This window comes from Luteimonas saliphila (assembly GCF_016774335.1).
GTDB classification, from domain to species: domain Bacteria; phylum Pseudomonadota; class Gammaproteobacteria; order Xanthomonadales; family Xanthomonadaceae; genus Luteimonas; species Luteimonas saliphila.
Genome location: NZ_JAETWA010000009.1, coordinates 1 through 57,671, shown reverse-complemented (window position 1 = coordinate 57,671; position 57,671 = coordinate 1). Strand labels below are relative to the sequence as shown.

The 57,671-nt window shown below is 70.2% G+C and carries 43 protein-coding genes, 1 other RNA gene, 1 pseudogene and 1 riboswitch (1 of these 46 running past the window's edge); of the genes and pseudogenes, 22 read left to right on the top strand and 23 right to left on the bottom strand.

The annotated features are described in order from the left end of the window. Positions 1-355: pseudogene (locus tag JMO03_RS01035) on the bottom strand (hypothetical protein); its annotated part reaches 1,606 nt to the left of the window's first position; the annotation flags it as partial. Positions 356-804: 449 nt separating this feature from the next. Here JMO03_RS01035 and JMO03_RS01030 point away from each other — a divergent pair. Beyond that, positions 805-2,160 carry a sensor histidine kinase gene (locus JMO03_RS01030; protein ID WP_202839339.1) on the top strand — a complete coding sequence of 452 codons (1,356 nt, stop codon included), beginning with the start codon at positions 805-807 and terminating at the stop codon, positions 2,158-2,160. Between the two features lie 30 nt (positions 2,161-2,190). Here JMO03_RS01030 and JMO03_RS01025 read toward each other — a convergent pair whose 3' ends face one another. Together JMO03_RS01025 and JMO03_RS01020 are read right to left on the bottom strand one after the other, a co-directional pair. After that, positions 2,191-2,907, bottom strand: a complete 717-nt coding sequence (locus JMO03_RS01025; protein WP_202839337.1) for a response regulator transcription factor — start codon at positions 2,905-2,907, stop codon at positions 2,191-2,193. Positions 2,908-3,058: 151 nt separating this feature from the next. Next, positions 3,059-4,969, bottom strand: coding sequence for a GGDEF domain-containing protein (locus JMO03_RS01020; protein ID WP_202839335.1), 1,911 nt, complete (start codon positions 4,967-4,969; stop codon positions 3,059-3,061). Between the two features lie 104 nt (positions 4,970-5,073). Here JMO03_RS01020 and JMO03_RS21445 point away from each other — a divergent pair, with 104 nt between their 5' ends. Continuing rightward, positions 5,074-6,474, top strand: coding sequence for an ATP-binding protein (locus JMO03_RS21445; RefSeq protein ID WP_202839328.1), 1,401 nt, complete (start codon positions 5,074-5,076; stop codon positions 6,472-6,474). A 188-nt stretch (positions 6,475-6,662) separates the two neighbouring features. Here JMO03_RS21445 and JMO03_RS01010 read toward each other — a convergent pair whose 3' ends face one another. From JMO03_RS01010 to JMO03_RS01000, 3 genes are all read right to left on the bottom strand, one after another. Further along, complete coding sequence (locus tag JMO03_RS01010; RefSeq protein ID WP_202839326.1) at positions 6,663-9,287, bottom strand: TonB-dependent receptor plug domain-containing protein; 2,625 nt, start codon at positions 9,285-9,287, stop codon at positions 6,663-6,665. Between the two features lie 60 nt (positions 9,288-9,347). Beyond that, entirely contained in the window at positions 9,348-10,268 is a 921-nt protein-coding gene (locus JMO03_RS01005; RefSeq protein ID WP_202839324.1) for a helix-turn-helix domain-containing protein, read from the bottom strand. Positions 10,269-10,433: 165 nt separating this feature from the next. Further along, positions 10,434-12,626 (bottom strand): winged helix-turn-helix domain-containing protein, encoded by a 2,193-nt coding sequence (locus tag JMO03_RS01000; protein WP_238345778.1) that lies wholly within the window; start codon positions 12,624-12,626, stop codon positions 10,434-10,436. Positions 12,627-13,155: 529 nt separating this feature from the next. Here JMO03_RS01000 and JMO03_RS00995 point away from each other — a divergent pair. Next, the gene (locus JMO03_RS00995) at positions 13,156-13,524 is read left to right on the top strand and encodes a hypothetical protein (protein ID WP_202839320.1); all 369 of its coding nucleotides are present in this window, start codon (positions 13,156-13,158) and stop codon (positions 13,522-13,524) included. A 54-nt stretch (positions 13,525-13,578) separates the two neighbouring features. On the opposite strand, the gene JMO03_RS00990 is transcribed toward JMO03_RS00995, so the two are convergent. Continuing rightward, complete coding sequence (locus tag JMO03_RS00990) at positions 13,579-14,172, bottom strand: DUF4136 domain-containing protein (protein WP_202839317.1); 594 nt, start codon at positions 14,170-14,172, stop codon at positions 13,579-13,581. Positions 14,173-14,578: 406 nt separating this feature from the next. Continuing rightward, on the bottom strand, positions 14,579-16,507 hold the full coding sequence (gene thiC / locus JMO03_RS00985; RefSeq protein ID WP_202839315.1) for a phosphomethylpyrimidine synthase ThiC: 1,929 nt from the start codon (positions 16,505-16,507) through the stop codon (positions 14,579-14,581). Positions 16,508-16,578: 71 nt separating this feature from the next. Next, positions 16,579-16,688, bottom strand: a riboswitch (TPP riboswitch). A gap of 230 nt (positions 16,689-16,918) precedes the next feature. On the opposite strand from thiC, the gene JMO03_RS00980 reads away from it, so the two are divergent. The 4 genes from JMO03_RS00980 to thrC all read left to right on the top strand — a co-directional run bounded on the left by JMO03_RS00980 (position 16,919) and on the right by thrC (position 22,171). Further along, a complete protein-coding gene (locus tag JMO03_RS00980) occupies positions 16,919-17,155 on the top strand; it encodes a hypothetical protein (RefSeq protein WP_202839313.1) in 237 nt (78 codons plus the stop codon). Positions 17,156-17,244: 89 nt separating this feature from the next. Beyond that, positions 17,245-19,803 (top strand): bifunctional aspartate kinase/homoserine dehydrogenase I, encoded by a 2,559-nt coding sequence (gene thrA, locus JMO03_RS00975; protein WP_202839311.1) that lies wholly within the window; start codon positions 17,245-17,247, stop codon positions 19,801-19,803. Beyond that, positions 19,800-20,732: a homoserine kinase gene (locus JMO03_RS00970; protein ID WP_202839310.1), complete on the top strand. Its 933-nt coding sequence runs from the start codon at positions 19,800-19,802 to the stop codon at positions 20,730-20,732. Before thrA ends, JMO03_RS00970 begins: the two co-directional genes overlap by 4 nt. Positions 20,733-20,884: 152 nt before the next feature. Continuing rightward, positions 20,885-22,171 (top strand): threonine synthase, encoded by a 1,287-nt coding sequence (thrC, locus tag JMO03_RS00965; protein WP_202839309.1) that lies wholly within the window; start codon positions 20,885-20,887, stop codon positions 22,169-22,171. A gap of 321 nt (positions 22,172-22,492) precedes the next feature. Here thrC and JMO03_RS00960 read toward each other — a convergent pair whose 3' ends face one another. Together JMO03_RS00960 and JMO03_RS00955 are read right to left on the bottom strand one after the other, a co-directional pair. Further along, positions 22,493-23,818: an aminopeptidase P N-terminal domain-containing protein gene (locus tag JMO03_RS00960; RefSeq protein WP_202839308.1), complete on the bottom strand. Its 1,326-nt coding sequence runs from the start codon at positions 23,816-23,818 to the stop codon at positions 22,493-22,495. Between the two features lie 12 nt (positions 23,819-23,830). Then, positions 23,831-24,376, bottom strand: a complete 546-nt coding sequence (locus tag JMO03_RS00955; RefSeq protein WP_425491750.1) for a UPF0149 family protein — start codon at positions 24,374-24,376, stop codon at positions 23,831-23,833. Between the two features lie 130 nt (positions 24,377-24,506). Here JMO03_RS00955 and JMO03_RS00950 point away from each other — a divergent pair, with 130 nt between their 5' ends. The 7 genes from JMO03_RS00950 to rpiA all read left to right on the top strand — a co-directional run bounded on the left by JMO03_RS00950 (position 24,507) and on the right by rpiA (position 29,584). After that, positions 24,507-26,747, top strand: a complete 2,241-nt coding sequence (locus JMO03_RS00950) for a putative bifunctional diguanylate cyclase/phosphodiesterase (RefSeq protein WP_238345777.1) — start codon at positions 24,507-24,509, stop codon at positions 26,745-26,747. Between the two features lie 31 nt (positions 26,748-26,778). Continuing rightward, positions 26,779-27,000 carry a TIGR02449 family protein gene (locus tag JMO03_RS00945; RefSeq protein ID WP_202839305.1) on the top strand — a complete coding sequence of 74 codons (222 nt, stop codon included), beginning with the start codon at positions 26,779-26,781 and terminating at the stop codon, positions 26,998-27,000. A 10-nt stretch (positions 27,001-27,010) separates the two neighbouring features. Continuing rightward, the gene (locus JMO03_RS00940; RefSeq protein WP_202839304.1) at positions 27,011-27,310 is read left to right on the top strand and encodes a cell division protein ZapA; all 300 of its coding nucleotides are present in this window, start codon (positions 27,011-27,013) and stop codon (positions 27,308-27,310) included. 85 nt (positions 27,311-27,395) lie between these two features. Then, a non-coding RNA gene (gene ssrS / locus JMO03_RS00935) (6S RNA) lies at positions 27,396-27,579 on the top strand. 137 nt (positions 27,580-27,716) lie between these two features. Continuing rightward, positions 27,717-28,298, top strand: a complete 582-nt coding sequence (locus JMO03_RS00930; RefSeq protein ID WP_202839303.1) for a 5-formyltetrahydrofolate cyclo-ligase — start codon at positions 27,717-27,719, stop codon at positions 28,296-28,298. Beyond that, the gene (locus tag JMO03_RS00925; protein ID WP_202839302.1) at positions 28,295-28,762 is read left to right on the top strand and encodes an EVE domain-containing protein; all 468 of its coding nucleotides are present in this window, start codon (positions 28,295-28,297) and stop codon (positions 28,760-28,762) included. Before JMO03_RS00930 ends, JMO03_RS00925 begins: the two co-directional genes overlap by 4 nt. A gap of 171 nt (positions 28,763-28,933) precedes the next feature. After that, a complete protein-coding gene (rpiA, locus tag JMO03_RS00920; RefSeq protein ID WP_202839297.1) occupies positions 28,934-29,584 on the top strand; it encodes a ribose-5-phosphate isomerase RpiA in 651 nt (216 codons plus the stop codon). A 97-nt stretch (positions 29,585-29,681) separates the two neighbouring features. Here the strand turns inward: rpiA and JMO03_RS00915 are convergent, their stop codons facing one another. The 3 genes from JMO03_RS00915 to JMO03_RS00905 all read right to left on the bottom strand — a co-directional run bounded on the left by JMO03_RS00915 (position 29,682) and on the right by JMO03_RS00905 (position 32,024). Next, entirely contained in the window at positions 29,682-30,026 is a 345-nt protein-coding gene (locus JMO03_RS00915; protein WP_202839296.1) for a hypothetical protein, read from the bottom strand. Positions 30,027-30,120: 94 nt separating this feature from the next. Then, on the bottom strand, positions 30,121-31,056 hold the full coding sequence (locus tag JMO03_RS00910; protein WP_202839295.1) for a patatin-like phospholipase family protein: 936 nt from the start codon (positions 31,054-31,056) through the stop codon (positions 30,121-30,123). Continuing rightward, positions 31,056-32,024 (bottom strand): helix-turn-helix transcriptional regulator, encoded by a 969-nt coding sequence (locus tag JMO03_RS00905; RefSeq protein ID WP_202839294.1) that lies wholly within the window; start codon positions 32,022-32,024, stop codon positions 31,056-31,058. The genes JMO03_RS00910 and JMO03_RS00905 overlap by 1 nt, the downstream gene beginning before the upstream one ends. A 248-nt stretch (positions 32,025-32,272) precedes the next feature. Here JMO03_RS00905 and JMO03_RS00900 point away from each other — a divergent pair, with 248 nt between their 5' ends. From JMO03_RS00900 to JMO03_RS00890, 3 genes are all read left to right on the top strand, one after another. After that, positions 32,273-34,027 (top strand): SLC13 family permease, encoded by a 1,755-nt coding sequence (locus tag JMO03_RS00900; RefSeq protein ID WP_202839292.1) that lies wholly within the window; start codon positions 32,273-32,275, stop codon positions 34,025-34,027. Between the two features lie 287 nt (positions 34,028-34,314). Next, the gene (locus tag JMO03_RS00895) at positions 34,315-35,163 is read left to right on the top strand and encodes a hypothetical protein (protein WP_202839289.1); all 849 of its coding nucleotides are present in this window, start codon (positions 34,315-34,317) and stop codon (positions 35,161-35,163) included. A gap of 66 nt (positions 35,164-35,229) precedes the next feature. Continuing rightward, positions 35,230-35,916: a DUF481 domain-containing protein gene (locus tag JMO03_RS00890; RefSeq protein WP_202839287.1), complete on the top strand. Its 687-nt coding sequence runs from the start codon at positions 35,230-35,232 to the stop codon at positions 35,914-35,916. Between the two features lie 142 nt (positions 35,917-36,058). Here JMO03_RS00890 and hemC read toward each other — a convergent pair whose 3' ends face one another. The 8 genes from hemC to JMO03_RS00850 all read right to left on the bottom strand — a co-directional run bounded on the left by hemC (position 36,059) and on the right by JMO03_RS00850 (position 46,098). Continuing rightward, positions 36,059-36,970 carry a hydroxymethylbilane synthase gene (hemC, locus tag JMO03_RS00885; RefSeq protein ID WP_202839285.1) on the bottom strand — a complete coding sequence of 304 codons (912 nt, stop codon included), beginning with the start codon at positions 36,968-36,970 and terminating at the stop codon, positions 36,059-36,061. A 140-nt stretch (positions 36,971-37,110) separates the two neighbouring features. Next, positions 37,111-37,842 carry a response regulator gene (locus JMO03_RS00880; RefSeq protein WP_202839280.1) on the bottom strand — a complete coding sequence of 244 codons (732 nt, stop codon included), beginning with the start codon at positions 37,840-37,842 and terminating at the stop codon, positions 37,111-37,113. Further along, positions 37,839-38,885, bottom strand: a complete 1,047-nt coding sequence (locus JMO03_RS00875) for a sensor histidine kinase (RefSeq protein ID WP_202839279.1) — start codon at positions 38,883-38,885, stop codon at positions 37,839-37,841. The genes JMO03_RS00880 and JMO03_RS00875 overlap by 4 nt, the downstream gene beginning before the upstream one ends. 3 nt (positions 38,886-38,888) lie before the next feature. Next, positions 38,889-39,578 carry an alpha/beta hydrolase gene (locus JMO03_RS00870; RefSeq protein ID WP_202839278.1) on the bottom strand — a complete coding sequence of 230 codons (690 nt, stop codon included), beginning with the start codon at positions 39,576-39,578 and terminating at the stop codon, positions 38,889-38,891. A 67-nt stretch (positions 39,579-39,645) separates the two neighbouring features. Continuing rightward, a complete protein-coding gene (gene glnE / locus JMO03_RS00865; RefSeq protein WP_202839277.1) occupies positions 39,646-42,432 on the bottom strand; it encodes a bifunctional [glutamate--ammonia ligase]-adenylyl-L-tyrosine phosphorylase/[glutamate--ammonia-ligase] adenylyltransferase in 2,787 nt (928 codons plus the stop codon). Positions 42,433-42,835: 403 nt separating this feature from the next. Continuing rightward, positions 42,836-44,467: a phytoene desaturase family protein gene (locus tag JMO03_RS00860; protein WP_202839269.1), complete on the bottom strand. Its 1,632-nt coding sequence runs from the start codon at positions 44,465-44,467 to the stop codon at positions 42,836-42,838. A 125-nt stretch (positions 44,468-44,592) separates the two neighbouring features. Further along, entirely contained in the window at positions 44,593-45,714 is a 1,122-nt protein-coding gene (locus tag JMO03_RS00855; RefSeq protein WP_202839267.1) for a UDP-N-acetylglucosamine--N-acetylmuramyl-(pentapeptide) pyrophosphoryl-undecaprenol N-acetylglucosamine transferase, read from the bottom strand. A 105-nt stretch (positions 45,715-45,819) separates the two neighbouring features. Further along, the gene (locus tag JMO03_RS00850) at positions 45,820-46,098 is read right to left on the bottom strand and encodes a GIY-YIG nuclease family protein (protein ID WP_202839265.1); all 279 of its coding nucleotides are present in this window, start codon (positions 46,096-46,098) and stop codon (positions 45,820-45,822) included. Between the two features lie 266 nt (positions 46,099-46,364). On the opposite strand from JMO03_RS00850, the gene JMO03_RS00845 reads away from it, so the two are divergent. The 5 genes from JMO03_RS00845 to JMO03_RS00825 all read left to right on the top strand — a co-directional run bounded on the left by JMO03_RS00845 (position 46,365) and on the right by JMO03_RS00825 (position 54,911). Continuing rightward, positions 46,365-46,889: an ECF-type sigma factor gene (locus JMO03_RS00845; RefSeq protein WP_202839263.1), complete on the top strand. Its 525-nt coding sequence runs from the start codon at positions 46,365-46,367 to the stop codon at positions 46,887-46,889. 63 nt (positions 46,890-46,952) lie between these two features. Continuing rightward, positions 46,953-49,646: a serine/threonine-protein kinase gene (locus JMO03_RS00840; RefSeq protein ID WP_202839261.1), complete on the top strand. Its 2,694-nt coding sequence runs from the start codon at positions 46,953-46,955 to the stop codon at positions 49,644-49,646. 46 nt (positions 49,647-49,692) lie between these two features. Continuing rightward, entirely contained in the window at positions 49,693-50,778 is a 1,086-nt protein-coding gene (locus JMO03_RS00835) for an alpha/beta hydrolase (protein WP_202839260.1), read from the top strand. Between the two features lie 217 nt (positions 50,779-50,995). Next, positions 50,996-51,943 carry a helix-turn-helix domain-containing protein gene (locus tag JMO03_RS00830; protein ID WP_202839259.1) on the top strand — a complete coding sequence of 316 codons (948 nt, stop codon included), beginning with the start codon at positions 50,996-50,998 and terminating at the stop codon, positions 51,941-51,943. 34 nt (positions 51,944-51,977) lie between these two features. Beyond that, positions 51,978-54,911, top strand: coding sequence for a TonB-dependent receptor domain-containing protein (locus JMO03_RS00825; RefSeq protein WP_425491749.1), 2,934 nt, complete (start codon positions 51,978-51,980; stop codon positions 54,909-54,911). Positions 54,912-55,099: 188 nt separating this feature from the next. Here the strand turns inward: JMO03_RS00825 and groL are convergent, their stop codons facing one another. Together groL and groES are read right to left on the bottom strand one after the other, a co-directional pair. Further along, positions 55,100-56,743, bottom strand: a complete 1,644-nt coding sequence (gene groL, locus JMO03_RS00820) for a chaperonin GroEL (protein WP_202839254.1) — start codon at positions 56,741-56,743, stop codon at positions 55,100-55,102. Between the two features lie 135 nt (positions 56,744-56,878). After that, complete coding sequence (groES, locus tag JMO03_RS00815) at positions 56,879-57,169, bottom strand: co-chaperone GroES (RefSeq protein WP_202839252.1); 291 nt, start codon at positions 57,167-57,169, stop codon at positions 56,879-56,881. Positions 57,170-57,671: the final 502 nt, after the last annotated feature.

The window sequence follows — 57,671 nt, the reverse complement described above, 5'->3', positions numbered from 1 at the left end:
CGGGCAGCGCCTGGTACCAGCCGCCGTTGGCGGCGTCGTAGGCCCAGATCATCGAACCCGTGGTGGCATGGAACAGCATGCGATCGCGCACCGGATCGATCATCAGCGCGTTGACATTGCCGCCCACCGTCGGCAGCGCCAGTTCGGGCACCGCCGCGTCGGCGGCCGCGCCGGGTTCGTAGCGCGCGATCGCGACGCCGTTGACGATGCTGTAGACGGCGTTGGACGTCGCGCTGCCGCCCGGTGCCGTGCAGAAGCTGTAGTCGGCCGCCGACGAGATCGTGACCGTCGCGCTGTCGGTGTTGTTGTCCGGGTCGGGGTCGGCGATGCCGTCGGGCGCGGCGACCGTCGCCACGTTGGTCAGGGATGCCGATTGGGCGAGGACCGGCGATGCCGCCAGTCCGGCGACACCCGCGATCAGCGCTAGAACCACACCTGCGGCGGCCGCCCTGGCCTGCCCGAAACCGTTCGAAAGCACCTGCAACCCCCTAGGAAAGTCCGCGGCACGCCGCGCACGGATGTGCGTGGATGCCGCCCTTCGCCATGCGCATGACGACCAGGGGCAAGCAGTCCGTTCCCGGATACCCCGCCCACGCGAGGTACTGGATCCCCCTGATCCGGACTTGCGGCGCGCGCCGAAGGCTCATCGCCGGACGGCGACGCCGAAAGTGCGCGCACTGTAGGAAGGCGTCCCGCGACCATCAATCGCGTTTCGCTCACGATTGCTCACGTGAGGTGAGTTACGCGCCGATGCATCTGCGCCATCATTCCGACCATCCGCACGGGAGACGACGCACGATGGCGATGAGCAGGGTGACGCACTGGCTGCAGGTTCCGGCGATCGCCGATCCGGTCGATCGCCGCAACGCGCCGATGCTGCAGCTCATCCTGCTGGCGCTCGGCACCCTGCCGCCGGCGCTGTGGCTCTACCGCATCTTCGGAACCCAGATCCCCTGGCGAGCCGGGGAGACGGTCAGCCTGTCGGCCAGCCTGCTGATCAGCGGCATCGCGCTGTGGTCGGTGGTGCTGATCCGTCGCGGCCGCTTCCAGTGGGCGATCCGCCAGCTGATGGTGCTGGTGGCGATCATCCTCGTGGTGTCGTATGCGCTCAGCGGCCTGGGCGCGCACATGTTCGAGATGCCGGTGCAGGTGCTGTGGCTGTTCGTCGCCGGCATGATGATCGGACGCAAGGCGCTGTGGGGCATGTACGGCGCGGTGGTGCTCGCGCTGATGTTCGGCGCCGGCGCGGATGTCATGAACGAAGTCATGCAGGCGAGACACGCCTTCGGCGACGCCGTCATCCGTAGCGTGATGTTCCTGCTGATCGCGCTGGTGATCGATCGCAGCGTCGCCGCGCTGCGCGAGAGCCTGGAGGAGGCGATGGCGCACGGCAGCGAGCTGGAACGGGCCAATGCGCAGCTGCGGGGCGAGATCGGCGCGCGCGAACGGGCGCAGGCGCAACTGCTGCACGCGCAGAAAATGGAAGCCGTCGGACGCATGGCCGGGGGCCTGGCCCACGATTTCGGCCACCTGCTCACCCTGGTCAACGGCTACGCGGCCAATGCCCTCCAGGCCGCCTCGCCCGAGGACCGTGCGGCGGCGCTGGAGGGCGTGCGCTCCGCCGCCACCCGCGCCAGCGCGCAGGTGCGCAAGCTGCTGCATTTCGCCAGGCGCGACATCGCCCTGGCCGAAACCTTCGACGCGGCCGCGACGCTGCGCGAGATCGAACCCATGCTGCGCCAGACGCTGGGCGCGGCGGTCCGCTTCGAACTGCAACTGCCCGGTTCGCCGGCGCCGATCCGGTTCGACCGCGAGCAGTTCGTGCTGGTGCTGCTCAACCTTGCCGCCAACGCCGCCGATGCGATGCCGGAGGGCGGTCGCTTCTCGGTGACCGCGCGGGTCGTGGATGTCGCGGCACTGGAGATCGCGGTTGCCGACGACGGCAGCGGGATTCCCGAACCGCTGCGGGACTGCATCTTCGAGCCGTTCTTCACCACCAAGCCGGAGGGCCACGGCACCGGGCTGGGGTTGGCGGTGGGTCGCGACCTGGTGGAGGCCGCCGGCGGCAGCCTGATCCTGGATCCCGCCGGGCGCGGGACAGGGGCGGTGTTCCGCATCCGTTTGCCGCTCGATGGCGGGGAATCTTCGCCGGGCACATGACCCTCGCCGCTCGCAGCGGCGCGCCGGCGCCTACCGTTCGAACAGGTAGCCCACGCCGCGTACGGCCTTCAGCGGCAGGGCCTCGCCGGACGCGTCCAGGCATTTGCGCCGCAGGCGATAAACCAGCATCTCCAGCCGGTGCGGATCGAATCCGTCGACGTCGCTGGTCAGGTGGGAGATCAGCGTTTCGCGGCTCACCGGCTGGTTCGGACGGGCGGCCAGGATGCCCATGATCTGGCGCTCGGCCTGGTTGAGCGTCACCGTGGCGCCGGAAGGCGCCGACAACGACCAGCCATGGCGATCGAGCGCCCAGCCGCCCTGCCCGGGCACGTCCGCTCCGCCGCGACCCGCCAGCCGCCCGTGCACGTTGCGCAACGTCTCGACCACCTCCTCCATCTCGAGCGGTTTGACCAGGTAGGCGTCGATGCCCGCGCGCAGACCGCGCATGCGGTCGGCGCTGCGCCCGTGTCCGGTGCACATCACGATTCCCAGCGAGGGCGAAAGCCCGCGCAGGTGTCGCGCGACGTCGACGCCGTCGTCGTCCGGCAGTCCCACGTCCAGCAACACCAGGTCGAAGGACGAGCCGGCCCACATGCGGTAGAACTGCAGCGCGCTCTCGAGGCCGACAGCTTCGAACCCGGCCCTGCGCAGGGCCGGCAGCATGATCTGCTCGCGCAGCTCCGCGTCGTCTTCGACGACCGCGAGACGCGGGCCAACAGGTGTCGGGTTGTTCGGACCCGTCCTCATCCCTGCATGCGCATGCGCGGGCGGATCGCCTGCGTCATTGAGGCCGAGTTCCGCGGCGAACCGGCGCAGCAGTCCCGGCCATCGCCGCCGCAATCGCGATCGCAAGCGCCACTGTCGCCGCCACCGACCCGGGCGCCGCCCATCGCCGCACTCATGCCGGGGGGGGCCTGTCGGCATACGCGGCGCTGCCGACCGCGTCCGCCGCTCTGGACGACCAATCCATCACCCGGCTCCCCTCGCTCGCCAACACGCCCGCGGCCAGCGCCGCCGGCACATCGTCCAGCGCGCGCACCGCATCGACATCCACCGCCACGCCCCAGAGGCCGGCCCACGCGTTGCCGCCGGCACGCTTGGCCACATGCAGTGCACGCTCGGCGGCACGCATCGCATCCTGCCAGGCGCCGCCACCACCGGCGAACAGAGGCAGCGACGCGACACCGATGGACGCCGAAAGTGGCGATGGCTGCGCGTCCCGGCCGTCGTCGACCTGCAGGCGTTCGACCTGCGCCCGCAGGTGCGCGGCGAGCGCGAACGCCGCCTCGGGCGAGGTGTTCTCGCGCAACACCAGGAACTCGCCGCCATCCCAGCGCGCGACCAGGTCCCCGGCATCGCAGGCGTCGCGCAGGCAGCGCGCCACCGCCTCCAGCACACGATCGCCCGTTGCGTGGCCCAGGCGGTCGTTGATCGCCCGGAAACGGTCGATGTCGATCAACAACACGGCTGCGCGCGCCGCATCGTCCGCCGCCAGTGCCTCGATGTGGCGGCTGGCGTGGCGACGGTCCGGAAGCTGCGTCAGCGCGTCGGTGGCGCTCAGCGCGGCCAGTTCACGGTGCCGGCGTTGCGCGCGCGCCAGCAGCAGCAGCGCGCCCAGTGCCAGCAGGGCCAGCGCGACGATCGCGACATTGCGCAGCCAGGTCTTGCGCGGCTCGGCGACACGGCCGCCGGCCTCGCCCGGCTCCAGTTCGCTGGCGGCCCGGGCCTGCAGGCCGGCCAGCCTGCGAGCAGTGGTCTCGCGATCGATCGCGCGCCCGGCCTCGCGCGACCGCGCCGCGTGGGCCGCGGCCGCATCCCGCTGTCCGAGCGCGGCATGCACATCGGCCAGCACGCCGAGCGCATCGCGCTGCTCGGCGGTGAGCCGCGCCTGTTCGGCGACGGCCAGCGCCTCGCGCGCAGGTGCCAGCGCCTCCTGCGCGCGATCGGAGTCGAGCCTCGCGCGGGCCAGCCGCTGCAGGGTCACCGCCTGGCCCGCGACGTCGTTGCCGGCGCGCTGACGCGCCAGCACGGCGGCGAATTGCGGTTCCGCGGCAGCGGCATCGCCGCGCAGCCGCAGCAGCTCCGCACGGTGGCTGGCGATGCGGTCGCCCAGGCCCACGAGCTCGGGGGCAGCGGCGGCACGCGCGGCTTCCACCAGCATCGCGTCGGCCTCGTCGTGGCGACCGAGCAACAGCAGGGTATAGCCAAGGTCGTAGGCGACCACGGGATTGGGTCGCGCACCGGAGCCGGTCAGCGAGCGATGGAGGTCGTACGCCTGGCGGAAGTACGGCAGTGCGCCCTCCGGGTCGTCGAATTCGCCGGCACGCACCTGTCCCAGGAAGCGCAGCGCGTCGATCTGCATCGGGACGATGCCGCGCTCGCGCGCGCCGACCAGCACCGACTCCTGCATCGCCAGCGCCTCATCGAGGCGGCCGACGCGCATCAGCAGTCCCGGCAATCGCGCCTGTCCTTCCAGCCGTCCCGTCGGCGTCACGCCGGGCGCATCCAGCAGTTCCTGCGCCGCATCGAGGCTGGCGCCACCGGCCTCGCCACGGCCTGCCAGCACCTGCGCCGCCGCAAGGCACACGGTGGCGATCAGGCGCTGGTCGGGCGAGGTGCCGGTGGCGTCGAGCACCTCGCGGGCGGCGGCTTCGGCCACGGTGGGCTGCGCGCCGACCAGGCGCTCGCAACGCGCCAGGGCCTGGGCTTGCGAGGAAACCGGAAGAACCGTCTGTGCCGCAGCGCCGACGCATGCCACGAGCAGGATCGGCGCCAGCCATGCGGCGCCATGTGGGGAACATCGCACCATCCAGCATCCTTGTGTCGGGGAACCGAACGCGGTGCCCGCAAGGCCACAACTATAATACCCATCCGCTGCGCAACGCCCGTCCTCGCCGGCCGACACGATCCCCCGTGCACGACTCCACCTCCATCGGCCGCTCCGACGCCCGCGCACCCCGGCTGCTGCAGCGTTGGCTCGGACTCGCGCGGGTCGATCCGGCCGATCGCCGCAATGCGTCGATGCTGCAGGCCGTACTGGTGGCGTCGGCGCTGTTCCAGCCGGTGAGCCTGGCGCTGGCGTGGGCCAGCGCCATCGGTATCGACCCCCTCGCGGTAGGCATGTCGCTCGTCAACATGGTGGCGCTGCTCGTCAGCCTGGCGCTGTTGCGCCACGGCGCATTCGTCGCGGCGGCAAGGCTGTTCATCGCGGTCGCGCTGGCATTGCTGACCGTCTCCTATTTCCACTGGGGTCTGGCGCCGCAGGCGCCACAGCAACTGCTGCAGCTGGTTCCGGTGCTGATCGGCGGGGCGCTGCTCAGCCGCCGCGCGATGTGGACGACGGTCGCCTGGCTGGTGGCCCTGGTCGCGGTCGGGGGCTGGCGCGACGCGGCGGTGCTGGTCCACCGTCCGGACAGCCTGCTGGTGCTCTGCAGCCGCATGCTGGGCAGCGTCTTCGGCTTCGTCCTGGCCGCGTTCGTACTCGACCAGGCCCTCACCGGCCTGCGCGAGAACCTGGCGCTGGCGCGGCGCCGCGGCAACGAGCTCGCCGCCGCGCGCGACCGCCTGCAACTGGAAATGCAGGAGAAGGAGCGACAGCGCGACCAGCTGGTGCACGCACAGAAGATGGAAGGCGTGGGCCGCCTGTCCAGCGGCGTGGCCCACGACTTCAACCACCTGCTCACGCTGGTGCTCGGCCACGCCACGCGCGGCCGCACGAGCACGACCCTGGACGACGCGCACGATGCGTTGCTCGACGTGCAATCCGCCGCGCGGCGCGCCGCGGCCGTCAGCCGCCGCCTGCTGGACTTCGGCCGCATGGAGGATGCGCGTCCGGAAGTCTTCGATCCCGCCGCCGCCCTCGCGGAGATGCGCCCGATGCTGCGCCAGCTGTTCTCCGCGCGAACCCGCCTGGAGCTGCCGCCGCAACCCTCTCCCGGCCTGATCCGGTTCGACCGCGCGCAGTTCGAGCTGATCCTGCTCGGCCTCGCCGCGAACGCCGAGTACGCCATGCCCGAGGGCGGGCGGTTCACGGTCGAGGTGGCCAGTGCCGGTTCGGGCATGCTCGAGATCTCCGCCCGCGACGATGGCCACGGGATGGACGCCGCCGTGCGCGAACGCTGCCTGGAACCGTTCTTCACCACCAAGCCCAGCGGACAGGGTACCGGCCTGGGGCTGGCGGTCGCCGCGAGCCTGGTGCAGGCGTCCGGCGGCACCCTCGTCGTCGACAGCGCGCCCGGCCACGGCACGAACGTGCGCATGGCCTTGCCGCTGGCAGCGTCGATCGGCTCGGAGCGGAGCCTGCAGGCGACGTGACCGGCGCCTTTGGCGCCGCATGCAGCGAGCCCGGTGCCGGCCGTGGTTGCCCTTGCGGCCGACGACCGCAGCGGTCGCGCGTGGTGGCGCCAGCGCCGGAGACGGCGCACGCGCGCGCAAAAAAAAGAAAGCCCCCGTGACCGGGGGCTTTCGGTTGATGCACCTCGAATCGCCGTGGCGGCGCCCGATCAGAACTTCTGCGCGTAGCGGAAGTAGACGGTGCGGCCGTAGGCGTCGTACAGGTCGAAGTTCCAGGGCCGGTTCTCGAAGCCCACCAGCTGCGGATACTTGTCGCCGGCGTTGTTCACGCCGAGGGTGACGGTACCGCTCCACGGCATCTCGTAGCTCGCCGAGACATCGTGGGTGGTGTAGCTGCCGACGCGGGTGTTCGCACCGCCGGCCAGGAAGCCGAAGGCCGGAACCGTGCCCGGGTTCTGCTGGTCGCCGATGTAGTTGACGTTCCAGTTGGCGCTCAACTCGCCCCAGCTCCAGGTGTTGCGCAGGCTGGCGCGGGTGTCGGGCGCGGTGACCCAGCCGAGGCGGTCCTTGACCGTCGTGCCGTCGGTGACCTTGTAGTCCAGCACGCGCGCGATCTGCAGCCAGTTCTCCAGCCGCCCGGCCGCGTCCAGGTCGAACCGGGTACGCAGGTTGAAGTCGACGCCGCTGGTTTCGAGATCGCCCTCGTTGGCGAAGGCGGTGTTGATCTCGCTTATCGAGCCGTTCGCACGGCGCAGCACCGAGGTGCCGGCGGGCAACGGCATGCCGGCGTTGTCGAAGTTCGCCAGTTCCTGGTACTCGATCAGGCGGATCCGGTCTTCGATCTCGATGCTGTAGTAGTCGAGCGTCAGGTTCAGCCAGTCGGTCGCGTCCCAGGCCACGCCGATGCTGTACTGCCTGGAACTCTCCGACTCGAGGGCGGTATTGCCGGTCGAATAGCTGTCGACCTGGTAGGCCACGGTGTCCTCGTCCTCGGGCCCGTCGGCGATGTTGTCGTTGTTGGCGTCGCCGCCGCACTGCACCGGGGTGTAGCCCATCGCCACGCAGGTGCGGTAGTCCTGCACCTGCTCGGCCGAGAACGCGCGCTTGGAATGGATGAAGGTCAGCGGCGGGGCTCGGAAACCTTCGCCGGCCGAGGCGCGGAAGGTCAGGTTGGCGAGCGGCTGCCAGCGCACGGACACCTTCGGCGAGACATCGCTGCCGTAGTCGCTGTAGCGGTCGTAGCGCGCGGCCAGGGTGAAGTCGAACGTCTCCAGGACCGGGAACAGCCATTCGGCATAGGCCGCGTAGACTTCGCGATCGCCCGCAGCGGAGTTGCCGGAGGAACCGGCCACCACGCCCGCCTCGGACAGCGAGTCGTAGATGTCGGCGTAGTCCTCGGTGCGGTACTCGGCGCCGAAGGCGAGCACGGAGGTGCCGCCGCCCATCTGGAACAGGTCGAGCGTGGCATTGGCGTAGATCTCCTCGACGTCGAACTTGCCGTCCCGGCTGGTCGTCGCGGTGAAGCCCTTGATCACTTCCTCGGAATTGCCGAACGGGTCGAACAGGTTGTAGGACCCGTTGGCGGCGGCGGCCTCGGCCAGCGGCGTGACGATGTAGCCGCGGCCGATCTCCTTGAAGCTGGCATCGCTGCGACGCAGGCCGAAATCGACGAACAGCCGCTCGCTCGCCTGCCAGTTGAAGCCGAGGTTGAAATCGACCACGTTGTTGTCGACGAAGTTGTCGCGGTTGCCGGCCGCGGCGTAGCGGTGGTAGACGAAGGCGCCGAGGCCGTCGCCCGGCACCGGGTCGTTGGGCGAGCCTTCGGGAACGTACAGTACGCCTGGCGTCGGCGCATAGCGGCCGAAGCTGTCGGCGGCGCTGTAGCTGGCCGAGGTGTAGACCGACCAGTCCTGGTTGATCTGCCAGCTGCCGCGGGCGAACAGCGACTTGTTCTTGACCGACGCCTCGTTGGCGGCGATCGCGTTGAAGTCGAACACGCAGTTGGCGCCGTTGCGCCAGAAGTTCGGATCGTCGCAGGCGTAGCCCGGCAGCGCGCCGCCGGCCGCGCCCTCCTCGCCCGGCTCGGTTTCGCTCTCGAAGTAGAAATTGTTGCCGTAGATCGAGCCGCCGCGTACGTTGCCGCCGATCTGGTCCCGGGTGAAGACCATGTCGCGCGAGTTCATCGAGGCGCCGAGCAGCAGGCTGCCGCGGTCGGACGAGGTGCCGAACACGACCGAGGCTTCCTCGGTGTCGCCGCCCTGGACCTTCGGCGTGCCGCGGCCGTAGCGCAGTTCGGTGCCCTCGAAGTCCCGGCGCAGGATGATGTTGACCACGCCGCCGATCGCGTCCGAACCGTACAGCGCGGAGGCGCCGTCGGACAGGATCTCGATGCGCTCGACCGCGGCCAGCGGGATGGTGTTGAGGTCGGCGTTGGTACCGGTGGAGGGTGCGTAGGGCGCGCGTCGGCCGTCGATCAGCACCAGGGTGCGGTCCGAGCCGATGCCACGCAGGTCGACGTCGGCCACCGCCTGCGCCGAACTGCCCGAGCGCGGCCGGAAGTTGCCGAACGAGGAGAACGTGGTGTCGCGCAGCAGGTCGGAGACCGACACCTTGCCGCTGGCGTCGATGGCCGCGCGGTCGATCACGGTGACCGGGTTGGCCCCTTCGATGTCGGCGCGCGTGATGCGCGAGCCGGTGACCTGGATGCGGTCGAGGGTCTGTGTCTCGTCGTTCGCTGCGTCCTGCGCGAACGCCGGGACTGCCGGCAGCGCGAGGGCGATGCCGATCGACAGCGCCGCCAGGCGGCAGCCCGGCAGCCCGAAGATGGAAGTCATGTGGGTACTCTCCGAATAATCGTTATGGGTGCGTTAAACGCACCCGAGACGTTACGGAGCTCAACCCGCCTTCGCTTGGCGCGCCATGTCGGCTGTGTTTGCGGCCCCTGTCCGTCCGGATTCGGCAGCGAGCCGGTACAGCGACGGCGGCATCCCGTGCTGGGCGCGGAACGCGCGCGAGAAGCTGCAGTTGTTCTCGAAGCCGCAGGCCGCGCCAACTTCGCTCACCGACAGCCGGGTGCGCCGCAGCAGCGTCGCCGCCGAGCGCAGGCGCAGGCGTGCCGAGGCCGCCTGCGGCCCTTCGCCATACAGCGCCTGGAAGGTCTTGGTGAAGTACCAGACCGACACGTTGCTCAGCCCGGCCAGCTCGGCGATGCGCACCGTGCGCCCGAGGTGGCCCTCGATGTGCAGCCAGGCGCGTTGCATCCGGCTGAACACCTGTCGCTTGCGACGCAACGAGCGCCCGGGGCACCGGTCGACCATCGACCGGTACGCGTGCTGCTGCGCGGCGAGCAGGCGCAGCACCTGCCCGAGCAGGTGGCGGTCGACCTCGCGCACCCCCACCTCGTTGCGGCCGAACGGCGCGCAGCGACGCCACAGCCGCAGCGCGTCCGCGCGCACGCCGCGCGCGACGCCGCCGATGCCCGGGAACAGCACCACCTGCGCCGACTGGTGCAGCTGGGTCTGCATCGACGCGGTCATGGCGATGCCCACCAGCAGGGCCCCGGCGCCTGCGTAGACGGTCGGGCGGGCGTCGCGATCGAGCGAGAGCCACTGCCCGGAGCCGAGTTCGAAGCGGCCCTCGCGGCACTCGACCTCGGCCTCGCCGCGCAGTACCAGCCACATCGTCGCGACCGGGGTCGAGACCAGCAGGCTGCCGCCACGGCTGAGCAGCATCAGCGCCGGCGCCTCATCGCTTCCGGTTCGTGTCGCGAGTTCGAGCGCGCAACCGCGATCGCTCCAGGTGGTTTGCATCTGCATGGCCGTTTCCTTGGGGGAGTGTGGCCACCTGTTTGACGCGTGCGGGTCCGAAACGCAGGAACGAACGACGAAATTTTGCCGAGATTGCGCCGCCGCGCGTCCGAAAGTCATGCTTCGATTGCCGCAACCATGACTTTCGCCATGTATTCGCGGCCGCGGCCGCCGTCAGCGCAGCGAGCGAAGACCCACTGGCAGCGCCGCCCAGCCGATGTCGATGTTCTGCGCCATCGGCAGCCCCAGGTACAGCCACGTCGCGGTGCCGTCCACGCTCGGGGAACCGGCGATCGCGACGCCATCGCGCGACACGCAGGCGCCGGCGGCATCGCTCTCGAGCAGCGGGCGCCAGCTCGTCGCGCAGCCGCCGCCGGGGCCGTTGTAGAACGGCCGGCCGCCGAACACGCCCCAGTGCCGGTAGTGCTGCGGGGCGGGATCGACCTCCGACACCTGCGTCGCCTCGCGCAATCCGGGGTCTGCGCGCCACAGTCCGACCTTCGACGGCCGGGTGAAGAAGACGCGGTCGCCGGTGGCGTCGTAGCGGGCCACGGCGACGTCGTCGATCGAAGCGATCTCGCGCCAGTCCACCCGTGCGTACAGCACCAGCCGGATCCGCCCCTGGCCGCCGTCCACGCCCACCAGCAGCCGGTCCGGATCGCCGGTATAGGCCGCGAACACGGGGTTCGCGTCGGGAACCGCCAGGCGGCGCACGCGGCCGCTGCCGGCATCGACCTCGAACACCCGGTCGCCGTCCCCGGTCTTGCCCAGCACCAGCAGCGTCCGGCCGTCGGCCGACCACACCGGCAGGTGGCGCGGCACCGGGCGCAGTCCCTCGATCGCACGCAGCGTGTCCGCTCGCCCCACCTGGCCCAGCCAGAGCTGGACCGCCATGGTGCGGTCGGAGATGAAGGCCAGGGTGCGCCCGTCGGGCGAGATCGCCGGCAGCATGTCGACGCCGCTGGATTCGAACAGCGGCTCGCGTGCCGGCTCGGGCGCCTCGCCGTCGATGCGCACGCGGAACAGGCCGCTGCGAGACTGGTCGATCTCGAACACCATCGACCAGGCCCCGGCGGCGAGGTCCGGGTGCACCGCATTGCCGGTCGAGAGCGTCGGCAGCGGATCGATCGAGCCGTCGGCCAGCCGGTAGACGTACAGGCCGGCCTCGCTGGTGACATGGCTGAACACCAGTCCACTGCCGTCGGGCAGCCAGTCCCAACCGCGGATATCGCCGCGCAGGTTGGTCAGCCGCCGCGGCGTGCCGCCGCCGGCGGGCATGAGCCACAGGTCGGCGAGCGAGATGTTGCGGCGGAACGCGAGCCAGCGCCCGTCGGGGGAATAGCGGGGCATGAGATCGACATCGCCATCGGCGATGCCGTAAGCCAGCGGCTGCCAGCGACCATTGGCGAGGTCGAGCCGCTGCAGCGGCGCGCTGGCATCCTCGGCCGAGCGCAGTCCGCCCATCACGATCCCGCGCCCGTCCGGCGTCCAGTCGAACATCGAATAGGCCTGGCGCAGGCAGCGCCCCGCCTCGCGCGCCTCGCCGCCGCTGGAAGCGACGATCATGATCCGGCAGTCGCGCGGCGTCACGCGCACGAACGCGATCCGCGTGCCATCGCGCGACCAGACCGGCATCACGTCCGAATGCCCCGCTTCGGGCGTCGTCAGACTGCGCGCGGACGCCTGCGCGACCTCCTGCAGCATGAGCGTGCTGCCTTCGCCTTCCGAGCCGGCCTGCGCGAACGCGACCGTCGCGCCGTCGGGCGAGAGGGCGGGCAGGCGCTCCAGGCCGGGCGTGGACGTGATCGCACGATAGACGATGGGCGCCACCACGCGTTGCGGTTCCGTATCGCCCGCAAGGGGCGCGGCATCGACCGGGGAACGTTTCGAGAACGCCAGGACGATCGCGAGCAGCAAGACAGCGGCCAGCACCAGCGTCGGCCAGGCGGCGGCGATCGCGCGGGGCACGCGCGCCGCCGGCTCCGCCATGTCGTCCGTGCCGCCTTCGAGCACTGCCGGCGGCGGCGCGGCCGCCGGAGTCGCGGGTTCTCCGTCGATTGCAGCCGAATCGCTTCCGTCCGGCTCCGTCTGCCACTGCACTTCCGCGATCAGCCGGTACCCGGCCTTGGCGATGGTCTCGATATAGCGCGGCGACTCGCGGTCGTCGCCGAAGGCCTTGCGCAACTGCGCGATCGCCTGGGTCACCACGTCGTCGGTCGGCATCGTGTCCGGCCACACGCGTTCGAGCAGGGTGCTGCGCGCGACCACCGTGCCGCGCCGCTCGACCAGCACCAGCAGCACCTGCATCGCCTTGACGGTGACGCGCATCGGCTCGCCGCGATCGGGGCGCGACACGATGCGTCGCATCGTGTCGACCTCGCATTCCAGGACGCGAAGCCGGGGAACGTGCGGCGCGATCACGGATGCATGGCCGCGGGCAGTCGCGCCCTGCAACCGGTGTGTGAAACGAGTTCGGTGTCGTCGTGCATTCCCGTGTCCGCGGATCCGGGTCGGCGCGCCGGTCCAGTGCTCACCCGCAGCGTGACATCACTCCGGCAAGCGCGCATGTGTCATTGGTCTGGCATCGCGTCGCGGCCGGCCGGCGCGCGTCACCAGACATCGGCTGCGTACGACGTGCGTGCGGCCTGGCGACGGAGCCACCAGGAAGCGCAGCCGCGCGTGCATCCGGATCAGCTGAAACAGTCTGTCTTCGTTCCGCGCCCGGCGGTGGCATCTGGCGACGCCCTCCGCGCCTGTTTCGCCACGGCGAGGGGCTTGCACCGTCTGGCGGGAACGCCTGACGCACGTCACATGCACTTCAGGCAGATTCGCCGCACGAACCGGAGCGGTAGCCTGCTCGCGTCGCCCACATCCGCCACACAAGAGAGGCCATGCCATGAAAGCCGTCACGCTCACGTTCGCCACGCTGCTGGTCGCCGCGCACCTGCTCCCGGTGGAGGCAAAGGAAGCCCAGGTGCTGGCCGACTGCGTCTCCCTGTCCGCCGGGCATCAGGGCACGCGCGTGTCCGGCAACGAACAGTTCCTGCTCAAGGACGGGGACGCGTACTACCGGATCGGGTTCCGCGGCCATTGCGACGCCGTTGCGCGCAGTTCGCTGATCAGGATCGAGACGCAAGGACGAAGCAACCAGCTGTGTCCGCAGGGCACCTCGGTGCGCGCCCGCAATGCCAGCTGCAACGTGCGCTCGGTCGAAACCATCGGCGCGGAAGAGTACGAGCGCCAAGCGCGCAGGAACCGCCGCTGATCCGGCGGATCGATGCGGGCTCCGCCGTGCACCGCACGACGGAGCGTTCGAGCGTCACCGCGGCGCGGGGACCGACCCGGCGCGATACGGATACTGGGCGAAGATCTCGGCCATCGTGCTGTCGATGCGCGCATCGCGCTTGGCCGGGTCCTTCTCGCGCGACACGCGGCCGACCGCGATGCCTTCCCAAACCAGGCGGTTGCGGGCGGCGTCGACCAGGTCGATGTTGAGGGTGCCCTCGGTGTAGCGGTAGACGTCGGTCCGGTCGCGCCAGTACGGCACCACGTAATAGCCGCGCGCGCGGTAGCTGTAGTAATAGGCGTAGTCGACGGTCGGCATCGAACTCACGTCGGTGCGCTGCTGGGTATAGGCGTTGATGTTGAGCCACAGGTCCGGCCGCTCGGTGGTGAAGACGTAGCCGCGCGATTCCATCTGCGCGCGCGCCGCCGCCTTCATCCGTTCGCTGGCCGCGGAGCTGTAGCCTTCCTTCTCGATCGCCAGCGGCGAATAGAAGCCGAAACTGCGGTAGCGGGCGAAGTCCGCTTCCGGATCGGCCTCGGTGGTGATGCGCGGGCCGGTGGCACAGCCAGCGAGCAGAAGGGCGGCCGCCAGCCCCACCACCCATGTTGCGACGCGGAACGTTTTCATGGCCAATCCCTCCTGTCGGATTCGCCGACGCTAGCACGCAGCCCGCTACGGCGGGTGAACGCTTTCGCCCGCGCTACGGGCGGCGCGCGGCGACCGACGGGCGGCGCCCGCGCCAACCGGAAACGACAGCGCGTGCACACCGGGCGAACGTCCCCTGCACAGCCCCTTCAGCCGCAGTCCGCCAGACTGTGTGCACAGACAACGATCCCCACACTCGCATCGGCTCTCTCTCTCCGATCCGACCCTGGCGCCGCACGCGGCGCCTTCTTTTTGTCCGTCGCCGGCGGACGAATGAGGCCAGCCGCCCCGGCGCGCCCCGGGGCGCAGGATGCCACCCGTCGCGGCCAGGCCCGGGCGTGGGCAGGCCAGCCCGGCTCGTCCGCCGCCGGGAGGGTCCGCGCCGCCCTCAGCCGGGGCGATAGACCTCCGCCCCCTGTTCGCGGAACTCGGCCGACTTCTCCGCCATCCCGGCCTGCAGCGCCTGCGCCTCGTCCACCCCCTGCGCCGCGGCGTAGTCGCGCACGTCCTGGGTGATCTTCATCGAACAGAAGTGCGGGCCGCACATGCTGCAGAAGTGCGCCAGCTTGTGCGCGTCCTTAGGCAGGGTTTCGTCGTGGAATTCCTTCGCCTTCTCCGGGTCGAGGCCGAGGTGGAACTGGTCTTCCCAGCGGAACTCGAAGCGCGCCTTGCTCAATGCGTTGTCGCGCACCTGCGCGCCGGGATGGCCCTTGGCCAGGTCCGCGGCATGCGCGGCGATCTTGTAGGTCATGATGCCGTCGCGCACGTCCTGCCGGTTCGGCAGGCCCAGGTGTTCCTTCGGCGTGACGTAGCAGAGCATCGCGGTGCCGTACCAGCCGATCATCGCCGCACCGATCGCGCTGGTGATGTGGTCGTAGCCGGGCGCGATGTCGGTGGTCAGCGGCCCGAGCGTGTAGAACGGCGCCTCGCCGCACTCGCGCAGCTGCTTGTCCATGTTCTCCTTGATCAGCTGCATCGGCACGTGGCCGGGGCCTTCGATCATGGTCTGCACGTCGTGCTTCCACGCGATCTTCGTCAGTTCGCCGAGAGTCTCGAGTTCGCCGAACTGGGCGGCGTCGTTGGCGTCCGCAATACAGCCCGGGCGCAGGCCGTCGCCGAGCGAGAAGGCCACGTCGTAGGCCTTCATGATCTCGCAGATGTCCTCGAAGTGCTCGTAGAGGAAGCTCTCACGGTGGTGCGCCAGGCACCACTTGGCCATGATCGAACCGCCGCGCGAGACGATGCCGGTCACGCGCTTCGCGGTCAGCGGCACGTAGCGCAGCAGCACGCCGGCATGGATGGTGAAGTAGTCCACGCCCTGCTCGGCCTGTTCGACCAGCGTGTCGCGGAAGATCTCCCAGGTCAGTTCCTCGGCGCGGCCGTCGACTTTTTCCAGCGCCTGGTAGATCGGCACCGTGCCGATCGGCACCGGCGAGTTGCGGATGATCCATTCGCGCGTCTCGTGGATGTGCTTGCCGGTCGACAGGTCCATCACCGTGTCGCCGCCCCAGCGGATCGCCCAGACCAGCTTCTCCACTTCCTCGGCGATGCCGGAACTCACCGCCGAGTTGCCGATGTTGGCGTTGATCTTGGTCAGGAAGTTGCGGCCGATGATCATCGGCTCGCTTTCGGGGTGGTTGATGTTGTTGGGCAGGATCGCGCGGCCGCGGGCGATCTCGTCGCGCACGAATTCGGGGGTGATGCGCGCCTGGATATTTGCACCAAACGATTCGCCGGGATGCTGCATGGCGAGCGCACTTTCAGGCCCGGGCCGCGCTCCGGCCATCGCGCCTGAAGGCGCTCCTACGGCGGCGAGGTACGCGTCCAGGCGCTGGTTCTCGCGGATCGCCACGAACTCCATCTCCGGCGTGACGATGCCGCGTCTGGCGTAGTGCATCTGGCTGACATTGGCGCCGGCTTTCGCGCGGCGCGGCAGCAGCCGGTTCGGGAAGCGCACCGCATCGAGCTTCGCATTGGTCTCGCGCGAACGACCGAACTCGGAACTCAGCGCCGGCAAGGCCTCGGTGTCGCCGCGCTCGGCGATCCAGCGTGCGCGAAGCGCGGGCAGCCCCGCGGACAGGTCGATGCGGGCGTCGGGATCGGTATATGGGCCTGAGGTGTCGTAGACCGTGACCGGCGGGTTGTCCTCGCCGCCGAACAGGGTCGGCGTCTGCGCCAGCCCGATCTCGCGCATCGGCACCCGGAGGTCCGGGCGCGAACCTTCGACGAAGATCTTGCGCGAACCGGGGATCGGCCTGGTGACCGATTCGGAGAGCTGGTCGGTCTGCTGGATCAGCGAGGCGGGCACTGCGTTCATCGGCATCGTCCGGTGCGCCGGCCGCGAGGGATTCGCAGGCCGCGAACGAAGCGAAGGCGCCACGGCGTGATACTGACCGCGGCGAAGCTTCCCTACGCCGGTGTGAGCCGGATCAGGTTCGAAGGGACTGTCTCAACCCGCCATCCGGCGCTGCCGGCGGCGGGTACCCCCGCTTCGCCGCCTATTAGACTCCGGCCGCGCGCGTGGCGCCAGCCGGCCGCCGACCGCGGCGCGCCGGACAGCGCGGCCGGCCGGGTGCGTTCGCGAGGGCAGGAGCATCGTGCCACCGCGCTTCTCGCGAACCCGCACGATGGCCCTGCCTGCGCCCATCCACTCGTTGCGCGTGGACTCCGGCGCGGTCCGCCGGGCGGATGCGCGAGACGCCGGGGCGATCTACTTTCGGCGAGCGGCATGCACGGCGACGCTCCCGCCACGGTGTTGCGCGCCGGGCAATGGTTGCCGACGCAAGCGAATTGCCGCCTTGACGCGCCGCATCATTGTCCGGTATTGATGCGGGCCATGCCGCACGCAGCCGCCACCGTCGCCCTCCGCATCGACGCCGCACGCCGGCGTTCGGTTGCAGTTGCGACGATTATCGCCACCACCGGTACCATTCGGGCCGGGGTGCGGACGCGCGTGCAGGACTGATCACCACGCCGCTCCGCACCCGATCCGGGTGCGGGCCGCACGGCTTCCCACCCGACCGGACGCGGAGCCCCAACCGGAGCTTCCCCAGCATGTCGTCCGCGCCGCCCCAGATTCTTGGCGATGCCGTTTCCTCCTCCGCCTCGTCGGTGCTCGCGGCGCTGCGCCCGCCTGCGGCCACCCGCGTCCACAAGTTCGGCGGCAGCAGCGTCGCCGACGCCACCCGCATCCTCGCCCTGTCGCCGCTGGTCGACGATGGCGCCGACGTGCGCGTGGTGGTGGTCTCGGCGATGGCCGGCACGACCAACGCCCTGGTCGAGATGGCCACGCAGGCCGCCTCGGGCCAGGACTGGAGCACGGGCTGGTCCGGACTGCGCGAGCGCCACCTGCTGACAGCGGACGCGATCGATCCGGAGGCGCGCCACGGCCTGCGCGATGCGGTCGCGCGCGATTTCGACGGCCTGCGCGACGACCTGCTCGCCCTGGCGTCGGCAACCGGCGACACCGCGCCGCTGGTCGCGCAGGTGCACGGCCTCGGCGAAACGGTGTCCTCGCGACTGGTGCAGGCCGCGCTCGGCGGCGAGCCCTCCGGCTGGCAGCGGCTCGATGCGCGCGAGGTGCTGGTCGTGCATCCGGGCGAGATGGGCGTCGGCGTCGAATGGGACGCCTCGCGCGAGCGCTTCGCGGACTGGCGCGCACGCAAACTGCCCCGCCGCGTGGTGGTCACCGGCTTCGTCGCGCGCGACCTGTCCGGCCGCTGCACCACCCTGGGACGCAACGGCAGCGACTACTCCGCGGCGATCTTCGCCAACCTGTTCGACGCCGGCGAACTGGTCATCTGGACCGACGTCGACGGCGTGCTGTCGGCCGATCCGCGGCTGGTGCCCGACGCGGTGTGCCTGCCGTCGATGAGCTACGCCGAAGCCTGCGAACTGGCGTATTTCGGCGCCAAGGTGCTGCATCCGCAGACCCTGGCGCCGGTGCAGTCGCGCGGCATCCCGCTGTGCATCCGCAACACGCTCAACCCCGCCGCACCGGGCACGCGCATCGTCGAACGAGTCGAGGGCGGCGGCGATGGCAGCCTGGTCAAGGGACTGACCATCGTGCGTGAGATGGCGGTGCTCGAACTGGTCGGCAACGGCATGGTGGGCGTGCCGGGTACGGCGGAGAAGCTCTTTGCCGCGCTGCACGGCGCCGGCGTCTCGGTGACGATGATCTCGCAGGGTTCCTCGGAGCATTCGATCTGCTGCGTGGTGCGCGCCGCGCAGGTCGAGCAGGCGCGCGCCACGGTCGAGGCGGCGTTCGCCGACGCCATGGCCGACGCGCGCACCCAGGCGGTGAACGTCACCCCCGGCATCGCCATCCTCGCCGCGGTCGGCGACGGCATGGTCGGCATTCCCGGCGTGGCGGCGCGGCTGTTCGCGGCGCTGGCGCAGTCGCGGGTGAACATCCGCGCGATCGCGCAGGGTTCGAGCGAACGCAACATCTCGGTGGCCATCGCCGACGCCGACGCCACCCGCGCCCTGCGCGCGGCCCATTCCGCGTTCTGGCTGTCGCCGCAGACGGTGTCGGTGGGCGTGATCGGTCCGGGGCAGGTCGGCCGCGCGCTGCTGTCGCAGATGGCCGCCGTGCTGCCGAAGTTGCGGGCCGCGTCGCAGATCGACCTGCGCCTGCGCGGGATCGCCAACAGCGGCTACATGGCGCTGGACCATTTCGCCATCCATCCCGACGAGGCGGTCGCACGCCTGACCGGAATGACCACCCAGGCCTTCGATGCCGACGCCTTCGCCGCGCATGTCCGCGCCGAACACCTGCCGCATGCGCTGATCGTCGACTGCAGCGGCAGCGATGCGATCGCGCGCCGTTATCCCGAATGGCTGGCGGCCGGCATCCACGTGGTCACGCCCAGCAAGCATGCCGGCAGCGGCGACTGGTCGCGCTATCTCGCGATCCGCGAGGCCCAGCGCAGTGGCGGCGCGCGCTTCATGTACGAGGCCACGGTCGGCGCCGGACTGCCGGTGATCCAGACCTTGCGCAACCTGCTCGATACCGGCGACGAGCTCGAGGCGATCGACGGCATGCTTTCGGGCACGCTGGCGTGGCTGTTCAACAGCTACGACGGCAGCCGGCCGTTCTCGGCGCTGGTGCGCGAGGCGCGCGAGCTCGGCTACACCGAACCCGATCCACGCGACGACCTGTCCGGCCTCGACGTGGCGCGCAAGCTGGTGATCCTCGCGCGCGAGGCGGGGCAGGAGCTCTCGCTGGACGACGTGGCGATCGAGAGCCTGGTGCCCACGCACTTGCAGGGCGTGTCGCGCGACGAATTCCTGGCGCGGCTGGCGGAGCTCGACGCGCCGATGCAGGCGCGCCTGGACGAGGCCAGGGCCGGCGGCCTGGCGCTGCGCCACATCGCGCACCTCTCGCGCGGCAACGGCGCCCGCGTCGGCGTGGTCGCGCTGCCGGCCGCGCACGCCTGCTGCCATACCCGCCTGACCGACAACCTGGTGCAGTTCACCACCGCGCGCTACGCCAGCAATCCGCTGGTGGTGCAGGGGCCGGGCGCCGGCCCGCAGGTGACCGCGGCCGGCGTGTTCGGCGACGTGCTGGCGATCGCGCACTCGCTCAGCAGCGGTATCGGCGCGCACGCATGAAGACAAGCGCGAGCGCGTTCGCCCCGGCCAGCGTCGGCAACATCGGGGTGGGCTTCGACCTGCTGGGCCATGCCGTCCACGGCCCGCGCGATGTGGCGACCGTGCGCCGGATCGACGAACCGGTGGTGCGCATCGAGGCGATCCACGGCGCCATCGCCGGCGTCGAGCGGCTGCCGCTGGACGCCTCGAGCAATACCGCCGGCGGCGCGCTGATCGCGCTGCGGGCCGAGTTGGGATTACCGTTCGGCTTCGCGCTGACGCTGGACAAGGGCATCCCGTTGGGTTCGGGGCTCGGCGGTTCGGCGGCGTCCTGCGTGGCCGCGCTGGTCGCCGCGAACGCGCTGCTCGATGCGCCGCTGCCACGCGAGTCGTTGTACGGCTGCGCGCTCGACGGCGAGGCGATCTCGAGCGGCAGCCGCCATGGCGACAACGTCGCGCCGATGCTGCTCGGAGGCGTCGCGCTGGCGACCGCCACCCGCGCGCTGCGCATCGAGGCGCCGGACTGGCTGCATGCGGTGGTGGTCCATCCCGACCAGGTGCTGGAAACGCGACGCTCGCGCGCGGTGCTGGCCGAGCCCTACCCGCTGCACACGGTGGTCGAGCAGACCGCGCACCTGGCGCAGTTCCTGCTCGGGCTGCAGCGCGGCGACGCGGCGTTGATCCGCGACGGCCTGCACGACGTCCTGGTCGAGCCACGGCGCGCACCGCTGATCCCGGGTTTCACGCAGGTGAAGGATGCGGCGCTCGCGCACGGGGCGCTCGGTGCGAGCATCTCCGGCGGCGGCCCCAGCGTGTTCGCCTGGTTCGCATCGAAGGCGGAAGCGGAGGCCGCGGCCCCGGCGATGCGTGGCGCATTCGTCGACGCCGGATTCGAGGCGCGCGCCTACGTGACCCCCGTCAACGCGCCGCGTGCAGAGGTGCTTCCCTGACCGGATCGTGAGTGGGGTCAGAATCGACTTTTCCCTGCGCTGCCCGAATACCGTCGTGTCCTGGCCAAAAGTCGACTCTGACCCCGGTTTTTCCTGACTCCGGTTTTTCGCGTTCGTCCTGTTCCAGATCCTGAGCTCGAGGTTTGCATTCCATGCAGTTCACCAGCACCCGCGGGCGGATTCCACCGACGTCCATCGATGTCGCCCTCGTCGCCGGACTGGCGCCCGACGGCGGCCTGTACGTGCCGACGTGCTTCCCGCGGCCGGATTTTTCCGTGCCCGCGCCGTCGCTCGCGGCGATGGCCACCCGCACCCTGGCGCCCTACTTCGCCGATTCCGCCCTGCGCGAACGCCTCGACGCGATCTGCGTCGACGCTTTCTGCTTCGACGCGCCGCTGCGGCCGCTCGACGGCGCGGCCGATCACGTGCTGGAGCTGTTCCACGGCCCCACCGCCGCGTTCAAGGACTATGCCGCGCGCTTCCTCGCGCGCGCACTGGAGGCCTTGCGCGATCCGGCCGCGCCGCCGACCACCATCGTCGTCGCGACCTCGGGCGACACCGGCGCCGCGGTCGCGGCCGCGTTCCATCGGCGCCCGGGATTCCGGGTGCTGATCCTGTATCCGGAAGGCAAGGTGTCGCCGCGGCAGGCGCACGGTCTGGAGTGCTGGGGCGACAACGTCGTCGCCTACCGCGTCGACGGCAGCTTCGACGACTGCCAGCGCCTGGCCAAGCAGGCGCTGTCGGACGAGGCGCTGCGCGCACAGGTGCCGCTGGGTTCGGCCAACAGCATCAGTCTCGGCCGGCTGCTGCCGCAGGCCGCCTACTACGCGCACACGGCGACGGACTACCACGCGCGCCACGGGCAACCGCTCAACTTCATCGTGCCCACCGGCAACCTCGGCAACGCCAGCGCCGCCTTCGTCGCGCGCGCGATGGGCGCGGCAGTGGGCGAGATCCGCCTGGCCTGCAACGCCAACGACACCCTGCCCCGCTACTTCGCCGGCGACGACTACGCCGCGCAGCCCACCCGCACCACGCTGGCCAACGCGATGGACGTCGGCGCACCGAGCAACTTCGAGCGCCTGCGCCACTGGCATGCGGACGACGCGGCCCTGCGTGCGGCGTTCGTCGCGGATTCGGTGGACGATGCCACGATCCGCGATACGATCCGCGCCGCGCCGGACCGGCACGGCATCGTGCCCTGCCCGCACACGGCGACCGCGCTCAGCGTGCTGCAGACCTTGCGCGAGGGCGGCGACACGCGCCCCTGGGCGGTGGTCGCCACCGCGCATCCGGCCAAGTTCGAGAGCATCGTCGAGCCGCTGGTCGGGCACGCGGTCGAACCGCCGCCGGCGCTCGTCGAGTGCCTCGCCCGGCCGGCGACGGCCACGCGGCTGGCCAACGACTACCGCGCACTGGTGGCCGCGCTCGGAACCTGACCACCGTCGCGACGCCCAGGCCCCGCGTAGCCCGGGTAAGCGAAGCGCACCCGGGACCCATCGGAGCGCGCCCCATCGCGACGGCCGGATGCCGCCTTGCCCTACCTCACCCCCACGCGCATGGCGGCACACGCCCCGGCGCCGCCCTCAACGTGCCGCCATGAACGCCTCGATCTCCTCCGCGCTGCGCGCCAGCCCGCGTAGCCCGGGTAAGCGCAGCGCACCCGGGACCCATCGGAGCGCGCCCTAACGCGACGACCGGACGCGGTCTTGCCCCGACCCACCCCACGCACATGTCGGCATCATCCCCCGGCGCCGCCCTCAACGTGCCGCCATGAACGCCTCGATTTCCTCCGCGCTGCGCGCCAGTCCTTCGGTCAGCAGCTCGTGGCCATCCTGGGTGATCACCACGTTGTCCTCGATGCGGATGCCGATTCCCCGCCATTTCGCCGGCACGCTGGTGTCGTCTACCGGCACGTAGAGGCCGGGTTCGATGGTGAAGACCATTCCCGGTTCGAGCAGGCGCGACTCGCCGTCGATGCGATAGTCGCCGACGTCGTGCACGTCGAGGCCGAGCCAGTGCCCGGTCTTGTGGCGGTAATAGCGCTTGTAGCCGCCGTCGGCGATGGTCTTCTCCAGCTTGCCCTTGAGCAGGCCGAGCGACAGCAGGCCCTCGGTGAGCGCCTCGACCGCGGCGTTGTGCCCGGCCTCGTAGGGCACGCCCGGGCGCGCCTGCGCCAATGCCGCGGCCTGCGCCGCCGCGACCAGGTCGTGCAGCGCGCGCTGCTCCCGGGTGTAGCGGCCGTTGGCGGGGAAGGTGCGGGTGATGTCGGCGGCGTAGCCTCGGTATTCGGCGCCGGCATCGACCAGCACCAGGTCGCCGTCGCGCGCCTGCCCGCGGTTGGCGCGGTAGTGCAGCACGCAGGCATTGGCACCGGCACCGACGATGCTGGCGTACGCGGGCTCGGCATCGGCGGCACGGAACACCCGCTCCAGTTCCGCCTGCAGCTCGTACTCGTGGACGCCGGGGCGGGCCGCACGCATCGCCGCCTCGTGCGCCTGCACGCTGATCCGCGCCGCGCGGCGCATCAGCTTGAGTTCGTCGCGCGACTTGAACAGCCGCATCTCGTCGAGCAGGTGGCCCAGCTCCAGGAACTCGTGCGGCGGCTGCGCCCCGAGTCGCACCTGCGCACGGACCCGGTTGAGCCAGCCGATCAGCTTGAGGTCGAACTCGGTATCGAGCCCGAAGTGGTAGTAGACGCGGGTCCGCCCCTCGAGCAGACCGGGCAGGATCTCGTCGAGGTCGTCGATCGGATAGGCATCGTCCATGCCGTAGGCCTCGACCGCGCCCTCGGGCCCCGCGCGCGGGCCATCCCAGCCCTCGCGCTCGGGATCGCGTTCGCGGCAGAACAGCAGCGCCTCGCCATGGCGACGGCCGGGCACCAGCACCAGCACCGCCTCCGGCTCCGGGAACCCGGTGAGGTACCACAGGTCCGAGTCCTGGCGGTACGGATAATGGGTGTCCCGGCTGCGGATGCGCTCCGGCGCGGAGGGCAGCACCAGGATCGCGTCCTCGCCCGCCATCCGCATCAGTTGCCGGCGGCGGCGTGCATAGCCCTGGGCCGGAATCCCGGTGACCGCCCGCATCCCCACCGGCCTCTAGTTCAAACGCCCGCGATGGCGCGGACCCAGGGTGCAATCGCCATGCAGCAGCAGGACCGCGACCCGCACGTATTCCTCGATTTCGGCCAGTGCGTCCTCGTCCTCCTGGTCGCCGCCGTCCTCGGGCGCCGCGCCCGACAGGCGCACGAGGTCCGCGAGCGCTTCGCCTCCCTCCTCCGACAGCGGCGGGGAGGCCCCGGCCGCCAGTCCGAACGCACCGACGAACCCGCGGCACCAGTCGAACAGCGCGCCGCTGCGCACGAACAGCGACGCGTCGGCATCCGGTAGCAGCAGCGCGAACCCGAAGTCGCGGTCCTCCAGCTGCGCCGCCGTCGCCTCGCGCAGGCGGTCCAGTGCGTCGCCCGGGGCGACCGCAGCCAGTTCCCGGTCCGCCAGCACCTTGCCGAGCCAGTCCGGCCCATCGGCGCCGCCGCCGGCCAGCCAGCCGCACAGGCTGCCGTGCAGTTCGCTGGCGCCTACGCCCAGGTGCCGGTCGCGGCTGGCCGATTCGACGTCCTGCAGCGGCGGCAAGGCTTCGGGCACGGATGGTTTCCTCCTGCGTGTGCGACAAGTCTAGAACGTCGCCCGCGCGGCTGCATGCGGACCATGCGCCGTCGCATGTCAGCGGCCGCTTGTTGCCGCCCGGCGCGGACGCCTACACTCGACGGCATTCATGGACGTAAGCGCAGGGGTTCTCCGCGTGCCGACCAATCCGGGGGATCTGCAGTTGCTGGCCGCGGCCGCCGCCACGGCCGTGCTGCTGGTCGCACTGCTGTTCATCACCCTGCGCCGGCGGCAGAGCGAGCGGTCCTACATCGACCGCCTGCGCGACGGCGAAGAGCGCCTGAAGCTCGCGCTCTGGGCCACCGGCGAGCGCTACTGGGCCTACGATGTCGGCAACGGCAACATCCACCGCCTGGCGGCGGAATCCCGCGAAGATCCGTCCGGGGAACTGGCCGAGGAGGTGTCCGCGGTGGGCGACGTGGTCCACCCCGACGACCTGCCGATGGTGCACCAGCGGGTCGAGGACTACATCGCCGGCCGCACCGACACCTTTCTCGCCGAACTGCGCGTGGCCGACGCCAGCGGCGGCTGGGTATGGATGCGCGCCCGCGGCCGCGCGGTGGCGCGCGACCCCCAGGGCCACATCCGGCGGATCGCCGGGACCGCGCTCAACATCACCGGCACCCGCGCGGCCGAGCGCGAGCTGCGGATCTCCAGCGAGGTGCTGCGCAGCATGAACGAGGCGGTGGCGGTGATCGACCGCAACTTCGACTTCGTGTCCGTCAACCCGGCCTTCCTGCGCATGACCGGCTACGACGAGGAGGACGTGGTCGGCCGCAACTCCAACATCCTCGACAGCCTCCAGCACGACGCGGCCTTCTACCACCACATCCGCGAACAGATCCGCCGCAAGGGCCGCTGGAACGGCGAGATCTGGCAGCGACGCAAGGATGGCGAGGAATTCCTCTGCCAGATCGAATCGAGCACCGTCTACGACAAGAACGGCCAGCTGATCCTGTACGTGGCCGTGCTCAACGACATCACCCAGCAGAAGCGCGCCGAACAGGAACTGCGCTACCTGGCCAACTTCGACACGCTCACCAACCTGCCCAACCGCTCGCTGTTGTCGGAACGGCTGTCGCGCGCGATCGTGCGCGCGCACCGCGAGGACAACCGGATCGCGGTGCTGTTCCTCGACTTGGACCGCTTCAAGGACGTCAACGACTCGCTCGGCCACGCCGCAGGCGACCGCATCCTGCGTGCCGCCGCCGCCCGGCTGCAGCAGACCGTGGGCATGCACCACACCGTCGCGCGCCTGGGCGGCGACGAGTTCACGGTGGTGCTGGAGAACCTGCAGTCGCCGGAGGAGGCCGACCGCGTCGCCCGCGAGATCATCATGGCGTTCGAGGCGCCGCTGCTGCTCGACGACCGCCGCGAGATCGCGATCTCGCCCTCGATCGGCATCAGCCTGTATCCCGACCATGCGCACGTGCCGACCGAGCTGCTCAAGCAGGCCGACACCGCGATGTACCAGGCCAAGGCCGCGGGCCGGCGCACCTTCATGCGCTACGACGATGCGATGGACGTGGTGGTGCGCCAGCGTGCGACCATCTCCGGCGCGCTGCGCAAGGTGCTCGACCGCGGCGAGCTGCGCCTGGTGTTCCAGCCGCAACTGGCGCTGGCCGAAGGCCGGATCACCGGGGTCGAAGCGCTGCTGCGCTGGCACAGCGACGAGCACGGCGAGATCCCGCCGGCCGACTTCATCCCGATGGCCGAGGAAAGCGGGCTGATCCTGGAGATCGGCGAATGGGTGCTGCGCGAGGCCTGCCTGACCCTGCAGCGCTGGCGCCAGCACGGCCTGACCGATCTCACCGTCTCGGTCAACGTCTCGGTACTGCAGCTGCTGCGCGGCGACTTCCCGGAAGTGGTCAGCCGCGTGCTGGCGGACATCGACCTGCCGCCCAGCGCGCTCGAGCTCGAGCTCACCGAGAGCGTGCTGATGGCCAACGCCGAACACACCGCGGCCAAGCTGCAGGCCTTCCGCGAGCTCGGGGTGTCGCTGGCGATCGACGATTTCGGCACCGGTTACTCCTCGCTCGCCTACCTCAAGCGGCTGCCGATCACCACGATCAAGATCGACAAGGCCTTCATCGGCGACCTCACCCACGACCCGGAGGACGCCGCGATCACCAGCACGGTGATCACCATGGCCCACTCGCTGGGCCTGAACGTGGTCGCCGAGGGGGTGGAGACCGAGGCCCAAGTCCGCTTCCTGCGCGGCCAGCAGTGCGACGAGGTGCAGGGCTTCTGGCTGTCGCAGCCGCTGGACGCCCACGCCTGCCTGGCCTTCATCCGCAACTGGCGGCCGGCACAGGAGCCGGCGCCGGCCCGGTCGCTGGCGGCGCCTTGACCGCCCCGCGCCCGCTGCCTATCGTGCCGACATGGACCGCCCGGACGTCATCGCCCAGCTTCGCGCCCTGACCGGGCGCATCGATGCCCTGGTCGAACGCGCCCAGAAGCTGTCCGACGAGAACCGTTCGCTGCGCCAGCAGCACGAGCAGATCGCCGGCGAACGTTCGCAACTGCTGGCCAAGAACGAGCAGGCGCGTTCCCGGGTCGAGGCGATGATCGCGCGGCTCAAGTCGCTGGAGCAGCACACGTGAGCACGCGCGCATGAGCGGCGGCAACGAAGCGGTCAGCGTGCACGTCCTCGACCGCGAGTACACCGTCGGCGTCGCCGCCGACGAGCGCGAGAGCCTGATGGCCGCGGCCAGGCTGCTCGACGGACGCATGCGCGAGGTGCGCGGCAGCAACCGCATGGCGGCGGTCGACCGGGTCGCGGTGCTCGCCGCCCTCAACCTCGCGCACGAGTTGCAGCAGGTGCGGGTGGAGAACGAGCAGCGCGATCGCGAGATCGCGCGCCTGCTCGAGGACCTGCAGCGCAAGCTCGACGGCCTGATCGACGCGCGCTGAGCCGCGCACGCGCGGCATGAACCGCGACCCGCTGCTGCCGACGAACGGGCTTGGCAGGAAACGGCAGCGGGCTATACTGCTTTCGCGTCCTCTGCCCTGTCCGACGGCATGCGCAACATTCGCCTTGTCCCTTAATGACGACCACGGGGGCGCGAGGAATCCGGGAGTGCAGGTCCGCCTCGCAGCGGGAAGCCCGATGGAAACCGAACGCTCCCACTTGAACCCCGGGTTCAAGGTCGTTTCGCAGGCATCGGCATGGCGGAGGACGTATCCATTCTGCGGCACCATTTGCGGTGCTGTGCGCGCCGTCCGGCACGACAGTCCTGAGTAGCCACGCTTGCCGCCCTTCCTGTGACCGTGCCGCCCCGGTCACAATGGCGGGCATGATCCCCGCGCAATCCGTTCGATGACGTCCGCACGCGACGCGCTACGGCGCGAGATGCGCGCGCGCCGCCGCGCGCTGCCCGCGCCTGTGCGCATCGCCGCGGCCGAACCGCTGGCCGACCGGCTCCTGGCACTGCCCTTCGCTCCGCGCTCGGGCTTCGTCGCCGGCTACTGGTCGATGGACGGCGAAATCGCGCTGCACGCCTGGCAAGTGCGCCTGCCCGGGGACGTGCGCTACTGCCTGCCGGTACTGCACGAGGACGGCACACTGCGCTTCGCCCCGTGGACACCGGGTGCGCCGCTAACGTCCAACCGCTTCGGCATCCCGGAGCCCGAGGTGCCTGCCGATGCCCTGCTGCCGCCGTCCGCGCTCGGGCTGGCCGTCGTGCCGCTGGTGGCATTCGACGCGCGCGGCCACCGGCTGGGCATGGGCGGCGGCTGGTACGATCGCAGCTTCGCGTTCCGGGTCGCGCAATCCGGTCCGCCGCGACTGGTGGGCGCCGGTTTCGCCGTGCAGCAGGCCGACGCGATCGCGGCCGAACCCTGGGACATCCCGCTCGACGCCGTCTGCACCGAATCCGACACCTTCCTGGTCACAGCATGAGTCCACGCAAACGCTACTGGCTGATGAAATCGGAGCCGACCGATTTCTCGATCGACGACCTGCAACGCGTCGGAACCGAACCATGGACCGGCGTGCGCAACTACCAGGCGCGCAACTTCATGCGCCAGATGCAGGTCGGCGACGGCGTGCTGTTCTACCACTCCAATACGCAGGTGCCGGGGATCTACGGCATCGGCGAAGTGGCCAGTACGGCCTATCCCGATCCGACCCAGTTCAGGAAGAAATCCAAGTACTTCGATCCCAAGGCGACGCAGGAACAGCCGCGCTGGGACCTGGTGGACGTGAAGTTCGTGCGCAAGCTCGGTCGCGCCATCGCGCTGGACGAGATCCGCGGCCACGCCGAGGCGCTGGGCGAGGAGTTCGCGCTGATCCGCAAGGGCACCCGGCTGTCGGTGATGCCGGTGACGGCGGCGCAGTGGAAGCTGCTGCTGGCGCTCGAGTGAGCACTGATTGGGATTCCGCAGGAGTCCTTGTCATCCCGAGCGCGGCGAGGAATCTTGCCTCCGATGCCACGGCAGATCCCTCGCTGCGCTCGGGATGACAACCCGGACGCCGGCCCGCGACAGCAGCGGACGCGTCCGCCCCCCATTCCCCATTCCCCATTCCCCATTCCCATGTCCGAATCCAAGCGCCTGGCCGGCGAAAAGGCCATCGAGTTCGTCGAGGACGGCATGGTCGTCGGGGTCGGCACCGGCTCGACCGTCGCGTTCTTCATCGATGCGCTGGCGCGGATCCGCGATCGCATCGCGGGCGCGGTGTCGAGCTCGGAACAGAGCACGGAACGCCTGCGCGGCCACGGGATCGAGATCCTCGACCTCAACGCCGCCGGTCCGCTGCCGCTGTACGTCGACGGCGCCGACGAATGCGATCCGCACAGGCGGCTGATCAAGGGCGGGGGCGCGGCGCTGACGCGCGAGAAGATCATCGCCCAGGCCAGCGCGCGCTTCGTCTGCATCATCGATCCGGCCAAGCGGGTCGACGTGCTCGGCCGCTTCCCGCTGCCGGTCGAGGTGATCCCGATGGCGCGCAGCCTGGTCGCGCGCGAGATCCTGGCCAGGACCGGCGGCCAGCCGGTGTGGCGCGAGGGCGTGGTCACCGACAACGGCAACTGGGTGCTGGACGTGCACGGCCTGCGCATCGCCGATCCGGTCGCCCTGGAAGGCGAACTCAACCAGATCCCGGGCGTGGTCGCGGTCGGTCTGTTCGCACGCCGCCCGGCGGACGTGGTGATCGTGGGCGGCGAACCGCCGCTGGTGCTGCGTTGAGCCACGGCCGGGGCTGATCCTCCGCAAGCGGCGGGATCGACGCCAGGCGCGGTTCCCGGACAAGCCCGTCCCTGGGGCCCACCCCGAAGACGGAAGTTCAGCGCAGCGAAATCGCCGCGAGCAGGCGCGCGGCCGGTCGCCGCGGCATGGTACGGCGGCGCGCGACCGCCATCGCGGGTCGACGACGGCGGACCGGGAGCGCGGGTGCGCGGTTTTCGGCCACGCCATCGCGCCGCGCCCACGCGAGCAGGCGGGCCGCGAGCAGGCTGGTGGCCGGGAGCGCCATGAGCCAGAACGGCGTCCAGCCGAAGGCGCCGCCGATGTCGCGCGCCGCAGGGAACGTCAGCAGGACGATCGCGGCCAGGAACAACGTGCCGAGCAGCAGCCGCTCGACGGTCGGCAGGGCAGCGGAATGCGGCGGGCGGGATTCGGGTCGGGTCATGACGGTCGCTCCTGTGGTGGCGCACAGGGTCGCCGGCCGCCATCTCAGGGACTGCGACCGCCTCGGCCCGACCGGGCCCGCGCCGCCGCGGGCATCAGTAACCGGCGGCGTCGAGCGCCTTGCCCGCGGTCGCCCGCCCGACATCGATCAGCTCGGCGGCGCGCCAGAATTCGTAGAACTGGCAGGCATCGCGCGGGATGCGGATCAGCAGCTCCGGCGGATCCATCGCCAGCTGCACGCGCGCGATCTGCGCCTGCATCGTGTCGAGCGATCGCGACATGATCTCGGGCAGGCCCATGCGCAGCGCGTCGCGGTCGGCGGCGGTGTCCTCGCCGTCGGCCATGCGCTCGACCGCGCGCTCCAGCCAGTCGCCGAAGCGTCCGGCCAGGGTGGGCGCTTCGTCGGCCTGCGGCCGCGCCGGCTCGCCGGGCGGACGCTGCGGCCAACCGTGCATGTCGACAGCCACCAGCCGGTGCGCATCCGACATGCGCGTGGCCGCGATCGGCAACGGCGCCAGCAGCCCACCGTCCACCAGCGCGCGCCCGTTGACGCGATGCGGGGTGAACAGGCCCGGGATCGCGAACGAGGCGCGCAACGCGTCCCACAGCCGCCCTTCGCGGATCCAGACCTCGCGCTGGCGCTGCAGGTCGACCGCGACGGCGGTGAACTCCACCGGCAGCGACTCGATCAGGGGGTCGCCCACCACCTCGCGCATCGCCTCGACCAGGCGCAGGCCGCGCAGCAGTCCGGAACGCCGCCAGCCAGGGTCGAGGAGGCGCAGGAAGTCGCGTCGCGACATCGCCCGCAGTCGCTGGTCGAACTCGCGCAGCCTGCCCGCGGCGAAGATGCCGCCCACCAGTGCGCCGCTGGACGAACCGCAGACCGCATCGATCCGGAAGCCGCGCTCCTCCAGCACCTCGATCACGCCGATCTGCGCCAGGCCGCGCGCGCCGCCGGCCCCGAGCACCAGCGCGATGCGCTCGCGCTGCGCCCGCGGCGGCGCGCCGTCCACTGCCTCGCCCACCGCCATCAACGGTCGTAGTTCGACAGGGCGAGCTGGAGCAGCGACTTGGCCTGCTCGCGCAGCGCCGGCGGCTCGACGATCTCGGCGTCCGCGCCGTAGTGCAGCACGTCCATCAGCAGTTCGCGCGAGGCGCTGTAGGGCAACTTGAGCTCGTAGCGGCCGTCGGCGAGGTGCCGGCCCTGCTGCTGCGAATGCCAGTGCTCGTCGGCCACCCAGCGCGCGGCCCTGGCGCTGAACACGATCGTCGCCACGCCCTTCGGCGGGCCGGAGAAGATGCCGTAGCTGCCGGCCAGGTGGGTGTCGAGCTGCTGCTCGTCGATGTCGCGCGCGGCGGCATCGAGCACGCGCGCGGCCCCGATGCGGTCGACCGAGAAGCTGCGCAGCGCCTCGCGCTCGTGGTCCCAGGCGTCGAGGTACCAGTTGTCGCGGTAGTGGGTGATGCGCTGCGGCGAGACCGTGCGCCGGGTCTTCTCGTCGGTCGAGCGCGCGCGGTAGTCGAACGCCAGCTGCTTGCGCTGCAGCACCGCCGAACACACGGTACGGAACGCGTGCTCGTCCATGCGCCGGCCGCGGTGCGGGATCACACGCACCCGTTCCACCGGCCAGCGCTTGCCGGCCGAATGCTCGTCGAGCAGCTTGTCGATCCGCGCCTGCAGCGGCGCCAGCGCATTCGACAGCACGCCGCCGCCGCTGCGCGAGAGCAACTGCTGCGCGGCCAGCAACGCGTGCAGCTCGTCGGAATTGAGCCACAGCCCCGGCAGTTCGAACCGCCCGCCCTCCTCGGCGTCGTAGCGGAAGCCGGCTTCGCCGTCCCCGACCACCGGCGCCATCAGCGCGTCGCGCAGGAAGGCCAGGTCGCGGTAGACGGTGGCCCGGGAGCATTCGAGCTCTTCCTGCAGGCGCGCGACCGTCACCGGATAGCGCGAGGTCTTGAGGATGCGGTGCAGGGAAAGGATGCGTTCGTATCGGTCCATGGCCGGATTATGCGCCCGTCGGCCGCAGGTTGGCGTCGCCCGGGGGGTGCGTGGCGGCGTGGTTCCGGGCGCGCGGGATTGCAGCGTCGCGGCGGGGGTCCCACCATGTCCGACCGGATCGATGCAGGAAGACGGCGGAACCGCTTGGCCAGCAGGACGACAGCAACCGCGCCGCAGGCGTGCATCCCCGCACCCCGGCCGCCGAGGCCGGACACGGGCGCGCGCGTCGGAGATCACGGGAGGCCGGCGTGGACCTGTGGCTGACGCTGGGCATCCTGGCCGGCGCCATCTACCTGTTCGTCACCGAGAAGGTGCGGATGGACGTGGTGGCGCTGCTGGTGATGACGGCGCTGCTGGCGACCGGCGTGGTCACGGTGCCGGAGGCGCTCTCGGGTTTCAGCAGCCAGGCCACGGTCATGGTCGGCGCCATGTTCGTGCTGAGCGCGGCGCTGCAGCGCAACGGCGCGCTGGTGGCGATCGGCGAGCTGCTCTCGAAGATCCGCTGGCGCTGGCTGTTCCTGCTGCTGATGCTGGTGCTGGTCTCGTGCGTGTCGGCTTTCATCAACAACACCGCGACGGTGGCAGTGTTCCTGCCGCTGGTGATCGCCGCCAGCACCGCCAACCGCTGGGCGCCCTCGAGGTTCCTGATCCCGTTGTCCTACATGTCGCAGGCGGCCGGCGCCTGCACCCTGATCGGCACCTCGACCAACCTGCTGGTGGACGCGATGGCGCGCGAATCGGCGGGCATCGGCTTCACCCTGTTCGAGTTCGCGCCGCTGGGCATCGTCTTCGTCGGCATCTGCATGCTCTACCTGATGACGGTGGGCCGCTGGCTGCTGCCCGACCGCGGCATCCCCGGCAGCGACGACACCGAGCACGTGGGCCGCTACGTCGCCGAGCTGCTGGTGCCGGCGGAGTCCGACGCCATCGGCCTGCGCCGCGAACAGGTGGTGCCCGCCACCATCGACGATGTGCTGGTCCTGGAGATCCTGCGCAACGGCGACCCGGTCCACGGCGAGGCCGCCGTGGTGCGCGAGGGCGACCGGTTGCTGCTGCGCGGCGAGTGGAAGCAGATCGCGGCGGTGCGCAGGGCGCGCAGACTCCGGTTCGACCACGTCGCACGCGACCTGGACGGCGACCTCGCCGCCGGCCGGGTGCAGGTGGAGGCGATGGTCTCGCCCGGCTCGCACCTGATCGGGCACACCTTGGCGGGGATGCGCTTCGGGCACATGTACCGCACCCGCGTGCACGGCATCCACCGCCGCCTGCTCGACATCCGCCAGCCGCTCGACCACGTCGAACTCAGCGTCGGCGACGTGCTGCTGCTCGACGCGCCGGAGAAGGCGATCGAGGATCTGCGCGCGGACAAGGGCATGATCGTGCTCGGAACGCACAAGGAGGCGAAGGTCGACGTGTTCCGCGCGGCGATGTCGGTGCTGGTGATGGCCGCCACCATCGGTGTGGTCGCGCTGGGCTGGCTGCCGATCGTGGTCGCCGCGCTGATCGGCTGCGCGGCGCTGCTGGTGTTCCGGTTGATCGATCCGGACGAGGCCTACCGCGCGATCGACTGGCGGGTGATCCTGCTGCTGGCGGGGATCATTCCCCTCGGCATCGCGTTGCAGAAGACCGGCGGCGCGGCGCTGGCCGCGGAGTTCATGATCGGATCGCTCGGCGGCTACGGGCCCTTGGCGGCGCTGGCGGCGGTGTACCTGATGACGGCGATCGCCACCGAGTTCATGAGCAACAACGCCTCGGCGGTGCTGGTGGTGCCGATCGCGCTGGCCGCGGCCGAGTCGCTGGGCGTCGACCCCAAGCCGCTGCTGGTGGCGGTGGCGTTCGCCGCCTCGACCAGCTTCGCCACTCCGATCAGCTACCAGACCAACACCATGGTGTTCACCGCGGGCGGCTACCGCTTCTCCGACTTCGTGCGCATCGGCCTGCCGCTCAACGTGGTGTTCTGCACCGCGGCGATCCTGCTGATCCCGCGCTTCTTCCCCTTCTGAGCGACACACGGCCGGACGCATCGCGCCGTCCGGGCGGGTCGCGTTCTTCCAGCCAGTGCTCGAGCCGTTGCGCAGCGATGTTCCGGATCGACGACCTGTGCAACGCGCCCGGCGGCGCGGGGTTCGACGGAAGGAGGAGGAAGAGCCGCGCTGCACCCCGGCTCGGCGGAACTCAGGCTCCGGGGGTCGCGGTGCGCGGCCCGGGCACCGAGACGTGATGCATTCGACTTCCTGGCGCGACGACACCGTGGCACCCTTGCGCGTTGCGCCAGGGGAGGGGAATGCTCATGCAACGTCCGCTGCCGGATGCCGTGTCGGCCGTGCTGTCGGGTACCGGCTTCGGGTTGCTGCTTTGGCTGGGCATCTCCGTAGCACTGGTCCCACCCGGCGCGGGCATGGCGGCATTGCGAGCGCCGCAGATGTGGTCGCTCATCCTGGCACTTGCCCTGCTGTGCGTCGCCGCCGCGATCGCGGTGTCCGCTTCGGCGGCTCCACGCAGCGTGCGGAGCCTGCTGCATGCGCCGACGCGATGGCACCTGCGCCGCAATGCGCTCGCGTCGTCGGCGGCGGCGCTGGCATTGGCCGTCGGCGGACTGCTGTCCTGGGCGCCGTCCGGCGCCCCTCGCGCCCTCGCGCTTGGCCTGGTGGGCATGCTGTTGTCGCTGACCTCGCTTGGCGTCGTCGTTGCCAACGCGGTGGCCCGGCCGTCGGCCGCCTCGTCAGCCGTACCGCATCCGCTCATCGTGCCGGTCCAGGTGCTGACGGCCTTGTCGACCGGACTCGCGCTCATGTTCGCGTTGCTGGCGGGCCTGCTGGCGGTCGGGCCGGGCGGTGGCCGGATGCTGATCATCCTGCTGGTGCTGGGCGTGCTGGCAGCCGCGACGAGCGCACTCTACTGGCGTGACGCCCGGGCCGGCGGCAATGGCCGACCCGCTGCCCGGGATTTCCGGGCGTCGAGCCTGGCCACCCCCGCCCTGCTGGCGGCCGTTCCCGCGCTGGCATGGGCGATGAGCGCGGCGGAGGTAGGCGGATCAACGCTGTGGCTCTGGGTCATCTCGGTGGCGTCGTTCACGGCTGCGGTCGTCGACCGCCATGCGTTCCTGACACATGCAGCCGCGCCGGATCGGCCCACCTGAGCGTTCAGGTTCAATGATGATGCAGCGCGCCATAATGCATCGGTAAGCGTTTCCACCGGAGCCCGGATGTTCGCCAGTTGGTGGCTGGCCGTGGTTGGCCTGCCGGTATTCATGCAACCCCTGCCCGAAGCGCCGGCGGTGCCGGCGGCGGTAGCGGTCGCCTCCGGGCAGGTATCGCTGCGACAGCCCTGCCTGCGCCTGGCCTGCGCCGATGGCGAATGGATGGCCTCCCGGCCCGGGGCGAGTGCCCTGGCGCGCACCTCTGCTCCTGGCGCGATCCCGGCGATCGAGCCGCAGCGGCTGCCGCGCCTGGCCACGCGCCGCTACATCGGCCTGTCCTCCCCCGCCTCGCGACGCGACTGGTTCTATTCGACCGGCGGCGCCGCGCTGGTCGACACCCGATACGGCCTCGAGGCCGTGCGCAGCCGCCACACCCAGGTCCAGATCGAACTCGGCACAGGCTACCGCCTGCAGCCCTACGCCAACTACGGCACCGCGGCGCAGGGTCCGGTGGCGTCGGGGCAGTTGCGGCTGTCGCAGCGGCTCGGTGAGCGTGCCGAGCTGAACCAGCAGGTCCGGGTGGAACGCGGTCGCGAGAACGCCTTCGTCCGCCAGACCATCGGCCTGGACCTGCAACTGGACCCGCAGTGGTCGCTGCTCGGCGATCTGGAACTGCGCCACGACAGCGCCGGCAACGGCGGCGACGGCCGCACCGATCGCGAAGGATCGGTGCGCCTGCACTACGCCTTCTGAGACCGCGCAACGCCCTCGGTTGCGGTTGCCCGGGCCGACCGGTTGCGAGCGGAGCGGGAGCAGGGGATCGAAGTCGACGTGTCTGCGCCCTGACGTCGTGTCCGGCCGCGAGACCGGACACGCGCCGCAAACGGTGCCTGGATCAGGAGTCCAGGCCGAGCAGTTCGCCCGCGCCGGCGTCGAGCAGCCGCTGCGCGGCCTCGTGGCCGGTGACCTGGGGGTCGTCGCCGCCGACCTCTGCCCGCACCAGGCGACCGCTCATCGCGTCGCCGACCAGGCCCTGCAGGGACAGCCCGCCCCCGCGCTCCTGCGCGAACGCGGCCACCGGCACGTGGCAACTGCCGTGCAGCGCGCGGTTCATCGCGCGTTCGGCCTCGACGCAGCGCCGGGTCGGCGCATCGTCCAGTACCGACAGGAGCGCCTGCACGGCCGCATCCTGTTCACGGCATTCGATCGCGATCGCGCCCTGCGCCGGGGCCGGCAACCAGTCCGGCGCTTCGAGGCGGGCGCGGATGCGCGCTTCGAACCCGAGCCGCTGCAGGCCGGCGCAGGCGAGCACGATCGCGTCGTAATCGCCGGCGTCGAGTTTCGCCAGCCGCGTGTTGACGTTGCCGCGCAGGTCCCGCAATTGCAGGTCCGGGCGGCGCGCACGCAGTTGCGCCTGCCGCCGCAGCGAGGAGGTTCCGACGCGGGCCCCCGCGGGCAAGGCGTCGATCCCGTCGAAACGGTTGCTCACGAATGCATCCGCCGCGTCCGCCCGCGCCAGAATCGCCGCCAGGGCGAAACCGGGCTCGACGTCCATCGGCACGTCCTTGAGCGAATGTACCGCGCAGTCGGCATCGAGGCGCTGCATCGCCAGCTCCAGTTCCTTGAGGAACAGCCCCTTGCCGCCGATTGCGGCCAGCGAGCGGTCGAGCACCTCGTCTCCGCGGGTACTCAGCGGTACCAGCGAGACAAGGAGGCCGGGATGTTCCGCGCGCAGCCGCGCCGCCACGTGTTCGGTCTGCCACAGGGCCAGTGGGCTCTTGCGCGTGGCGATGCGTAGTCTGTCCATGCCCGCGATTATCCGGCAGGAGCGCCTCCAGGCGATGTTTTTTCGTCACTTCGCGGCAACCCCCGTAGGAGCGCCTTCAGGCGCGATGCCTTTCGCGGATTGCCGCGTCGAGACGAAAAGCATCGCGCCTGAAGGCGCTCCTACAGGTGGCGGATCGTGTCGCGCAGCTGCGCGACGCAGCGACGGCTGACCTCCAGCGGCTTGTCGCCGTGGCGCAGGATCGCGTGCACGTGGCCATCGAGGCCGCGCTTGAGCTCGACCAGCTCGTGTCGCGCGACGAGGCAGTTGCGATGGATGCGCACGAAGCGGTCGCCGAACTCGTCCTCGAGCGCCTTGAGCGATTCCTCGATCAGGTCCTCGCCGCGCGCGTGGTGCACGACGACGTACTTTTCCTCCGCCTGCAGGTAGCGCACGTCCTCGACCGGGATCAGGCGCAGACTGCCGCGCAGGCGCGCGCACAGATGGGTACGTCGCTTGCCGCCCCGCGCGCCTTCCGCGCCGTCCTGGCGCCCTGCGGTCAGCACACGTGCGCGCTGCAGCGCCGAAGCCAGGCGTTCCGGGCGCACCGGCTTGACCAGGTAGTCCACCGCCTCGGCGTCGAACGCCGACAGGGCGTGCGCGTCGTAGGCGGTGCAGAACACCACCACCGGGCGCGGTTCGAACGCCTGCAGGTGGCGCGCGACTTCCAGCCCGTCGATGCCGGGCATGGCGATGTCGAGCAGCACCAGGTCGGGATCGTGCGCGGCGCAGGCGTGCAGCGCCTCGTGGCCATCGCCGACCTCCGCAACGACCTCGACCCCCGGCTGTTCGGCCAGCAGGGTCCGCAGCCGTTCCCGGGCGAGCGGTTCGTCGTCGGCGATGACGATCTTCACGTCGGCGTCCGCTCCAGCGGAAGCTTGATTTCGCAGGCATAGTAGCCGTCGTTCCAGCCCGACACCATCCGTGCACGCGGCCCGAACATGTAGCCCAGGCGATGACCGATGCTGCGCTGGGCGTGACCCGCGCCGTGGACCCCGATCTGCTCGGGCGGCAGCGACGGATTGCGCACCCGCATCGTCAGCGACGAGGCGTCCGCCGCGATGTCGATCTCGATCGTCCCGCCGCGCGGCAAACGCGAGATCCCGTGCAACACTGCATTTTCCAGCAGCGGCTGCAGCACCAGCCGCGGCATCGGCAGATCCATGGGCAGCGGTTCGTGCTTGCGCCACTGGACCTGCAGCCGGTCGCCCATCCGCAGTTGCTCGATTCCCAGGTACCGTTCGCTCAGGTCGAGTTCCTCGGCCAGCGAGGACTGGCCCTCGCCGGCACCCAGCGCAGCCCGGAACAGATCCGACAGGTCGAGCACGGCACGTTCGGCGACGACCGGATCACGGCGCAGCAGGCTCGCGATCATGTTCATGCTGTTGAACAGGAAGTGCGGCCGGATCCTCGCTTGCAATGCATCGGCCTCCGCCCGGGCGTGGGCGCCTACCTGGGCCTGCCAGCGGTCGATGACGTAGAAGTAGCGCAACGCCAACGCGGTCAGCAACGCGACGACCGCCGCACTGCCTGCGGTGAATCGCCAAAACGACGGCAGCCGGTCGGCGGTGTCGACACTGGTGAACAGGCCGTGCACGATCGCCGCCGCGATTCCCGATACCGCCACCGCGATGGCCACGGCCGCAAGTGCTCCGCCGCGCATCGGCAGCGACGAAAGCCATCGCCGCGAGACGCACAGCAGTGCCGCCACCGACAGTGCCAGCCAGAGCGCATAGCCACTGGCGGTCAGGAACCCATGGACATCCCAGCCGCGCGAACCATCGGGAACCAGCGCCACCACCACCACCGTCAACTGCGCGAGGCCCAGCATCGCGCCCAGCCGCGGAAGGCGGCACAGGTCGGGCAACCAGGGCTCCGTCCGCTGCGCCTCGGGCATCGCTCAGCCCGCAGCCAGCCGGCGCGACATCCAGTCGCCGAGGTCGCGGATCTCCTCGATGCAGACCGAATGCGGCATCGGATAGCGGTTGAACGCCACCTCGAATCCCTGTTGCCGCATCCAGGCCGCGCTCTGCTCGCCCGCGGCGAAGGGCACGACCGGGTCGCTCGTGCCGTGGGCCATGAACAGCGGCTGCGCTTTCGCGGCGGGCGTCACCGCGCCGGCGGCATTGGCGGCGTCGGGCAGGTAGGTCGACAATCCGACCAGGCCCGCCAGCGGCTCGTTGCGGCGCAGTCCCGCGGCCAGCGTGATCGCGCCGCCCTGGGAGAAACCGGCGAGGAAGATGCGCGAGGCGGGAATGCCGCGCGCGACCTCGCGCTCGACGAGCGCGCCGACCTGCGCGACCGATTCGGCCACGCCCTGCGCATCGGCGCGGTTGGCCAGGTCGTCGAAGTCGCGGATGTCATACCAGGCGCGCATGCGCATGCCATTGTTGATCGTCACCGCGCGCATCGGCGCGTGCGGGAACACGAAGCGCATCGCCGGCCAGTCGCGGCGCACCAGCTCGGGCAGGATCGGCACGAAATCGCTGCCATCGGCGCCGAGTCCGTGCAGCCACAGCACGCTCCACGCCGGATCCGGTCCGGTCTCGCGTTCGATCGTTTCCAGCAAGGCGTGTCCGCCCTCGGCCATGGCCATCCCCGTGACGATGCAGAGCCGGCAATATACCGCGCATGGCATCCGGACCGTCCGCGCTCGCTCAGTCGCTCAGACCGTGGCGCCGCCATGCGCCGGACACCTGCGTACGCGCACCCGCGAGCGCCGGATCCTGCACCACCAGTCGAGGCCGCCGGTCGAGCGTGCACTCCAGCCCCGCGGCCACCAGCAGCGCATGCGCCGCGTGCAGCTCCTGCGCCGACGACGCGTCCAGCACGCGCGCCTGCGCCAGCGCGTCGACCAGCGGCGGGGTCGCGCGCGGCGACAGCAGCGCGGGATGCGTCGCGGCCTCGCGCAGCACCAGGTACTGCAGCAGGAATTCCAGGTCGACCAGGCCGCCCTCGCCCTGCTTCAGGTCGAACAGTCCGTCGCGGCTGCGGTCGAGCTCGGTGCGCATGCGCGCGCGCATCGACACCACGTCCTCGCGCAGCTTGCCGGCATCGCGGTCGCGGCCGAGCGTATCGCCGCGGATGCGCTCGAACGCATCCCGCAGGGCCTCGTCGCCGGCGACGAAACGCGCGCGCACCAGCGCCTGGTGTTCCCAGGTCCAGGCGCGTTCGCGCTGGTACTCGCCGTAGCTGGCGATGGTGGACACCAGCAGGCCCTGCCCGCCATCGGGTCGCAGGCGCACGTCGATGTCGTACAGGCGCCCGCCCCCGGTGACCGCGCCCAGCAATGCGACGATCTTCTGCGCAAGCCGTGCGAACCAGCGCGGCGGGTCGAGCGGGCGCGCGCCGTCGGACTGCGCTTCCGGCGGCGCGTCGTACACGAATACGAGGTCGAGGTCGGAGCCGAACCCCAGTTCTTCCCCGCCCAGGCTGCCGTAACCGAGCACCGCGAATCCCGAAGCCGGAATCGCGCCGTGCGCGGACTCGAGTTCCCGCCGCGCCAGCACCAGCACGGTGTCGACCACCGCATCGGCCAGCCACGCCAGTTGGCGGATGCTGTCGTGCGCCGGCTGGCGGCGGTCGAGCGTGGCCAGCGCGATCCTGAAGCTGAGCTGCTGGCGGATCTCGTTGAGCGAGAACAACGCGGCCTCGGTGTCCAGGCCGCGTACCTGTCGGCAGGCCTCGGCGAACAGTTCGCGCTGCGGCAGCGGCCCGTCGGCGCGCGCATCCAGTAGCTCGTCGAGCAGCAGCGGATGCGCGGCCAGGCGCTCGGCCAGCAGGGCGCTGCGCGTGACCACGTCGACCAGGCGCGCCAGCGCCGGCGGCTGTTCGTCGAGCAGGGCGAGGTAACTCGGGCGACGCAGGATGTTCTGCAGCAGCGCCAGCAGCCGCCGGATCGCCTGCAGCGGGAAGCTGGCGGGCGCGGTGGCCTGCAGCAGCACCGGCATCACCCGGTCCAGTCGCGCGCGGGTGGCATCGGACAGTTCGCGCACGCTGGGCGAGCGGGCGAAATCGCGCAGCACCGCATCCACGTCGGCCGCGTCCGCGTATCCGGACTGCGCCAGCGCGCCGGCCGCGCTGCCATCGGGCAGCGCGCGCCAGTAGTCCGCGATGTCGTCGGCGACGGCGGGCTGCTGTTCGCGCTGCGACAACAGCGCGTCGAACTCGTGCGAGACACGGTCGCGGTGGTAGGCGAGGACCTGCGCAAGTGCGTCCCAGTCCTCGAAGCCGAGGCCGCGGGCGATGCGCTCGCGATCGACCGGCGACTCCGGCAGCGCGTGCGTCTGCGCGTCGCGCAGCATCTGCAGCCGGTTTTCCAGCCGCCGCAGAAAACGGTAGTCCTCGGCCAGCGCACGCGCGGTGTCGGCGCCGACCTGCTCCGCATCGCGCAACGCCTCCAGCGCATGCAGCAGCCGCGGTTCGCGCAGCGCCGGTTCGCGTCCGCCGCGGATCAGTTGCAGCGCCTGCGCCAGAAACTCGATCTCGCGGATGCCGCCAGGGCCGCGCTTGACGTCGTCGGCCAGTTCCTTGCGCGCCACCTCCGCGGCGATCATGGCCTTCATTCCGCGCAGGCCGTCGAGCGCGCCGAAGTCGAGATAGCGTCGGTACACGAACGGGCGCAACGTCGCCAGGAAACGCCGACCCGCCTCGATGTCGCCGGCGACCGGACGCGCCTTCTGCCAGGCATAGCGCTCCCAGTCCCGGCCCTCGCGCTGGAAGTAGAGCTCAAGCGCGGCGAAACTCAGGGCGACGCGGCCGGCGTTGCCGAACGGACGCAGCCGCAGGTCGACGCGATGGCAGAAGCCGTCGACGGTCGGGTCGTCGAGCAGCCGGGCGAGTTGCTGGCCGAGCCTGGCGAAGTAGTCCTCCGCCGCGAGCGGACGTGCGCCCTGCCCCGGTTCTGGACGACTCTCGCCGCCGTGTTCGTAGGCGTACACGAGGTCGATGTCGGAGCTGAAGTTCAGCTCCCCGCCGCCGAGCTTGCCCATGCCGAACACCACCAGGCGCACCGCATTGCCCTCCCCATCGCGGACCACGCCGTGGCGCAGGGCGAAGTCCCGCTCCAGCGCATCGAGCGCGATCGCCAGGCACCGTTCGGCCAGTCGCGTGGTGCCGGCGAGCGTGGCGTCGACATCGTCCAGGCCCAGCACGTCGCGCCAGACCAGCCGGGTGGATTCGGCAGCGCGGAAGCGGCGCAGCAGGCGCGGCCAGTGCTCGCGCTGGTCCGGGTCGAGCGCTGGAGGCGACAGCGGCTGCGCGCCGTCGTCGCGCGCCAGTCGCGCCAGCAACTCCGGCTGCCGCGCCAGGGTGTCGATGGCGAAATCGCTGGCGATCGCCACGCGCCTCAGGCGCTCGCGCAGCCCGGCGTCGCCCGCAAGGTCGGAGAAGCGATCGAGTGCGCGATCGGCGATCGCGTCGGAGTCGGGGCGTGCGGCGTCCATGCGCGGATTGTGGCATCGCGTCCGATCGGGGATTGCGGCATCGCGGATCGGGATGCGGGAATCGGGCGACACGACGTCCGCGCGGACGCCATGCTGCATCGGTGGCAGTTGCTCGCCATCCCCTCCGGTGGCGACGCGTTCAACGATCCGGGCGCATCGCGCTCGACGCGGCGCCATCAAAAAAGCCCGCTTGCAGTTGCCTGCCAGCGGGCTTTGCTCCCTCCCCCACGTCGGGTGCGGGGGCATCGTGAACGATTCGTTACCCCGGTTGCACGCTGCAGCGCAAAACGATACCGACGGGTTCATTAAGCCCCCGGCGCCCGGCGCCCCCCGCTACCGGGATGCAAACGATTTCATGCACATCGACAAACGCGTGGGCGCCGCCCGGGCGGGCGCGAGGTTCTCAGGTCGGACGCGGGCCGCGCCGCAGGTCGCGCAGGATTTCGCGCGCGGCGTTGCGTCCTGGCAGGCCGGTGACGCCGCCCCCGGGATGCGTGCCGGAGCCGCACAGGTACAACCCGGGCATCGCACCGCGGTAGTCGCCCTGCCCCAGCAGCGGCCGAGCGCTGAACATCTGGTCGGGGCCGAGGGCGCCGTGGAAGATGTCGCCGCCGACCAGGCCGAACTCGCGCTCCAGGTCCAGCGGCGACAGGGCACGGTAGCCGAGCACGCTGCGCGCGAAGTTCGGCGCGTGGGCGTCGACGGTGTCGATCATCAGCTTCGCCACGGTGTCGCGGTGCGCGTCCCAGCCGCCGTCGACCTCGCCGCTGTCGGACAACTCCGGGCTCACGTGCTGGCAGAACAGGCTGGCCACGTGCTGGCCGGGCGGCGCCAGGGTGTCGTCGAGCGTGGACGAGATCACCAGCTCGACGATCGGCGCACGTGCCCAGCCGGGATTGTGCGCCCTCGACTTCGCATCGAAGTAGGCGTTCTCGAAATACCGCAGCGACGGGCCGATCAGGATACCGCTCTGGTGGTGCGGCTGCAGCTGCGCGCCGGGCGCGGCGCTGAAGTCCGGCAGCTCCGACAGCGCCACGTTCATGCGGAACGTGCCCGAGCCGCAGCGATAGCGCGCGATGCGTTGCGCGGTGTCCTCGTCCAGGTGTTCTCGTGCCACCAGTTTCGTGTACAGCAGCTTCGGGTTGAGGTTGGAGACGATCGTCTTCGCGTGCAGCTCGCGGCCGTCGGCCAGCGCCACGCCGACCGCTCGCCCACGCTGCACCAGCACGCGGTCGACCGCCGCATCGCTGTGCACCCGTACGCCGCGCGCGACGCACTCCTTCGCGATCGCCTGGGTGATCGCGCCCATGCCGCCGATGGCGTGCCCCCAGGCGCCGGCCTTGCCGTTGACCTCGCCGAACACGTGGTGCAGGAGCACGTAGGCGCTGCCGGGCGTGTACGGGCTGGCGAAGTTGCCGACCACCGAATCCCAGCCGAGCGCGGCCTTGAGCGGCTCGGACTCGAACCAGTGGTCGAGCAGTTCGCCTGCGGACTTGGCGAACAGGTCGAGCAGGTCGCGGCGGCCACGCAGGTCGAGCTGCTTGAGGCGCTTCGCCGTGTCCCACGAGGCCAGCCAGTCGGCCAGCGACAGACGTTCGCCGAAATTGGGCGGGGTGCGCTGCATCAGTTCGCGCAGCACCGCGACCACGCGGTCGAGCATGGCGCTGTACGCGACCAGCCGTTCGCCATCGCGTGGCGACCACGCCTGCAGCGACTCCTGCGTGTGCGCACCACCGAGCCGGAATGCGCGCCCGTCCGGCAGCGGCAGGAAGTTCGCGTACGGCCGCTCGACCACGCGCAGGCCGTGCTCGGCCAGGCGCAGGTCGGCGATCACCTTCGGGTTGAGCAGGCTGACGGTGTAACTCGCGGTGGAATTGCGGAAGCCGGGATGGAACTCCTCGGTCACCGCCGCGCCGCCGACCACGCCGCGACGCTCGAGCACAGTCACCTTCAACCCCGCACCGGCCAGGTAGGCGGCGCAGACGAGGCCGTTGTGGCCGCCGCCGATGATCAGGACATCGTGTTCATCGCGCATCGCAACATTCCCGTGGCGGCGGCGATGCCGCGTCCGCCCATTGTAGGAGCACCTTCAGGCGCGACGTCCGGCATTCCGACGCACTACGAAGCCGGGGTGGAAAAGCATCGCGCCTGAAGGCGCTCCTACGGTGTCGGCGCGGGAAGCAGGCGCTCGACCGCGTCCGCCAGCCGCGCGGCGGCATCGGGCCTGCCCAGCGCCGCCGCGGCGCGCGCCGCCTCGGGCAGCCGGTCCGGTGATTCGAACGCCTCGCGCAGCACGACCGCCAGCGATTCCGGGGTGAGTTCTGCCTCGGGGAGGTGCCAGCCCACGCCCGCCTGCGCCAGGGTCCGCGCGTTGCGGCACTGCTCTTCGCGCGCGCCGCCGTGCGGCAGCGGCACGAAGATCGCGGGGCGGCCGATGGTCAGCAGGTCCGCCGCGGTGGTCGCGCCCGCGCGGGTCACCACCAGGTGCGCCTCGCGCAGGCGTTCGCCCATGTCGTCGAAGAAGGGGCGCACGGTGGCGTCGATGCCGGCCTCCCGCAGCTGCACGACCAGCGCGTCTGCATCCTCGCCGCGGTACTGCAGCGACAGGTGCAGGCGATGGCGCAGCGTTTCGGGCAGCAGTGCCAGGGCCGGAGGCACCACGCGGCCGAACACCGCCGCGCTCTGGCTGCCGCCCACCACCAGCAGCCGCAGCGGGTCGTGCGCGTCGAACGGGGGATAGGCGCCGCGTGCGTCGAGGATCGCGCCCCGCACCGGGTTGCCGGTTTCGACGATCTTCGCGGGCTCGATGCCCTCCGCCCCGGCGACCGTGGGGAACGAGGTCGCCAGCCCGTCGGCGACGCGCAGCAGTCGCGCATTGGCCTTGCTCAACCGCGTCGCCTGCTCGTGCAGCAGCAGCGGCAGGCCGAGACTCTTCGCGGCCAGCGCGGGCGCGAAGCTGGGATAGCCGCCGAAGCCGACCACCAGCGCTGCACGGCGCCGCTTCAGGTCTCGCCGCGAGGCGAGCACGCCGCGCAGGATCGTCAGCGCCGCCTTCGCCTTCGCCACGACGCCGCCTTCGAGCGAACTCGCCGGCAGCACCACGTGCGCGATCCCGGCAAGCGCCTGCGTGTACTGCGCGCCACGATGCTCGGTGTGGATCACCACGTCGAACCCGCGCGCGAGCAGTTCGCGCGCCAGCGCCTCGGCCGGAAACAGGTGGCCGCCGGTGCCGCCTGCGGCGAGGGCGACGGTGGCACGGCGGGAGGGAGCAGCAGACGGCATCGACAGGCGCACTTCCAAGACAGCCGCGCACTATAGAACGTCCGTCACAGGACGCGTAGCCGGACGCCGCCGAGCCGGGCAACCAAACCGGCGCCCAGCCACGACTCAGTCGGCCCCGGCGCCGGGATCTGCCGCGAAAAACGCCAGCTTGCGCGTCTTCGGCAGCCGCTTGAGCTGCCACTCCGCGCGCGAGGCGGCGGCGCGGTCGGGATAGGCGCGACGTGCGATCAGGCGCAGCGGCAGCCGCCCGCGCGTGTAACGCGCGCCCTTACCCGACGCATGCGCCTGCAGGCGCGCCTCGATGTCGTTGCTGATCCCGGCATACCAGCTGCCGTCACCACACTCGAGCAGGTACAGCCACCAGCCGTGCTCGCGCACGTTCATGCGCTCCACCTCCTCCGGACGCTCCGACTGTGCCGGTCCGGCGACATGTCATACGGCCCTGGGGCACGGCTCTGCGGGGAATCGGGAGGTACCATGCGCGAAGCATGCCGCAACCGGGCATGCGTCACATGGATGGCCCGGACCTCTTCGGAAGCAGGCGCCAGGTGCGCCCCCTGCGGAACCGGTCGCGTACCGTGTCCCACCCATGGGCCGTGATGCGTTTCCAGTATCCATACGCCTTCCACCCCGCCAGGCCCGCGTGCCCCATGCCCGACCACCCGCGCGATGATGCATCGCTGGACGGCTTGTTCGCCGATGTCTACGCCGATCTGCGGAGGCTGGCGCATCGGCAGCGCCAGCCGGGCGACGGGGCCACCCTCGATACCACCGCGCTTGTGCATGAGCTGTACCTCCAGATGAGTCGCAGCAATCTCTCCTTCGAGCACACGCGCCAGTTCTATGCCTATGCGGCGCGCGCCATGCGCCACCTGCTGGTCGACCGCGCCAGGGCGCGGTCGCGGGAGAAGCACGGCGGTGACCTGCGCCGCACCGAATTCCGGGAGACCTCGTCGGGCCATGTCCTGGTCGATCCGCGGATGGCGCTGGAACTTGACCAGGCCATCCGCCAGCTCGAGGCGGACGACCCCCGCGCGGCACGCGTCCTCGAACTGCACTTCTTCACCGGGCTCCCGCTGGAGCGGATCGCGGAACTGCTCGAGGTCAGCTCGCGGACGGTGTTGCGCGACTGGCAGTACGCCCGTGCGTTCCTGGGGGCCCAGCTCGGCGGTTGATGTCGCGAACCGGCACCGAAAAGCGCTCCTGCAAGGAATACCGAAAGCCAAAGGGCCTGCACGATGCGCTCGATACGATCCTGGTTCGACGCCGTCCTCGACCAGCCCCTCGCCATGCAGCGCTGCTGGATCGAGGACAACTGCCCGGATGCCACGATCCGAGAACGACTGCATGAACTGCTGGCGGTAAACGACCAGACCGACCCGCTGCTGCTCGATCGCCCCTTCGTCGGGCTGCTGGAGTCGATCGAACGCAACGAGGCCGCGCCCCCCGAGTTCGTACCCGGGACGCGCGTCGGCGCATTCCGGCTCATCGAGCCACTGGGCAGCGGTGGCACGGCCACCGTGTTCCTCGCCGAGCGGGAGGATGTCGACTTCCGCCAGCGGGTGGCCGTCAAGCTGCTGCGCAAGGGCCTGCATTCCGACCTCCAGCAAGCCCTGTTCCGTCGCGAGCGCCGTACGCTGGCCGCGCTCTCGCATCCCAGCATCGCACGCCTCATCGATGGAGGCGTGACCGGGGCCGGCGTTCCCTATCTGGTGATGGACCACGTGGATGGGCAGCCCATCACCGCGCACGCCGCCGAACGTCGCCTGGGGGTACGCGATCGACTGCGGATGTTCTGCGAAGTCTGCGACGCGGTCGCGGTCGCGCACCGGCAACTGATCGTCCATCGCGACCTCAAGCCGTCCAACATCCTCGTCGACGCCGATGGGGCTCCACGGCTGCTCGACTTCGGCATCGCCAAGCTGCTGCACGACACGGGCAGCGAGGAGGACATGCTGCCGGACGCTTTGACGCCCGGCTACGCCGCGCCCGAGCAGTACACCGGGCGACCCGTCTCCACCGCCACCGACGTGTACGCACTGGGCGTGCTGCTGTACGAACTGCTGCTCGGCGAACGACCCGATGGCTCGGTGTCGCGATCCGCGTCGGTCCACGCCCTGCATGCCGCGGCCGTGCGCTGGAGCATCCCCGCATCTCGCCGCGAGATGCATTCGGCGCTTCGCGGCGACCTCGACTGCATCCTCGCCAAGGCCCTGGCGCCTGCCCCGGAGGATCGCTATCGATCCGCCGGCGCGCTCGCCGAGGAAGTAAGACGCCACCTCAGCGACCTTCCGGTCGAGGCGCGACCGCAGACTGCGGCATACAGGACGTCGAGGTTCATCGTGCGCCATCGCGGCGGCGTGACCGTCGCGGTCGGACTGGCGCTGGGCCTGTTCGCCAGCCTGGCCCTGGCGCTGTGGCAGGCCGGCGTGGCGAGCCAGGAGGCGACCCGGGCACGCGAACAGGCCGCGCTCGCGCGCCAGGAGACGCAACGTGCGAACGCCGTCCGCGACCTGATCATCGAGCTGTTCGAGAACGAGTCGCCGGGTGGCGCGCGCGACACGCTTCCCGATACCGCGACCCTCCTGCAGCGCGGGGCCCTCAAGGCGCGGACCGACCTCGCGTCGACGCCGGCGCTGCAGGCCGAGATGCTCATCGTCATCGGACGCATCTACAACGAGCTTTCCCGCTTCGACGATGCGCGCCCGCTGCTGCAGGAGGCAGTGGCAGTCGCGCGTACGCTCGGGGCCGGAGACCGCAGGACACTTGGCCTGGCCCTCAGCCAGCGCGGGCAGCTGGCTGCCGACCAGGACCTGTACGAGGAAGCATTGCCCGACCTCGACGAAGCATCGCGGATCCTGCACGGATCGCAGCCTGGAGGCCTGGACCTGGCCGTCGTCCGCCATCGCCGGGCACTCGTGATGAGCGAAGTGGGCAGGCACGCGGAGGCCATCGCCGACCACAGGGCCGCGATCGCGATCCAGCAGGCGAGGCTCCCCGCGGACGACCCCCGCCTGCTGCGAAGCTATGGCGCACTGGGCACCGCATTCACCCGCGCGGACCGGCCCGGGGAAGCCGTGGCCTGGCAACAGCGCGCACTGGAGCTTGTCCGCAAGCGCTACGGCGACAACCACGTCGAAACGGCCCGGCGCCTGGGCAACTACGGGAACTCACTGATGACGGCGGGGCGGATCGTGGAGGCACAGGCGCCCATGGCGCAAGCCGACGCGACCATGCGCAGGATCCATCGTGGAGCGCATGCGGACGTCGCCTGGATGGCCCACAACCACGGCTCGGTGTTGCTCGCGCTCGGCCGCATCGACCAAGCGGACCTGCTGTTCCGGGAGTCGATCGACATCAACCGCGCCATCGGGCGAGACCGCAGCCCGGCCATCGGATTCAACCTCACCAAGCTCTCGCGGATCCAGGAATTGCGTGGCGATCTCGCAGGTGCCTCGCGCCTGGCCGACCAGGGTGTCACGGTGCTTGCCGCCTCCTTGCCGCCCGAACACGAAGTACGACTGGATGCGGAACTCCGACGCGTCCGCCTGCGACTGCTGCTCGACCCGGCGTCCGACCTGGCGACCGACACCACGCGGTTGCAACGCAGCGTGGACGGGGCGGGCTCGGTCAAGTTGTCGGCCGCCGCGCTCCATGTCCGGGCCCTCGCCCACGCCGCGCGTGGCGAGGATGCACTCGCCCAGCCACTACTGCAGCGAGCGGTCCGGATGGCTGCCGCGCGACCTCCGTCTTTCCCGCACGATGCATTGGACTGGTTCCAGGCGCTGGCGGAGCTGCGCCGCCGCGCAGGCGACGCCGCCGGTGCGGCTGCCGCCGAGCGCGACGCAGTCGCGTACGCGGACAGGTGGCGGATCCCGGCTCGACATCCCGCCCGCCGCGCCTCGCGGACGATCCTCCCGCCTGCAGGCTGAAGTCCAGCCACCCCGAACCGATCCGGCGTACCGCATCGCGGCGCCGATGTCGGTCAGCGCCACTGCAAATCGCTTGGATTCCTGTAGCCCACTCAAGCCACGGAAATCCGCAATGTCCACTGTCCCCTCGCACGGCGACTTCCGGTCGCCCTCCAGCGACTCGCCCTCCCCGCCTGCTGCACCCCCCCTCGCGCGTGACGCGCACCGTTTCGATGGTCCGGGCTCCGACCCCTGGCCGCCCCCGACGATCGCCCGGGACGTGCTGTCACGCGCGATCCGGCGCATTTCCGGCTGGATCGCGCCGCAACGTAGCGCTGCGCGCTATGCCGGCCTGGCCGGCAGTTGCGACGTAGCTCCCGTCGCGATTGGATATCTTCCCGATGGCGGCGCACGCCATGCATGGCTGCACCTGCGCGACCGGACACTCGCGCTTCGACTGTGGGGCGACCCGGATTCGCGACCGTTCGTCGTTCTCGCGATGTCTTCGCAAGCCACCGATGCGTCGCGCCTGCTGCCCTGGATCCACGCACTGTTGGAAACCGGCCATGCCGTGGTGTCCTTCGATCGCACACCTCCTCCTGGCGACCGCCGGCATCCGCCCACCATCGCGGAAATGGCCAGCGACCTCGCGGCGATCGGCGCTCGATTCGGCGGTGCCGAAGCGGTGATCGGGCACTCCATCGGCGCATCCGCGACCGTGCTCGCGCTGGCGCAGGGGCTGCGTGCCGAGCGGGTGGTCCTGCTCTCGGCGCAGGCAGACCCGCGAGAAGCGTTGGACCGCTTCGCGAAACGCATCGGCATCGGCACCCGGGTGGCCAGCCTGCTTGCCGGGCAGCTGGAGCAACGCATGGGCATGCCGCTCGAGGACCTGCATCCCCACCGTCTCGCACCCGCGGTCTCCACGCCGGCCCTGGTGGTGCACGATCTGCTCGACGACCAGGTGCCGTGGGCGGACGGCGAGTGTTTCGCTCGTCACCTGCCCTTCTCGCGGCTTCTCACCACATTGGACCTAGGCCACCAAGGCGTGCTCGACGACCCCGACGTGATGCGCGACTGCATGCGCTTCCTCGCGGGCGAGGCGATCGGCGACACGGTGGTGTCGTCGCCGAACCTGCCCTACGGGATGGCCTGACAGTCCCTCGCACGGCGGCCTCCGGTCGTCGCCGTGCTCGACACGCTCGTCCCGCGTTCGCGGCGCTCCCTCCCCTTCGCAGCCCCTCCCCTTCGACGGAGGAGAGGGAGCGCCCGGATCCAGCGCGTGCAACACGCGCTTCGCAATGCACGCAGGTCACCGGCCCCGCCCCTCCCCCGGCGTGGCCCGCCATCCGCGAAGACCCGAGGTCGGCATCATGGCAACACCGATCATTCGCGCCGATCTCGGTCGAACCACGACGATCGACGCGCCCACCCTCGTTGCCGGACCCCGCCTGGTGGCGATCTCCAGGCTGGCATGCACCCATGTGAGCGCCGCCGGCTTCTCGACCTGGCTGCAACTCCGGGGAACCACGAGCGTGGCGTCGCGCGAAGGACGCTTCCGCCTGCTGCCCGGCGATTGGCTCGCACTGGACGCCGAATCCCTGCCTACCCTGCAGGCCGGTCGCAACGGACTGCTGCTGGGCCTGGTGCTCCCGGGGCAGGCGTTCGCGGTGTCCCGCCACATGTCGCACCACGCGCTGTACCCAGGCCGCGGGCACTGCCACACACCCGATCGCATTATTGCCGCGCGCATGTGGCGCGAGGCCGCGGACCGGATGGTTTCGCAGGCGCAGGAAACGGCCGGGCCACGCGCGGACCCGCTCGCCCCGATCCTCGCATACCTGGCATCGCTGCAGCAGGACATCCACCGCGACCTGGGCCGTTGCCCGGGAAAATCCCGCATGCACAAGGCCAAGATCTTCGGGCGGTTGCAACGCGCGCGCCTGTTCCTCGAAGGCAACGACGATCGCATCGTGCGCCTCGACGAACTGGCGCGACAGACCAGCTTCTCGCGCTGGTATCTGTCGAAGGCCTTCCAGGCCACGTATGGCGAAAGCCTGCAGGACGCCTCCAGGCGCATGCGCATGGAGCGCGCGTGTCGGCTGCTCGCCGAGACAACGCTGTCGATCTGCGAAGTGTCGGCGCTCTGCGGATTCGAGAATCCATGCAGTTTCGCCAGATCGTTTCGCTCGCATACAGGCACCACCTCGACGCGCTATCGCCGCTCGCATCGAGCCGCCCCCCTTCCCCAACGGCAACGGCAAACGCCAACAGGCGCAAGGAAGCCACGCATCGAGCCACCTAAGTTGGCGTCGCGTTGACTCGCACCCGACATTTTCCCGGAGAAACCGATCCATGAAGCATCCCCAAGTCCGCACGCACGTGCGCCGCACGGCTTTGACAGCCGCGATCACAGCCGCGCTCGTTCCCATGGTCGGCCTGTCCCAGGAACAGCCCTCCCCGGATCCGGAGCCGGCGATGACCGAGATCGACCGGATCATGGTGACGGGATCCAGGATCCGCCAGGTCGACGTCGAGACCGCGGCACCCGTCGAAACCATCACACGGGACGACATCGAGAAGCAGGGATTCAAGTCGGTCGCGGACATCCTGCAGAACATCACCGCCGCCGGCACGCCAGCCCTGAGCCGGTCGGTGGTGCTGGCGGGTGGCGAAAGCGCCGGCGGTTCCTACATCGACCTGCGCAATCTCGGCGCGAACCGCACGCTGGTCCTGATCAACGGCAGGCGCCTGGGCATCGACACGTCCGGCCTCCAGGACGTGTCCACGATCCCGGCCTCCGCGATCGAACGCATCGAAGTGCTGAAGGACGGCGCCTCGTCGAGTTATGGCTCCGATGCGATCGCGGGCGTGATCAACCTGATCACCCGCTCCGATTTCGACGGCGCCGAGGCGAACGCCAGCTCCGGCCAGTACAGCCAGGGAGATGGCGAAACGAGAACGTTCGACATGGTGCTCGGTATCACCGGCGACCGTGGTTCGCTGACGGTCACCGCAGAGCGCCATGAGGAGAAGGACGTGTGGGCACGCGACCGTTGGTTCAGCGCGAACGGCTTCACCGATCGCCATCCGGACCTCGGCTGGACCACCGTCGGCCAATGGGGAACTTTGCAGTACCGGGGGCCGGATTGCACCGCCTCCGGAGGCCGCAGCTGCAGCTATTCGCTCGATCGCGGCGCGAACCCGTTCGACATCGACAACTTCCACCCGCAGGACAGCACGCCCATCACCGGCGACGTCAGCAACTCCAACCAGCAGATGCATCTGGTGTATCCGCTTGAACGCACGTCCGTCTTCATCGACGGTCGTTACCAGGTCACCGGGAACGTGCGCTTCACCACCCAGATAGGATTCAACGATCGCTCCTCCTCGCGTACCGTCGCCGGCTACCCGATGCAGTCGGCGGCCTTCGGCGTGCCGATGTCGGTCGACAGCTATTACAACCCACTCGGCAGCCACCATGGCCACGCGACACCGCAGGCCGTCCATTGGACGCGGCGCGGCTGGGAGCTGCCTCGCGTCAGCACGTCGGAGTTGACCACGTATCGCTTCTTCACCGGACTGGATGGATCCTTTGACGTCGGAGATCGCTACTTCGACTGGGATGCGGGCTATCTCTTCTCCCGGAACCATCTCGCGCAAAGCAACACCGGCAACTTCCACCTTGCGAACCTCGCCAATGCGGTCGGCCCTTCGTTCCTGGATCCTGTCGGCGGCGAAGTGGTGTGCGGAACGCCCGACGCCATCATCATCGGTTGCATCCCGCTCAATCCATTCATTCCGTTTGGCCGTGAAGGCGATGGCGGACTGACCGGAAACCGGGAACTGATCGACTACCTGTTCCCGGAGACCCATGACACGGGGCTGACGAAGACCTACAACTACTTCGCCAACCTCTCAGGCAAGCTGTTCACGCTGCCGGCCGGCGACCTGTTGTTCGCGGCGGGCATCGAGCACCGCAAGGAGGAGGGCGGCTACACGCCCGATGCGTTGACGCAGTCCGGGGGTACGTCGGGCAACGCAGGCGGGCCGACCTATGGCGATTACAGCGTGGACGAGGCCTACCTCGAACTGCAGGCGCCGATCCTTGCCGACTTGCCAGGCGCACGCCTGCTCGAAGTCACCGCCGCCAGCCGGTACTCCGATTTCGATACCTTCGGCGACACCATCAACAACAAGTTCGGCATGAGGTGGAAACCGACCGACAGCCTGCTGGTCCGCGGCACCTGGGCTGAGGGCTTCCGAGCGCCGACCATCAACGACCTGTATGCGAGCGGCTCCCAGACATTCACCACCGGCTACCACGACCCTTGCGACACGGTCTTCGGCGCCTCGGCTACCAGCGCGACCGTGAGGGCCCGCTGCGCCCAGGACATCGCGGACGCCGACACGTACAGGCAGCTGCGCGCAGGCTTCGTGCCCACGACCACGTTCTCGGACCAGACCCCCGTGCCGTTCGTCGCCGGCTCCAACCCCAGCCTGCTGCCGGAGACCTCGAAGTCGAAGACGCTGGGCGTGGTGTGGAGTCCCGAATTCATCACCGGACTGGGCCTCGCGCTCGATTGGTGGAAGATCCGCATCGACGACACCATCGTCGCCGACTCGCCAAACCAGATACTCACCGACTGTTACGTGGAAGGCGTGGCGTCGCGTTGCGAGATGTTCGAGCGCGACCCGGTGCTGGGCATCGTCGACAAGCTCGAGTTCGGCAATCGCAACGCAGGTTTCCTCGAGACAGAGGGCTTCGACCTGGACGTCAACTACCGCCTGAAGACGGATCGCGGCGGGAGTCTCGCCGCCAACTGGCTCACCACGTACGTCGGTCACGGCGTGTTCCGCTCGTCCAACGACTCCACGCTGGCGCCCACGCCGACCAACGGCATCGGCGGCAACTTCCGGATCCGCTCGAACCTCAACCTGAGTTGGGACCGGGAGGACTTCGGCGTCACCTGGAGTTCCCGCTACTACCACGGCACCAAGGAGACCTGCCTCGACGCCGACGAGTATCCGGAGGAGTGCGATTCCCCCGACGAGCGCGCGCCGTGGTACGAGGGCTCGCGCGACTACAACCACCTCGGCTCCACGACCTTCCACGACGTGCAGTTCCGCTACAACGCACCGTGGCACGCAACGATCGCGGTCGGGATCAACAACGTGTTCGCGAAGTACGGCCCGCCGATGTATACCGCTCCCAGTTCGCAGTTCGCCTACTACGGCGGCTACGACATCGGTCGCTTCGTCTACCTCAAGTACCAGCAGCGCTTCTGATCCCCGCCGTGCTGTGCAGCGAGCCGCTACCGATCCGGGTCGCGGCCTTTCCGGGGTAGCTTCGGAGGAAGTTCTCTTGCCGGCAACGGAAAAGCCCCGCAGCGATGCGGGGCTTCTCGTCTTGCGGTCTGCTGCCCCCGCCCCTCCCCCGCGGGGGATGAGAAGTGCGGGAGGCGGCCTGGCGCGGATCAGAAATCCATGCCGCCCATGCCGCCCATGCCACCGCCGCCACCGTGGGCGTGCGGCTCTTCCTTCTTCGGAAGCTCGGCCACCATCGCTTCGGTGGTGATCATCAGGCCGGCGATCGAGGCCGCGTTCTGCAGCGCCGAACGGGTGACCTTGGTCGGGTCGAGGATGCCGAACTCGATCATGTCGCCGTATTCGCCGGTCTGGGCGTTGTAGCCGTAGTTGCCCTTGCCGTCCTTGACCTTGTTGAGCACGACCGACGGCTCTTCACCGCAGTTGGTGACGATCTCGCGCAGCGGGGCTTCCATCGCACGCAGGGCGATCACGATGCCGTGGTTCTGGTCTTCGTTGGCACCCTTGAGCTCACCGATGGCCTGCAGCGCGCGCACCAGGGCCACGCCGCCGCCCGGGACCACGCCTTCTTCCACCGCCGCACGCGTGGCGTGCAGGGCGTCTTCGACGCGCGCCTTCTTTTCCTTCATCTCGATCTCGGTCGAGGCGCCGACCTTGATCACCGCCACGCCGCCGGCCAGCTTGGCCACGCGCTCCTGCAGCTTCTCGCGGTCGTAGTCCGAGGAGGTCTCCTCTATCTGCGCCTTGATCTGCTTGATGCGCGACTCGATGGCCGAGGTGTCGCCGGCGCCGTCGATGATCGTGGTGTTCTCCTTCGAGACCTGGATCTTCTTGGCGCGGCCGAGGTCGGCGATGGTCGCCTTCTCGAGCTGCAGGCCGACTTCCTCGGAGATCACGGTGCCGCCGGTCAGCACGGCCATGTCTTCCAGCATCGCCTTGCGACGGTCGCCGAAGCCCGGGGCCTTGACGGCGCAGACCTTGACGATGCCGCGGATGGTGTTGACCACCAGGGTCGCCAGCGCCTCGCCCTCGACTTCCTCGGCGACGATCAGCAGCGGCTTGCCGGCCTTGGCCACGCCTTCGAGCACGGGCAGCAGGTCGCGGACGTTGGAGATCTTCTTGTCGTGCAGCAGGATGAACGGGTCGTCGAGCTCGGCCGACATCGACTGCTGGTTGTTGATGAAGTACGGCGACAGGTAGCCGCGGTCGAACTGCATGCCCTCGACGACGTCGAGTTCGTTGTCCAGGCCCGAGCCTTCCTCGACCGTGATCACGCCTTCCTTGCCGACCTTCTTCATCGCGTCGGCGATGATGTTGCCGATCGACTCGTCGGAGTTGGCCGAGATCGTGCCGACCTGGGCGATCGCCTTGTCGTCGGCGGTGGGCTTGCTGATCTTCTTCAGCTCTTCCACGGCGGCCTTTACCGCGTGGTCGATGCCGCGCTTGAGGTCCATCGGGTTCATGCCGGCGGCGACCGCCTTGGAACCTTCGCGGATCAGCGCCTGCGCCAGCACGGTGGCGGTGGTGGTGCCGTCGCCGGCGTTGTCGGAAGTCTTGGACGCGACTTCCTTCACCATCTGCGCGCCCATGTTCTCGAACTTGTCGGACAGCTCGATCTCCTTGGCGACGGACACGCCGTCCTTGGTGATCGTGGGGGCGCCGTAGCTCTTCTCGAGCACGACATTGCGGCCCTTCGGGCCGAGGGTGGCCTTGACGGCATTGGCGAGCGTGTTGACGCCGCGCACCATCTTGGCGCGTGCGTCTTCACCGAAACGGATTTCTTTGGCAGCCATTGTGAAACTCCGGGAATAGGGAATGGGGAATAGGGAATGGGAAGAGCAACAGCGGGATCGGGGCGGGCTGGGCGAATCGGGAAGCTGCTGCTCTACCGATTCCCCATTCCCTACTCCCGATTCCCGGCCGGGCGATCAGCCCAGCACGGCGAAGATGTCGTCTTCCTTCACCACCAGGTACTCGGTGCCGTCGAGCTTGACCTCGGTGCCGCTGTACTTGCCGAACAGCACCTTGTCGCCGGCCTTGACCTTCGGCGCGCGGACGCTGCCGTTGTCGAGCACCTTGCCCTCGCCGACCGCGACGACTTCGCCCTTGATCGGCTTCTCGGTGGCCGAGTCCGGGATCACGATGCCACCGGCGGACAGCTTCTCTTCTTCCATGCGCTTGATGACCACGCGGTCGTACAGCGGCTTGATATTGCTCATATTCAATCCTTTAAGTGATTGATTGGACAGGGAAAGTGGTGACGATGTTAGCACTCGCACATGGCGACTGCCAGCATCGTGGGCACGAAAATCCCGGGCAGGCCGGGAGGTGGGCGGAACATGGGGCGGGGTCGTGGGGCTTTCAAGGGCCGACGACGAAAAATTCCTCCCGCCTCCGGCGGTGTCCGCCGCGGATGCCCCGAGCACGCGTGTCTACGTCCGGGACAGGCGGGTTGATCAGCGCGCGGCGGTAGAGAGGATTCCCGGGACGGGTGACAGAGGCGCCATAGCGCGCGGCCGAAAGGTCGCGCGGCGCCGGGCACGGGTGCCCCCGGAGACGAATGTCCCCCGCCATCGGCCTGCGGCCGACGGCTCCTCCTTGATTTCGTCCCCGGGGACACCCGCACCCTGCGGACCAGGATCCGGGCGCCCCGATCCGAAAACCCGGCTCAGATCCCCGGCGTGGGACTTGGAGCCCCCCCTTGCCAACCGTCAGCCCAGC

Excerpts from the sequence above, each read along its gene's own strand:
- JMO03_RS00945 (WP_202839305.1), top strand. The coding sequence starts at position 26,779 with ATGGACCGCCCGGACGTCATCGCCCAGCTTCGCGCCCTGACCGGGCGC.
- JMO03_RS00930 (WP_202839303.1), top strand. The coding sequence starts at position 27,717 with ATGACGTCCGCACGCGACGCGCTACGGCGCGAGATGCGCGCGCGCCGC.
- JMO03_RS00905 (WP_202839294.1), bottom strand. The coding sequence starts at position 32,024 with ATGGACCGATACGAACGCATCCTTTCCCTGCACCGCATCCTCAAGACC.
- thrC (WP_202839309.1), top strand. The coding sequence starts at position 20,885 with ATGCAGTTCACCAGCACCCGCGGGCGGATTCCACCGACGTCCATCGAT.
- JMO03_RS00850 (WP_202839265.1), bottom strand. The coding sequence starts at position 46,098 with ATGAACGTGCGCGAGCACGGCTGGTGGCTGTACCTGCTCGAGTGTGGT.
- JMO03_RS00825 (WP_425491749.1), top strand. The coding sequence starts at position 51,978 with ATGAAGCATCCCCAAGTCCGCACGCACGTGCGCCGCACGGCTTTGACA.
- thiC (WP_202839315.1), bottom strand. The coding sequence starts at position 16,507 with ATGAACGCAGTGCCCGCCTCGCTGATCCAGCAGACCGACCAGCTCTCC.
- JMO03_RS00845 (WP_202839263.1), top strand. The coding sequence starts at position 46,365 with ATGCCCGACCACCCGCGCGATGATGCATCGCTGGACGGCTTGTTCGCC.
- JMO03_RS00995 (WP_202839320.1), top strand. The coding sequence starts at position 13,156 with ATGAAAGCCGTCACGCTCACGTTCGCCACGCTGCTGGTCGCCGCGCAC.
- JMO03_RS00890 (WP_202839287.1), top strand. The coding sequence starts at position 35,230 with ATGTTCGCCAGTTGGTGGCTGGCCGTGGTTGGCCTGCCGGTATTCATG.
- JMO03_RS00910 (WP_202839295.1), bottom strand. The coding sequence starts at position 31,056 with ATGGCGGTGGGCGAGGCAGTGGACGGCGCGCCGCCGCGGGCGCAGCGC.
- hemC (WP_202839285.1), bottom strand. The coding sequence starts at position 36,970 with ATGGACAGACTACGCATCGCCACGCGCAAGAGCCCACTGGCCCTGTGG.
- JMO03_RS00950 (WP_238345777.1), top strand. The coding sequence starts at position 24,507 with ATGGACGTAAGCGCAGGGGTTCTCCGCGTGCCGACCAATCCGGGGGAT.
- JMO03_RS00840 (WP_202839261.1), top strand. The coding sequence starts at position 46,953 with ATGCGCTCGATACGATCCTGGTTCGACGCCGTCCTCGACCAGCCCCTC.
- glnE (WP_202839277.1), bottom strand. The coding sequence starts at position 42,432 with ATGGACGCCGCACGCCCCGACTCCGACGCGATCGCCGATCGCGCACTC.
- rpiA (WP_202839297.1), top strand. The coding sequence starts at position 28,934 with ATGTCCGAATCCAAGCGCCTGGCCGGCGAAAAGGCCATCGAGTTCGTC.
- JMO03_RS01020 (WP_202839335.1), bottom strand. The coding sequence starts at position 4,969 with ATGGTGCGATGTTCCCCACATGGCGCCGCATGGCTGGCGCCGATCCTG.
- JMO03_RS00830 (WP_202839259.1), top strand. The coding sequence starts at position 50,996 with ATGGCAACACCGATCATTCGCGCCGATCTCGGTCGAACCACGACGATC.
- JMO03_RS00980 (WP_202839313.1), top strand. The coding sequence starts at position 16,919 with ATGCACGGCGACGCTCCCGCCACGGTGTTGCGCGCCGGGCAATGGTTG.
- JMO03_RS00835 (WP_202839260.1), top strand. The coding sequence starts at position 49,693 with ATGTCGGTCAGCGCCACTGCAAATCGCTTGGATTCCTGTAGCCCACTC.
- JMO03_RS01025 (WP_202839337.1), bottom strand. The coding sequence starts at position 2,907 with ATGAGGACGGGTCCGAACAACCCGACACCTGTTGGCCCGCGTCTCGCG.
- JMO03_RS00990 (WP_202839317.1), bottom strand. The coding sequence starts at position 14,172 with ATGAAAACGTTCCGCGTCGCAACATGGGTGGTGGGGCTGGCGGCCGCC.
- JMO03_RS00940 (WP_202839304.1), top strand. The coding sequence starts at position 27,011 with ATGAGCGGCGGCAACGAAGCGGTCAGCGTGCACGTCCTCGACCGCGAG.
- groES (WP_202839252.1), bottom strand. The coding sequence starts at position 57,169 with ATGAGCAATATCAAGCCGCTGTACGACCGCGTGGTCATCAAGCGCATG.
- JMO03_RS00970 (WP_202839310.1), top strand. The coding sequence starts at position 19,800 with ATGAAGACAAGCGCGAGCGCGTTCGCCCCGGCCAGCGTCGGCAACATC.
- JMO03_RS01000 (WP_238345778.1), bottom strand. The coding sequence starts at position 12,626 with ATGCGACGCATCGTGTCGCGCCCCGATCGCGGCGAGCCGATGCGCGTC.
- thrA (WP_202839311.1), top strand. The coding sequence starts at position 17,245 with ATGTCGTCCGCGCCGCCCCAGATTCTTGGCGATGCCGTTTCCTCCTCC.
- JMO03_RS00960 (WP_202839308.1), bottom strand. The coding sequence starts at position 23,818 with ATGCGGGCGGTCACCGGGATTCCGGCCCAGGGCTATGCACGCCGCCGC.
- JMO03_RS00915 (WP_202839296.1), bottom strand. The coding sequence starts at position 30,026 with ATGACCCGACCCGAATCCCGCCCGCCGCATTCCGCTGCCCTGCCGACC.
- groL (WP_202839254.1), bottom strand. The coding sequence starts at position 56,743 with ATGGCTGCCAAAGAAATCCGTTTCGGTGAAGACGCACGCGCCAAGATG.
- JMO03_RS00855 (WP_202839267.1), bottom strand. The coding sequence starts at position 45,714 with ATGCCGTCTGCTGCTCCCTCCCGCCGTGCCACCGTCGCCCTCGCCGCA.
- JMO03_RS00925 (WP_202839302.1), top strand. The coding sequence starts at position 28,295 with ATGAGTCCACGCAAACGCTACTGGCTGATGAAATCGGAGCCGACCGAT.
- JMO03_RS00895 (WP_202839289.1), top strand. The coding sequence starts at position 34,315 with ATGCAACGTCCGCTGCCGGATGCCGTGTCGGCCGTGCTGTCGGGTACC.
- JMO03_RS00870 (WP_202839278.1), bottom strand. The coding sequence starts at position 39,578 with ATGGCCGAGGGCGGACACGCCTTGCTGGAAACGATCGAACGCGAGACC.
- JMO03_RS01005 (WP_202839324.1), bottom strand. The coding sequence starts at position 10,268 with ATGCAGATGCAAACCACCTGGAGCGATCGCGGTTGCGCGCTCGAACTC.
- JMO03_RS01010 (WP_202839326.1), bottom strand. The coding sequence starts at position 9,287 with ATGACTTCCATCTTCGGGCTGCCGGGCTGCCGCCTGGCGGCGCTGTCG.
- JMO03_RS00875 (WP_202839279.1), bottom strand. The coding sequence starts at position 38,885 with ATGCCCGAGGCGCAGCGGACGGAGCCCTGGTTGCCCGACCTGTGCCGC.
- JMO03_RS00860 (WP_202839269.1), bottom strand. The coding sequence starts at position 44,467 with ATGCGCGATGAACACGATGTCCTGATCATCGGCGGCGGCCACAACGGC.
- JMO03_RS01030 (WP_202839339.1), top strand. The coding sequence starts at position 805 with ATGAGCAGGGTGACGCACTGGCTGCAGGTTCCGGCGATCGCCGATCCG.